The sequence below is a fragment of the Candidatus Pelagibacter sp. HIMB1636 genome, assembly GCF_052047675.1.
In the GTDB taxonomy this organism is placed as follows: domain Bacteria; phylum Pseudomonadota; class Alphaproteobacteria; order Pelagibacterales; family Pelagibacteraceae; genus Pelagibacter.
In genome coordinates, this window is record NZ_JBNAJP010000001.1 from 1,320,444 (window position 1) to 1,376,904 (window position 56,461).

A 56,461-nucleotide genomic window follows, 5' to 3' on the forward strand; every position below is an offset into this window, starting at 1 on the left:
GATTATGAGCTGACATATCAATGATTTGAATATATTAAATATGTTAAATCTCATCAAATTTCAGTATATTTTAAAACGTTTTTTTCGACAAAAACTTTTATTTATCAACTATAATTAGTAAAAAATGATATAGTTAATTTTTCCAAAAATTAAAAAAATGACTAGTAAAAATACATATCAAGCAGATTCTATTAAAGTTTTAAAAGGTCTTGAAGCAGTTAGAAAAAGACCAGGAATGTACATAGGAGATACCGATGATGGCACTGGCTTACATCACATGGTTTATGAGGTGGTAGACAACTCAATTGATGAGGCATTAGCAGGCTATTGTAAAAATATAAACGTGAGGATTAATTCAGATGGAACTATTACAGTAAGTGATGATGGAAGAGGTATTCCTGTTGATATGCATAAAGGAGAGAAAAAATCTGCGGCCGAGGTAATTATGACTCAACTTCATGCAGGTGGTAAGTTTGATCATGATTCATATAAAGTTTCAGGTGGATTACATGGAGTTGGTGTTTCAGTTGTTAATGCATTGTCAGAAAAACTAGAATTAGAAATAAATAGAGATGGGAAAAAACATTTTATAGAATTTAAGAATGGTGAAGCAAAATCTCCCCTTAAAGTTGTTGGAAAATCTAAAAGCACAGGAACTCAAATAACATTCTTACCTTCAAAAGATATTTTCTCATCAATTAAATTTAGTGCAAATATTTTAATTAAAAGGATGAGAGAGTTAGCGTTCTTAAATAAAGGTATAAAAATAATTTTTATTGACGCTAGTCAAAAAAAAGAAAAGACATCTGAATTTAAATTTGATGGTGGTGTTTTAGAGTTTGTAGAGTTTTTAGATGAGAAAAGAGAAAAACTGCAAAATAAAAATGGTAATGATTTATTTCGAAAACCAATTTATATTGAAGGCAAAAAGAATAATATTGAAATAGAGTGTTCATTAAAATGGAATGCTGGTTATGCGGAAGACATATTTCCATACACAAATAATATTTATCAAAAAGATGGTGGAACACATTTATTAGGTTTTAGAAGCGCTCTCACAAGAGTCGTAAATAAATATGCAAATGAAAATAATTTATTAAAAAAAAATAAATTAGCTATTTCAGGAGATGACATTAAAGAAGGCTTAACGTGTGTGCTTTCAACTAAAATCCCTGATCCTAAGTTTTCTTCACAAACGAAAGATAAGCTAGTTTCATCCGAGGTAAGAATGATTGTTGAAACTTTGGTAAATGAAAAATTATCAATTTGGTTCGATCAAAATCCATCTATTGCCAAAATAGTTTTGGCTAAAGTAATTCAAGCAGCTATGGCTAGAGATGTTGCAAGAAAAGCTAGAGAAAATGTAAGAAGAAAAGGAGCCCTTGAATTAAGTGGATTACCAGGAAAATTAGCTGATTGTCAGATAGGAAAACAAGAGGGTACGGAATTGTTTATAGTTGAGGGAGACTCAGCTGGTGGTTCCGCTAAACAAGGAAGAAATAGAGCAAATCAAGCGGTTTTGCCTCTAAGAGGTAAAATTTTAAATACTTATGTTGAGGACATAAATTTAAAAAAAAATGGTAATGGCAATGGTAACGGTTCAGATCAAAGAACAAAAGCTCTTGCAAAAATGATATCTTCAAATGAGATAGTAACATTAATTAATGCACTCGGACTTGATCCTAAATCTCAGGAAATAGATTTAAAAGATCTAAGATATGGTAAAATAATTATAATGACTGATGCTGATGTTGATGGCTCTCACATAAGAGCATTGTTGTTAACTTTTTTTAATAACAAACCATTTAATAAATTAATTGAAAATGGTCATGTTTATCTAGCTCAACCACCATTGTTTAAAATTAATAAAGGTTCAAAAGGGATTTATATTAAAGATGAAAAAGAATTAGAGGACTATATCGTAAATAATAACAAGGAATTAAAGAAATTGAAAAGAGGATCGAAAGATTATTTAAATGCCTTAGATATAGAAAAATCAAAAATGAATATACAAAGGTTCAAAGGTCTTGGTGAAATGAATCCAGAAGAGTTGTGGAATACAACTTTAGACCCTGAAACTAGAAATTTGCTTCAAGTGCAGTACTCTAAAGATCTTAAAAAAGATCAAAGTCTTATCCATACACTAATGGGAAGTGATGTTGCATTAAGAAAAGATTTCATAGTCTCAAATGCTATTAATGTAAAAAATCTTGATATTTAAAAATGAAGTTTTTTGAAACTTCAAAACACCATTCATTCAAAAAATCTACTTATATTGCCTTAAGATGGATCGGAATAATAGGACAGTTAATTGCAGTTAATTTTGTATACTTTGTATTAGATTTTAAATTTGATTTTGTAACTTCTAATCTAGTGATATTTGTTGGCATCATAAGTAATTTTTACTTAATTTTTATTTATAAAAAAACTCAATTATCAGACAGATCAGCTTTCATTTTTTTAGTTATTGACATTTTACAATTAGCTATTTTGCTCTACTTGTCAGGTGGAATTCTTAATCCATTTGTTATTTTTATAATTATACCAAGTGTATTTTCATCATCTAATTTAAGTTTTAGAACAAATACTTTACTTGTGTTATTATCTGCTTTTTCAATTATATTTTTAACTTTTTTTTCATCAGAATTACCTTCTCCACTTGGTGATCATTTTCATGTAAGTCCTTATTATTATTACTCTATCCCAATCGCTTTGATTATTGCTCTTGTTTTTTTTAATTATTTTGCAATGACATTTGGAACTCAGTCTAGGTTAAGAAAAGAAGCTCTTACGAAAATGGAAGAAGTAATGGCCAAAGAGCATGAACTATTGTCCTTGGGTGGTCAAGCAGCAGCAGCTGCTCATTCATTAGGAACACCGCTTTCAACCATAAAAATAATTACTCAAGAATTACTAAAACAATTTGAAGGCAATAAAGACGTAGAAAAAGATATTAATTTATTATCTAGTCAAGTTGAAAGATGTAATGAAATACTAAAAAAATTAACTTTAAATCCAGACGAAGAGGATGAGTTTATTGATGTAGATATTACAATTAGAGATTACCTAAATGAAATTTTAAATTCATTTAAAGAGATAAGTACAAAGAAGTTCATTTTTAATTTTGACCAAGACTCTAATTCGAAAAAAATAGTTAAATCTATAGAAATTGTTTATGGACTAAGAAATTTTATAGGTAATGCTAATAAATTTTCTGATGAAAATATTTTCATAAACTTAAAGAGTGATAGTGAAATCACCGAAATCAGTATTGAGGATGATGGTCCAGGTTATCCAAAAGATATTTTATCAAAAATAGGAGAGCCATATTTAAAATCAAATAATCCTCAAGATAAATCAAAAACAGGTCTTGGTTTAGGTTTGTTTATAGGAAAAACACTGTTAGAAAAAAATTTTGCTAATGTGATTTGTAGAAATTCTAAAACAAGATCTGGTGCAGAAGTAATAATTAAATGGAGAAATAAAGATTTATTTAATATTTAATGAAATTTTTTCTTTGTTTCGAACAAAGAGCTAAGTTGAGATATCATTACATCTCCTAACTCATTTACATCAGTAATTTTTATAGCTCTGTCGTAATATCTCGAAACATCATGTCCAATACCAATCGCTAAAATTTCAATATCTGATTTATTCTCAATAAATTTGACCATCTTCTTTAAATGTTTTTCTAAAAAATCACCTGAATTTACTGAAAGTGTTGAGTCATCAACTGGAGCTCCATCAGAAATTACCATTAAAATTTTTCTTTCTTCTTTTCTTTTTTTAATACGGTTGTATGCCCAAGATATAGCCTCTCCATCAATATTTTCTTTTAGCAAACCCTCTTTTAACATCAGGCCTAAATTATTTTTTGCCTGTCTCCAATGTGTATCCGCACCTTTATAAATTATATGTCTTAGATCGTTAAGTCTTCCAGGCGTTTTTGGTTTTGAATTTTTAGTCCAAAATTCTCTACTCTGTCCGCCTTTCCAGTTTTTTGTGGTAAATCCCAAAATCTCTACTTTGACCGAACATCTTTCGAGTGTTCTTGACAGTATGTCCGCACAAATAGCAGCAATCGTTATTGGTCTTCCTCTCATAGAACCAGAATTATCAATTAGCAAAGTTACAACTGTATCTTTAAAATCTAGATCCTTTTCTTTTTTAAATGACAAAGAATTATATGGATCCATTATTATTCTTGGTAACTTTGAACTATCTAGCAAGCCTTCTTCTAAATCAAATTCCCAAGCTCTATTTTGCTTTGCTAATAATTGTCTTTGAAGTTTATTGGCTAACTTAGTAATTACATCTTGGAAACCAATTAACTGTTGATCTAGATTTTTTCTAAGTTTAGTAGCTTCATCTGCATTTTCTAGATTTTCAGCTTTAACAACTTCGTCGTATTGAGTGGTAAATATTTTGTAATCAAGATTTACATTATCAATTTTTTTTTGGATTACCTGCTCAGAATTTTGTTCATCAGACTCAACATCAGACAACTGTTCATCTAAATTAAACTCGTCTATACTGTAATCAGCATCAACAGATGCCTCTGTTTGCTGTTCATCATTTTCATCTTTGCTATCTTCATTATCTTTATTTTGGTCATTATTTGAGGGATTGTCTTGACCTTGGTCTTGATTTTCTTCCTCTTCTTGATCTTCCTCATCACTTTGAAAAATATCCATTTCTTCTAGTATTTTGGAAAATTTAGAACTGTACGTATTTTGATTCTCTAAATTATTTAATAAAAACTCTTTATGTTTCTTAATTGATTGTTCAAAATCTTTTTCCCAGAAATTAAGCATTCTAGATGTTAAAGGATTTAGCTCTATATTATGAAAATTTTTAAGCATATATAGCTCAAATGCTTCAGCAACAGGAACGTCTTCTTTTGTTTTAAGCTGATCTTTTCTTTTACGATTAATTATTTGTGAATAGTTTTCAGAAAAATTTTTTTGAATTCCTTTCAACATTTTGCCTCCTAGGGCTTCATATCTAATCTTTTCAGCTATATTATATAAAGATCTAGAGGAAGTATTTGAAGGCAAATTTTTTCTGTAAATTTTTTCATTAGAAAACCTTTTTTTAAGTGCTGTAGAGTCTGTTTCAGCCCTTAATTTTATAAAATCACTTGGACTAGTTAGATCATTTATTTCAAAATACGAAATATCTTTCGTCTTTTTATCCTGAGAAGATTTATTGTTTATATCAGTATCGTCTGCGATAACTTTTGCTGTTGAAGATAAAGCAATTCTAAATTTTTCTTTTAAATTTGTTTCTTTATTGCTCATTTAAATTTGAATATTGATCAAGGACTCAGGCAATTCTTCACCAAAACATCTTTGATAATATTCCGCGATTGTATTTTTCTCAATATCATCGCACTTATTTAAAAAGGTTACTCTAAATGCATATCCGGTATCCTTAAAAATTTCAGAATTTTCAGCCCAATGAAGAACTGTTCTTGGGCTCATTACAGTAGATATATCTCCAGCAATAAAACCTTTTCTAGTTAAGGATGCTACTTTAATCATATTAGCAACTTTTTCTTTTCCCTTAGCATTATTTAAATTTTTATTCTTTGATAAAACTATATCCATTTCTCTATCTAGGCTTAGATAGTTTAATGTTGTTACAATATTCCATCTATCCATTTGCCCTTGGTTAATCTGCTGTGTTCCGTGATAAAGTCCAGTAGTATCACCAAGCCCAACTGTATTAGATGTAGCAAATAACCTGAAATACTTATTTTGACTAATTACTTTGTTTTTATCTAGTAGCGTGAAATTTCCTTCAGCCTCCAACACTCTTTGAATAACGAACATAACATCAGGTCTTCCAGCGTCATACTCATCAAATACTAAAGCAACTGGATTTTGAATTGACCATGGCAGGATACCCTCATTAAACTGTGTCACTTGTTTTCCATCTTTAAGAACAATTGCATCCTTACCTATTAAATCTATTCGACTAACATGACTGTCTAAATTTACTCGAATACACGGCCAGTTTAGTCTTGCAGCTATTTGCTCTATGTGTGTTGATTTTCCAGTACCATGATATCCTTGTACCAATACTCTTTTATTAAACGCAAATCCGGAAATGATTGCAAGAGTAGTATCTCTATCAAATTTATAGTTTTTATCTATTTCAGGCACATATTCATTTTTTTTTGAAAATGCATCTACTTCCATTTCGGAATCTATTCCAAAAGATTGTTTTAAAGAAACTTTTATGTCAGGTTGGATGTTAAGATTTGGAGTCAATTTTTTCCCTATAAGTGTTTTTTAGCTGCGTGTAAGCTAAAGTTATCAGTTTTAATTTTTCCTCGTATTTTTTATTTCCGGCATTCATATCAGGGTGAAATTTTTTAACAAGCACTTTGAATTTTTCTTGTATTTTTTGCCACTTTAAACCTACAGATATTCCCAATATTCCAAATGCTTTAATATCTTTATGATCAAATTTAAATTGACGCATATGATTATAATCTCCATTGAATTTATCTTTATCAAATTCATCTTTTAATGTTGTGTTCCATAGGACCTTAAAAAAATTATCTGAAGAACTAAAATTTTGAGTGGGTTTGTGCCAAGTCATATCTGATTTTAAAAAATTGATTACTTGATTATCACTCATTCCAGAAAAATAATTCCAGTTTTTGTTAAATTCTTTAACATGTTCCAGACAAAGCATTCTATATTTCCTACTATTATCCTTCTCAATTGGTGCTCTGTATTCACCAATTTCATTACAATTATTCCAGTCACAAATATTTTTCATGATATAATAATTACTATATGGATATAAATGAATTAATTGCAATTATAAAAAAAAAATTATCAGATCAAATAAATATTCAAAGTATAAATATAGAAGATAAATCTTTTCTTCACAAAAATCACAAAGGTAATCAAGAAGGTAAATATCATTTAAAGTTAAATATAGTTTCTGATGAGTTAAAAAGTATGAACAGAATTGAAAGTAATAAAAAAATTTATAAAGTATTAGATAAAGAATTGAAAGAAACTATTCACTCAATTCAAATTCAATTATCTTAAGTAATCATTAAAAAATTTTTTCAATCTTTCTTTTGGATATTCAATATTAATTTGCGGAGACCCAATTTTTTTTAAAAGTACCAAATTAATCTTTTGGGATTTATTTTTTTTATCCTTTGTCATGAAAAATAATATTTTATTTATATCTTTTTTTGTAAAAAATTTATTAACTGATATTGCTAGATTTAAATTATTGATATGATTTAATATTAGGTTGTAATCACTTTTTTTAAGCATTTTTAAATTTAAACTAAAACTTAATGCTGTCTTTATACCTAAGATTACTGCTTCACCGTGATTTAATTTCTTATTGTAATTTAAGCTTGCTTCATAAGCATGGCCAAATGTATGTCCAAAATTTAAAACTTTTCTTAAATTTTTTTCTTTCTCGTCTTTTTCAACCACATTTTTTTTAATTTTACAGCTTTCATAAATTGCTTTTTCAATAAATGGAGAACTCAGTTTAGTAATTTTATTCATATTCTTATTTAAAAATTTAAAGAAATTTTTATCTCTTATCAGAGAATGTTTTAAAATTTCACCATATCCACAAACAATCTCTCTTTTTGGCAACGATTTAAGAAAATCAACATCTGATATAACTAGGTTCGGTTGATAAAAACTACCAATTAGGTTTTTTCCATAATGTGAATTTATGCCAGTTTTACCACCAATTGAAGAGTCAACTTGGGATAAAAGCGTTGTTGGTATGTTTATAAATTTCATACCTCTTTTAAAAATACTAGATGCAAAACCACTTACATCACCTGTAATGCCCCCACCTATTGATATTATACAGTCATCTCTAGAAAAGTTTTTATTTAATAAAATTTCTAAGATCTTATTAATAATATTAAAGTTTTTATTGGCCTCGCTAGCATTAAAAAAACATATATGTATTTTCTTTTTTTTTAATGAATTTTTTATTTTAGTGATAAATTTTTTTGGTACATTTTTATCAACTACAAGAAGACATTGATTGAATGTTAAGGAATTATTCTTAATTATTTTTGATAGGTTGGTAATTAAATTTGATCCAATTATTATTGGATATTTTTGAGTTTTTGTTTCAATTTTTAATTTAATTGGTTTCATAAATTTCTTTAATTTTGCTTACTATTTCATTTTTTGTAAGATTATCACATTTGATTTCATATAAGGCTTTAGAATAAATGTTAGTTCGTTTTTTAATTAAATCAATTAAATCATTATCTGTAGCATTAATTGTTAAAGGTCTTTTTTTGCTATTTTTAATTCTTTCAACTAAAATTTTTTCATTCCAATTTAACCAAAATGAATAATGATTTTTTAAAACTTCATTTCTAATATTTTTATTTGCAAAAGCACCTCCCCCAAGAGAGACAACTGTAGAACTAAGTTTTAACTTTTTAAGTGTAGTTTTTTCCTCAATTTTTCTAAAATATTCTTCTCCTTTTGTCTCGAATATTTTTCGAATTGTTGTATTTAAATTTTTCTCTATTTCTTTATCTACATCTACAAAATTTAATTTAAATTTTTTTGCTACTAAAGAACCTATAGAACTCTTACCAGATCCCATCATACCTAGAAAAACTAGATTTTTTTTTGATTTCATAAGTTTAAATATTGAAAAAACACAAATATGTCTTAATTTGAAATTAACTAAAGTTATATGCAATTCAACAAAAATACAAGTTCAGGTAAAAAAAGTATAATCGGACTAGTTGTTAAATCTATTTTTGGACTAGTAATTGTTCTTGGCGTTGTTTTAATTCTCAATTCAATTGATTTTCCTGCCCCTAAAAAGGAAATTGAAAAAATTATTCCTAATGAAAATTTTAAAATTGTTAAATAAAAAATTCTTTTTTATTTTTTTAAGCTATCTAATTATTTTAAATCCTATTCACGCAGAAGATAATCCAATTGATATATGGAATCTTGAAAAAAAAGAAAATGAAACTGTTGAGGAAGCAGTTATTACCGAAGGTGAAAATAATAATGATCAAATAAGTGTTTTTGATATGCAGTCAGATAAAAATACTGGCTCGATAGAATTAGATGAAAATTTAATATCAAAAGAAGTCAAAATAGTAGGATTATACGATCCCGCAGAACACGGTTTGACTATTGATATGTGGACGAATTCTGATGGTCAAAAGTTAAAAAATTTATTTAACAGTTTAGAGAAAATTAATCTTTCTAATGATGCATTAGAAATTATGGAAGTCTCATTACTAACTAACGCTCATTATCCTAATCAAAATATTACTGAAAATGAATTTTTAAAATTCAAATCTGATTGGTTAATTAAAAATTCTAATTTAGAACTCATTGAAGAATTTTTGGTTAATAATCAAATTGTAAATTCTCATCCCAAACTAACCAGACATTTATTAGATAACTATTTATCAGATAAAAATATAAAGAAGACCTGTGAATTTTTTACAAAAATTAAAGAACCAGTTGAAGATGAATATTTATCTAAATTAAATTTATATTGTTTAGTTAATTATGGAAAAAACGAAGAAGCCCAATTAATTCTAGATCTTAAAAAAGAGTTAGGTTTTCAAGATGAATATTTTGAAAATAAAATGAATTACCTGTTTGGTTATATTGAAGAAGCATCCAAAGAAGTCTCTGAAAGTTCAGTATTTGAGTTTCATTTAGCTCATAGAACAAATCCAGAATTTTCATTTGAACCCAATGAAAATACGCCTCAATTAATTTGGAAATATCTATCAAATTCAAATTTACTACCAGATCTAAGTAATGTTGACATAAATGATCAAGATAAAATCTTAATTATTGAGAAAGCTGCAAATTACAAAATTTTCTCAGAAAAAGACTTATTTGAATATTATAAAAAATTTCAATTTAATATTGATCAATTGTTAAGTGCAACCGATACTTACAAGTTGCTGTCTCCGTTAGAAGCAAGAGCATTAATTTATCAAAGAGCACTTTTAACGAGTGAACCAGAATTGAAATTGAAATTTTTACAGTTGTTGAAGCAGCTATTTGAGGACAACAAAATTGGTTTAGCTTTTGATAAAGAGCTGAATAACTTTTTGAATGAAATTGAAGTTGATAATGTTCCTTCAGATTATTTAAGTTTTTACAACAACTATTCAAAAAATCAGAATTCAGAGTTCAAAAAAATTCAATACAATAATAATATTTTACATCAATCTAAGTGGGTAAATTATTTTAGAGGAGATTATTCAAAATCTGAAATACAAGAAGATTTAAAAAAATTTCTTGATAGAATAATTTTTAGTAATGAAACTTTGTCCACCAAAGATATAATTTTTATAGAAAGTCTGAAATCAGACGGAGTTGAAATACCAAGCGAGTATGACAGTTTGTTTTCACAAAAGCCTTATGAGCTAGATGAAAGTTTAGTGGACTTGATAGAGGCAAATGAAGTTGGAACAGTTTTATTGTCTTTAATTGAGATAATAGGTAATGACAAAATAGAAAATATTGATGAAAAAAGACTTTATTTTATTTCGAACACCCTAAATCAAATAAATGCTGATTTAATAAGAAATAAGCTATTGCTAAAAGTTCTTCCTTTAAAAGTATAAAAATTATAATAACATACAAATTTTATGGCGATAAGAACGATTATTACAGAACCAAACAAATTACTTCGACAAGTATCAAAACCTGTAGAAGCCGTTGGAAGCGAAGAGCAAAAATTAATGAATGATATGCTCGATACAATGTATGATGCTAATGGTATTGGTCTTGCAGCAATTCAGATTGGTATACCAAAAAGAATTATAGTGATGGATATAAGCAAGGATGAAAACAAAAAAGAGCCCAGATACTTTGTAAATCCTGTAATAAAAAATAAAGATCCGCTTAAGGCAACTTATGAAGAAGGATGTTTATCTGTACCAAATCAATTTGCTGAAATAGATCGACCGAGTAAATGCGAGGTAGAATATTTGGATTACAATGGAAAGAAACAAATACTAAAGGCAGATGGATTGCTTGCAACATGCATACAGCATGAAATGGATCACTTGGAAGGTATATTGTTTATCGACTATCTTTCAAAACTAAAAAAATCAATGATCATAAAGAAACTTTCAAAATTAAAATCAAATACTGCTGAAGTTTAAAAATGTCAAAAAAGTTAGTTTTTATGGGTACGCCCATGTTCGCTGTACCAATTTTAAAATCTCTATATCAAAATGGATATAATATTTCTTGTGTGTATACACAGCCACCTCAAAAATCAAAAAGAGGACAAAAAATTAATAAGTCTCCAATACAAGGTATTTCTGAAACTTTAAATTTAGAATATAGAACGCCACCAGTTTTAAATAATGAAGAGGAGTATAATTTTTTAAACTCTTTAGATGCTGACTTAGCAATAGTTGTTGCTTATGGACAAATTATTCCTAAAAAATTTCTAAGTTTAACTAAAATAGGTTTCATAAATATACATGCATCATTACTGCCTAAATGGAGAGGTGCCGCACCAATTCAAAGATCAATTATGAATTTAGATCAAGAAACTGGAATAAGTATAATGAGGATTGCTGAAAAATTAGATACAGGACCAGTTTGTAATAATTATAAAATTCAACTTAATGAAAATTTGAATGCGTTAGAAATTAGCGAAAAGCTTTCTAACTTAGCAGCAGAAAAAATTTTAGATAACGTAGATGATATTTTAGATGGTAAAGCAAATTTTATTGAACAAGATCATTCGAATGCAACCTATGCATCTAAAATTCAAAAAACCGAAGGTCAAATTAATTGGGATGAAAATGCTGAAAAAATTATTGGTAAGATAAACGGTTTATATCCATCACCAGGAGCATTTTTTATGTTTAATGGAGAAAGATATAAAATCTTAAAAGCTCAAATTGGAAGAGCTCAAGGAAATCCAGGGTTAGTATTGAGCGATAATCTTGAAATTGCTTGTGGTAATAATCAATCGATAATTATTAGGGAAATTCAGAGGCAAGGGAAAAGATCTCAAAATATTGGTGAATTTATTCAAGGTTCACAGATAAAAAAAGGTTCAAATATATAAATGTTTAGATATCAGCTTTTGATAGAATATTTAGGCACAAATTACAAAGGTTGGCAAATTCAAAAAAAAAATAAAACCATTCAAGGAATACTTCAAGACAAAATTAGAAAGTTATTAAAAGAAAATATTACTATAGTTGGATCGGGTAGGACAGATGCTGGTGTTCATGCTATCGAGCAGTCAGCACATTTTGATTTAAAAAATAAATTATTGAACTTAGATAAATTTATTAACTCAATTAATCACTTTTTAAAAAATGAAAATATTACAATTCTTAAAATAAGAAAAAGAACTAGTAACTTTCATTCAAGATTTTCTGCAAAAAAGAGAGTTTATAAATATTTCATTTTAAATAGAACAAGTTCACCTGTGATTGAAAAAGATCAAGTTTGGCATGTAAGAAAAAAATTAGATTTAGATTTGATGAAATTAGGGGCAAAAAAATTAGTTGGTACTAAAGATTTCTCAACATTTAGGGCTTCAAGTTGCAACGCTAAGAGTCCAATTAGAACGATGGATTTTGTAAAATTAAAATCTTTAAATGATAAAATAGAAATTCAGTTTAAATCTCAATCTTTTCTTCAACAGCAAGTACGATCTATGGTTGGTTGTTTAAAATATTTAGGTGAAAAGAAATGGGATTTAAAAAAATTTGACAAAGCTCTAAAGTCTAAAAAAAGGTCACTGTGTGCTCCTCCAGCACCACCTACAGGATTGTTTTTATCTAGAGTTTTTTATTAGATTTTTTTTATTACTCATGGCAAATTTTTTATTTATTCGCCATCTAGACTCTGCTCTTACAATGTACCCACAACAATTTTTTGACTTACACTTACATGGAAATTGTTTGTAATTTTCATCATAACCAAAACCATAATCACAGGTAAATTCTTCACCTTTTTTGATATCTTTAATAGCTTTAACCCAAATTTTTAAACCTTTACCATCATAATCACAATTATTGTCACAAGAATGATTAATTAATCCTGCAGTATTCCATGGAAAATCTCCATCAAGGTCATATCTTTTGTTGATAGTAAATAAATAGATTGGTTTACTATTGTCATATTTATCAGACTCTTCAGTTTGTTTTTTTGTAATTAGTTTACCAACGTAATCGATTATCTTTGTACCCTCTTTGATATCTTTAGTAGCATAAAGTCCTCTACCTTTTTTATCGATATCAGATTTTTTAATTTTATATAATTTCATTGAGTTTTATTTAGTTTTTTATTGGGAATTATCAATTAAATTCTATTAAAGCATCAACATGTCTTTGAGTACTATCTTGTAGTGCTTTTAAGTCATATCCACCTTCTAGTATAGATACTACATTACCTCTACAAAATGATTTTGAAATTTCTAAAGTTCTTTGTGTAATTGTATAATAATCTTCAGCATTAAGTTTTAATTGTGCTAAAGGATCATCAATATGTGCATCAAAACCTGCAGAAAACAATAGAAATTCTGGTTTAAATTCTTTTAATTTTTTTAATACCAGTTCATATGCATTTAAATATTCTCTAGCACTTGTTCCAGCTTCAAGTGGAATATTTAAAATATTATTAAATTTTCCAATCTCTTTTTCTGAACCTGAACCTGGATAATATGGAAATTGATGAGTGGAAATATATAAAACTTTTTCATTGTTGAAAAAAATATCTTGTGTCCCATTTCCATGATGGACATCAAAATCAATTATAGCTATTTTTTTATAACCATATTTTTCAATTAAATAATTAGCTCCAACTGCAACATTGTTGTAAATACAAAAGCCCATTGCTTTCTCTTTTTCTGCGTGATGACCTGGTGGTCTTACTGCGCAAAAAGCATTTTTAAATTCTTTTTCCTCCACACCATCAATCGCTGTTATAATTGATCCAACAGCGTCCATTGTTGCTTCTTTGCTACCAGGCGAGACAACTGTATCTCCATCTAAAAAATTAAATCCATTTTGAGGGTATGATCGATCGACATGATCAATATATTCAGAAGAATGAGTTTTTATTAATATTGATTTTTCAAATTTTGAAGGCTTTTTCCATATTAAATTTTTGTTATCTAATTTTTTAAAGTTATCAATAACAGCTGTAACCCTGTCTATTTTTTCAGGATGTCCATCTCCTGTATTATGATTTTTGTATGTATCAGAAGTAATTAAAGCTGTTTTCACTTAAAATAATTCTTTAAAATATTTGAATAAATTAAAGTTAATTTTTTTAAATCACCTAAAGAAACTGCCTCATCTACTTTATGCATTGTTTTTCCAACCAAACCAAATTCTAAACAGGGAGCAATTTTTCTAATAAATCTTGCATCAGATGTGCCTCCTGTTGTTGAGAGTTCAGGCTTAATTTTAGTAATCTTTTTAATTATATCTTGTATCATATATGTAGTTTGATTTGGTTTAGTTAAAAAAGCTTCACCAGATACACTATATTCAATTTTGTAATTTGACTTATTTTTATTACAAATTTTCTTCAATATTTTATTTATTTTTGTTTTAATTGAATTCGATGAATGTTTGTTATTAAACCTAATGTTAAAAGTTGCATTAGCTAAACCTGGAATTACGTTATCAGCAGTATTATCAATATTTATTTTTGTAACTTCTAGGTTTGTTGGCTGAAAATCTTTTGTTCCTTTATCAAATTTAATTTCCTTCAATTCTTTCAATATTTGAACAAGAGTAGTTGATGGATTGTTAGCTCTATGAGGATAAGCAACATGACCCTGAATACCTATAATTGAAAGTCTGCCGGTCATACTTCCCCTTCGACCAATTTTAATCATTTCTCCCAATTTATTTGGATTAGTTGGTTCTCCAACTAAACAAAAATTAATTTTCTCTTTTCTTTTTTTTAAGTATTCAACAACTTTTTTTGTACCGTTAATAGCAATTCCTTCTTCATCACCTGTAATTAGTAAGCTTATAGATCCATCAAATTTTTTATTATTTTTAACAAAAATACTGACAGCAGAAACAAAGGCTGCAATAGAGCTTTTCATATCATTTGCTCCTCTTCCAATTAAATGTCCTTTTTTAATTGAGGGTCTAAAAGGATTTACTGTCCAATCTTTTAAGTTTCCAGCAGGTACAACATCTAAGTGACCAGCGTAGCAAAAATTTGGACCTTTGGTTCCAAGTCTTGCATAAAGATTTTTTACTGGTTTAGTGTTTTTTTCTTGAAACTCTAATATTTTAGTTTTGAAACCAAGTTTTCTTAATTTTTTTTCTAAGAATTTCATTACCCCAGCATCTATTGGTGTTATAGACGGGTAACGAATTAGCTCTTTGGCTAATTGTAATTCATTAATGGTTTGCATTTTAATCTCTTAAAAGATCGTTTACTGATGTTTTAGATCTTGTTTTTTCATCAACTTGTTTGATGATTACTGCACAATATAACGAGGGTGCGGCAGGATTATTTTTGTCTGGTAATGATCCAGGGACAACAACTGAGTAAGGAGGTATTTTACCGTGAGTTACTTCACCAGTTTTTCTATTAACGATTTTAGTTGATTGGCCAATATACATACCCATACTTAATACTGAACCTTCACCAACTATTACCCCTTCCACAACTTCTGACATAGCACCTACAAAAACATTATCTTCAATAATAGTCGGAAGCGCTTGTGCTGGTTCTAAAACTCCACCAATACCAGTTCCTGCTGAAATATGACAATTTTTTCCAATCTGACAGCAACTACCTGCACGACTAAATGTATCCATCATTGTTCCTTCATCTATGTAAGCACCAATATTTACATAACTTGGCATTAGAACAACGTTTTTAGCAACATATGATCCTCTTCTCATTGCAGTATTTGGTACCATTCTAAAACCTGCTTTTTCAAAATCAGCGTTTGACCATCCGGCTGTTTTTCCTTTTAACAAATGAGCTTTATCTCTCCAAGCTGAGTAGGGACCATCTAAAGTTTCCATTCCATGAATTCTAAAACTTAGCATAATTGCTTTTTTTAGGTGTTGATGAGTTACCCATTCACCATCAATTTTTTCAGCAACTCTAGATTTACCACTATCTAGATCTTCTATTACTTGATTAATAGTATCTTTTAATTTTTGATCTGAATTTTGATTAACTTGATCTTTGTTTTCCCAAGCTTCATTTATAATGTTTTCTATACTCATAGTTTTATTGGTTTTTTAATAACCTTATTTCTTTTAAAAATAAAGTAAGATTTTCAATTTTATAATCAATATATTCTTTATTAGATTCTTTTTTGCCCCATTCCTCATCATTAATTAACCAAGCAGTAATTGTTCCTCGCTCTTTACCTATCGATAAGTTTTTTGCTATATCTTCAATATACAAAGTTTCTTTTGGATCAATTTTGAATTTTTCTACCATTAAATCGAAAGCTTTAGCTTCTGGTTTTGGGTGATATTCTGCATCTACGATATCAAATATGCCTTCAAATTGGTCGTCAATTCCTAGGGTTGTAGTGATGTGCTTTACATGGTTGTAACTACCATTAGTGAAGACAAATTTTCTTAAATTTATATTCTCTAACTCATATCTTAGTGCTGTATCTTTTTCTAAAAAAGATAAATCAATATCATGAACAAAATCTAAAAATTCTTTAGGATCAATTTCATGATGTATCATTAGACCATTTAAGCTTGTGTTATATTTGTGAAAGTAATTTGTCTGAAGTTCTTTGGCTTTTTTTAAATCTACATTAAGTTTACTTGAGATATATTCTGTCATTTTTCGGCTTACTTGACCAAATACTGCCTCTAGGTCGCTATAAAGAACACCATCACAATCAAATAAAATATTTTTAATATGGCTTAAATTTTTCATTGTCTAATTAAAGTTCCAGATCCCCCATCTGATAAAAGTTCAAATAGAACAGAATGATTTTTTCTTCCGTCTATTATAACAACTCCTTTTACTCCGTTACTAGCAACATCTAAGCAATTATTTATTTTTGGAATCATGCCACCAGTAATTGTTTCATTATCTATTAAGTCTTTTATAGATTCTGAATTAATTTCTGGAATTAGATTTTTATTGTTATCTAAAACGCCTTCCACGTCACTTAATATAATTAACCTTCTAGCATTAATTTTTTTAGCAATATAGCCAGCTGCAGTATCTGCATTGACGTTATAAGTTTGATCATTTTTATCTAAACCCAAGGGTGCAATAATAGGCACTTTTTTATCTGCTATAATTTTATCTATTATTGATTGATCTACATTTATAGGAGAGCCCACGAAACCAAGCTCTTCATTTTCTTGGATAACTGTTAAAATATTATTTTCCTTGGAATTAATAGTCTGACTTTCGCAATTTTGTTTATTTAGAGCATTGATAATTTCTTTATTAAAATCAATTAATACTTCTTCTACAACTTTAATAGTTTCTTTATCAGTTACCCTCAATCCTTTTATAAATTTACTTTCTAAACCTATCTCATTAAGTTTATTGCTTATCCTTTTCCCGCCTCCATGAACAATAATAGGAGTGAAACCTAGTTTATTTAGAGTTGAAATATCCTGAATAAAAATATCAAAAAGATTTTGATCAATTAAAACACTACCACCACATTTAATAACAATATATTCATCGTTATATTTTTCTAAGTATTTTTTAACTTCTTCAGTTGATGGACCATCTAGTGGTAGAATTGTTTTTAATTCTTCTTCTTTAATATCCAACATTAAGTTGTTGTTTTAACAGTGGTTCTTTTCATTATAAAAACTTGTTGTGCCATGGTTAAAATATTATTTACTGTCCAATATATTACCAACCCTGCTGGGAAAGGTGCTAAAATTATTGTTAGAAATAATGGAAAGAACATAAATATTTTTGCTTGCATCGGATCTGTTGGTGCAGGGTTTAATTTTTGTTGAACCCACATAGAAACACCCATTGCAACAGGCCATGCTCCAATGACTAAAAATGATGGCACATCATAAGGCAATAATCCAAATAGATTAAACAAAGAGGTAGGGTCTCTTTCAGATAAATCTTGTATCCAGCCATAAAAAGGCATTTGTCTCATTTCAATTGTTACAAATAAAACTTTATATAAAGCAAAGAAAACTGGAATTTGCACAAGTATTGGCAAACAACCAGACATTGGGTTTACTTTTTCTTTTTTATATAGAGCCATCATCGCTTGTTGCAATTTCATTTTATCGTCTTTGTGTAGCTCTTTCAGTCTTGCCATTTCAGGCTGTAAGGCTTTCATTTTTGCCATGCTTCTGAACGAAAAGTTTGCAAGTGGGAAAAATGCTAATCTTATACAAATAGTAATTGCTATGATAGCTAAGCCGTAATTCCCAAGTAATTTAAAGAAATAATCTATTCCAAAAAATAATGGTTTAGTAATAAAGTATAAAAATCCCCAATCAATTGTTAAGTCAAATTTATCAATGTTTAAAGATTCAGCATATCCATCAATTACATCAACTCTTTTTGCAGCAACAATGATTTGTAAGGTTTCTTCAATCAATGAATTTTCATTAAGCTCTAATGGCTCTGTTGATACAAAATTTGCTCTGAACTTATCTTTATAATCAAATGTTGTTTTAAATTCTTTTTCTCTAGGTGGAATTAGTGAAGTTACCCAGTATTTATCTCCAATCCCTAACCATCCTTTTTGTGCTGTTCTTGAAAATTTTTTCTCTTGTATATCATCGTAATCTTCCTCAATAAGTTCATCATCAAGTGTTGCCACTAATCCTTCATGAAGGATATAAAAGTTAGATATATCAGGCATTTCATTTCTAATGATTTGCCCATAAGTATAAAAATCATATTTTTTATCTGTAGGATTAATTACACTTTGTTTAATTGAAAATAAATATTTGTCATCTAAGGCGATCTCTTTCTCAAATGTTATACCTTGATCATTTGTCCAAGATATTTTTATAGGCGATTGATCTGTTAACTTATTATTTCCTGAAACTTTCCAAATAGAATTTGAATTCGGAATTTCAACATTTTTATCAGATGTAATAAAACCACTTTCAATTAAATAACCATCTTTTGAATTTCTTGGTGAAAGTAGTGTAACTTTTTCTTGAGAGTCTAGACTGACATTATATTGCTTAAAAGTTAGATCATCAATAACACCACCTTTAAGTGAAATAGAACCAACAATACTCTCATTTTCAAAATTAATTCTTTCACTTTGATTTAAAGCTTCTTCTCTAGAAATTTCAGCAACATTTTCTTTTTGATCTAGTGAAGGTGTATCGCTGTTTTGTTCAACTTTATTTCCTTCAGCCATATTTTCTTTAGTAATTGGTGGAGGAGCAAAAAATAGTGAATACAAAACTATAACTGCTGCTGATAATGAAATTGCTGCTACTATATTTTTAGTATCCATATTATTTTAATTTTGTGTTTTTTTTAACAGGATCAAAACCTTCACCACCACCTAAAAATTTGATTGGGTGACAAGATAAGATTCTTTTAATACTTAAAAATGATCCTTTTAACAGACCAAATTCTTTAAGCGCATCAATACTGTATCCTGAGCAAGTAGGTAAATATCTACAAGAATGTCCAAATAAAGGGCTAATCAAATATTTATAACCTTTGATAATTTTAATTAATATATTTGTAAAAATATTCATTATTTTATTTTTTCAAAATCCTGAAATAGAGTTTCTTTTATTAATTTGTATTCATTATTTAGCATAGATGACTTAGCGATAACAAGGAATGAATAGTTAAAATTTATTGATATTTTTTTAACTGCCTCGTTTAAAATATTCCTTAATCTTCTTTTAATCTTATTTCTCTTAACTGCATTCCCTAATTTCTTTTTTGTTACAAAACTAATATTGAGTTTATTATTATTTTTATTCATTAATTTACCAAAGAAAATAGTTACATACTTATTCGAGAACTTTTTTTGTTTAAGTAAATTTTTAAATTCTTCGTTTTTTGAAAGAGCAACAATTTTGCTTTTCATTAATTTACACTGATACAGTTAAAGATTTTCTTCCTCTGGCTCTTCTTCTAGCTAAAAGTTTCTTTCCACCTTTAGTCTTCATTTTTGATCTAAAGCCGTGTTTTCGTGCTCTTTTTTTATTTGAAGGTTGGTATGTTCTTTTCATAAATAAATTGATTAAATTTTATAAATTTTGCCCCTTTATATTAGCAATAATAAAAATAGCAAATAGAAGATTTAGGAATAAAATAACAATATTCATGGAAAAAACAAAAAAAATTAAACTATTTATAGGTTTATCTTACTTATTAATTGTTAGTTTATTTTTATATTTTTTCTTTTCAAAATTCAGTCTTCAAGAGATTACATCTTATGATTTTTTGAGAAATAACAGATCATATTTAATTGAGTTGAAGAATTCTAATTTATTTTTAGTTTCAATTTCTTTCTTGTTTCTAACAATGCTTTGGGTATTTCCTTTTCTAGGCTTTGGATCTCCTGTAGCTTTAATGGGCGGCTTTATCTTTGGCAAATGGATTGGAACACTAGTTGTGGTAACTGGTTTAAGTGTAGGTGCAACTTTTTTATACATATTTGGAAATTATTTTTTAAGAGATTTAATTAGAGAAAAATTTCTTAATAAATTTCAAAATCTTGAAATTAAATTTAAAAAATCTGAATTTTTTTATTTACTCGTTTACAGATTTATCGGAGGAGTTCCTTGGCAAATAAGTTGTCTATTGCCAACATTATTTAATGTAAGAGTAAAAAATTTTCTATTTGCAACTTTTTTAGGAATAATACCTCAGATTTTTTTGGCAGTTTCAATTGGAAGTGGGATTGAAAAAGTAATCGACCAAAATTCAGAAGTTCCAGGAATAATGGATATTATCTTTTCCCCAGATATTTATGTTCCTCTTTTAGCGTTTTTTGTACTAATTATGTTTTCAATTATTTTTAGAAAAAAATTTTACAGAAATTAATGGTGCTCCCACCCTGTACTGACCAGGGAACTAGTCATTACCAATGACTTGTTATGCCATTTAACTACAGGAGCTAAAATACATTTAGTAATTTATTGATAATAAAGCATTTTTTTCAAATTATTGCCTTAATTTTTTGATTATAATGATCTATATCTACTAAAAAAAATGTTATGGGAATTCACTACGATTATAAATCTACAAAAGGTAACAAGCTTATGGAGAAGCAAGCTAAAAGAGAAAGAAAGCTTGCAGAAAAAAAAGCTAAACGTTTAGCTAAAGAAGGTCCAAAAAAAGAAGAACCCACATCAAAACCATTAGATCCTAATAAACCAATATCATTAGATTTTTTGACTAATCCCAACAAAGAATGAGTCCAAAAGATAAAAATGAGCGTTTGAGCTTAGCTTTAAGAAAAAATTTAAAAAAAAGAAAACTATTTCAAAAAAAAAATAAAAAAAAATCTAAGTAATGTCTATTCAGCCTGACTCGTGGATTAAGAAGATGTGCAAAGAGCACAATATGATCGAACCATTTTTAGATCATCAAGTTGCGGAGGGAAAAATATCATATGGATTAAGTAGTATGGGTTATGATGTTAGAATCTCTGATGAATATAGAATATTCACTAATGTAAATAATTCCTTAGTCGATCCAAAAAATTTTTCAGATGACAATTTTATTGAGAAAAAGGGACCACATTGCATTATTCCTCCAAACTCATTTGTTTTGGCTAAAACAGTAGAATATTTCAGAATTCCAAAGGATGTACTTTGTATATGTGTTGGTAAAAGTACTTATGCAAGAACAGGTATAATTTGTAACGTAACTCCTATTGAAAACGAATTTGAAGGAAATATAGTTATAGAGTTAAGTAACACTACACCTAATCCAGCAAAAATTTATTCTAATGAAGGTATAGCCCAATTTTTATTTTTTAAATCAGAAACTCAACCAGAGACAACTTATAAATCTAAGAACGGTAAATATCAGGGACAAACTACAATTCAGGTTGCTAAAATTAAAAAGTAAGTTATGGACAAATTTCTGATTGATGGTCCTAGCAAAATCAAGGGTAAAGTTTCAATATCAGGTTCTAAAAATGCTTCACTGCCAATATTAGCAGCAACATTACTTTTCGATTTACCAGTAACTCTTCATAACCTTCCAAGAGTAAAAGATATTAGTACTATGCTTAATTTACTTAAATCTCTTGGATCAAAAATTGAACTCTCTAAAGATAAAAAAACTGCAAAAATTTCAAACAATAAAAATATGAAAACTTTTGCTAGTTATTCATTAGTTAAAACAATGAGAGGTTCAATTTTAGTATTAGGACCATTAGTTGCAAAATATCATAAGTCAAAAACATCACTACCCGGTGGTTGCTTAATTGGTGCAAGACCAGTTAATTATCATTTGTCAGCTTTAGAAAAACTTGGGATGAATTATGAAATTAAGGATGGTTACATATTAGCAAAATCTTTTGGCAAACTTAAAGGAGGGTTAATTAGATTTCCAAAAATTACTGTTGGTGCAACTGAAAATTCTATAATTGCTGCATGCTTGGCAAAAGGAAAAACAGTATTAAGAAATTGCGCTGTTGAGCCAGAAATAAAAGACCTTACTAATTTTCTTAATTCAGCTGGTGCAAAAATTAATTGGAAAGGGAGAACTTGTACTATTAACGGAGTAAGTTATTTAAATTCAACAAATTATTCAGTGATGGCTGATAGAATTGAAGCTGGTACTTTTTGCGTAGCAGCAACTTTAGCTAAAGGAACTTTAGAAATTAATAATTTAGATCCAAAAATAATAAACACAGAACTTAATTTATTAAAAAAAACAGGAGCCAAAATAAAAGTGAGCAAAAATAAAATTCATATTAATGGACCAGAAAAAATTAAGTCTATTAAAAATATCAAAACAAAAGAGTTTCCTGGAATTCCAACAGATCTACAGGCACAATTAATGGTCTTAATGTGTAAAGCAAAAGGAAAAAGCTCAATCACAGAGAATATTTTCGAAAACAGATTTATGCATGTTGCCGAATTACAGAGATTAGGTGCAAATATTACGACTAAAAATAATAAAGCTTATATTGAGGGTAATACGAAATTTATTGGTGCAGAAGTTATGTCTAGTGATCTAAGAGCATCAGTGGCACTTGTCTTAGCAGCTTCTGTTGCACAAGGGAAATCTGTAATTAACAGGATTTATCATTTAGATCGTGGTTATGAAAAAATTGAAAATAAATTAAAAAATATTGGTGTTAAAATAAAAAGATTAAAAAGATGAACAAATATTTAGCCAAAATTATTGCTACAGACAAAGAGGGATTGCAAATGATTTCAGCTTGTAGCTCAGGAGCTAAAGTAAAAGTTTCAGACATTAAGTATCTAGAATCTAATAAAGTATTTTTATTATCAATTGAACGTATTAAAGTAGAAAATGAAAATGAGGACAAAAAAGTCAATAGTATCTGCAGATTTGATTTTGTTGATAAGGTAAAGTCAAAAAATATTGATCAATCAAATCAAGAATTGGTTTTAGAATTAGTAGGAATAGATTATTTGAAAAATAACGATGTTTATGAAATAAATCTCTTCTTTAGTAATAATGCTCATATCGCTTTGACCGCCGAAACGATTGAAGCAATATTAGAGGATCAAAGCGAAATAAATTAGAGATGAAGGTTTTAGATAGCAGTAAGAAAAATTTTGGTAAATTATTAGATAATTTGTTATTGCAAAGAAAGAGAAAAGTTCAATCAAGCTCTGTTTCAGTCACTAACATTATTAAAGATGTTAAAAAAAATGGTGATAAAGCTTTATTAAAATATGAGAAAAAATTTAATAAAAATTCAGTAATCAAGCCCAGCTCAAATCAAATTCAAAAATCAATTAAATCATTAAATTCTATTGTAAAACAATCTATCGATACTGCTTACAACAGGATTTATAAATTTCATTCATTACAAAAGTTTAAAAATATTTCTTACACTGATAAATTTAAAAATAAACTTGATTATAAATATTTACCTTTAGAGTCGGTTGCAATTTATGTACCTGGTTCAACTGCATCCTATCCATCTAGTGTATTGATGAATGCAATTCCAGCTATTGTTGCTGGTGTAAAAAGAATAGTTATGATTAACCCAGGCTATAAAGGAAAACAAAATCCCGCAGTATTATATGCTGCCAAAAAATGTAAAATTAAGGAAATTTATTCAATTGGTGGACCATCTGCTATTGCTGCAGTTTCTTATGGAACAAAAAAAATTAAAAAGGTTAATAAAATTGTAGGGCCTGGAAATGCTTACGTTGCAGCTGCAAAAAAAGAAGTTTTTGGAGATGTTGGAATTGAGGGCATGACTGCTGGTCCTTCTGAAGTTACAATAGTTTGTGACAAGCATTCTAATCCAGAATGGGTTGCAAGTGATTTAATAGGACAAGCAGAACATGATGATCTTGCACAGTGCATATTAATTTCAAAAGATAAAAACTTATTAAATAAAGTTAAAAATGAAATAATTAAACAATTAAAAGAAATTCCAAGAGAGTCTATTGCAAAGAGAAGTTTGCAAAATAATGGAATTTTAATGCATGTAAATTCAGATAAAAAAATCATCGATATTGTTAACAAAATAGCTCCAGAGCATTTAGAGTTAAATGTTAAAAATTATAAATCTATTGTTTCAAAAATAAAAAATTCAGGATCAATTTGTTTAGGAAAATATGCTGTTATGGCTATGACGGATTATAATGTAGGTTCAAACCATGTTTTACCAACTAACGGATCAGCAAAATATTCAAGTGGTATAAGTGTAAACGAATTCTACAAAAGAATTTCATACATAAACCTATCAAAAAAGGGTATTGAAAGTCTTGGACCATCAGTTATAACACTTGCAAATTATGAAGGCTTGGTTGGGCATGCTCAATCAGTATTAAAAAGAATAAGGAGAAAATAAATTTGTCAAAACAAGACTTACTTGAATTCAAGGGGACTGTGATAGACCTACTCCCGAATGCAATGTTTAGAGTTAAGCTAGAGAATGGTCATACGGTTACAGCTCACACAGCAGGTAAGTTAAGAAAAAACAGAATTAGAGTTCTTCAAGGTGACAATGTAACTGTGGAGATGACACCTTACGATCTTACTAAAGGAAGAATTATCTTTAGAGGATAAATAAGGCTGAGTAGCTCAGGAGTAGAGCAGAGCCCTGAAAAGGCTTGTGTCGGAGGTGCGAATCCTTCCTCAGCCACCACCACAAAGTTTGATCTTGAAATACCTGTAAAAGAAATTAACTTAATTAATATAATAAATAACAAAAGGACGAAGAAATAAGATGAGTACACTACAAGGTAAAATAAAATGGTATAATGGTAAAAAGGGATATGGCTTTATAGAGAGAGACGACAAAGAGAAAGATGCCTTTGTACATGCTTCAGCTGTAAAAGCTGCTGGAATGAGATTTCTTAATGAAGGTGATAAACTTGAATTCACATTAGAAGACGGTCCTAAAGGTCCTTCTGCAGTAAATTTAAAAAAAATAGACTAATTTTCGTAAAATTTCTAAAGGACGTTATTTCTACATTTAGTAGATTAACGTCCTTTTTTTATTAAAGCCTTGAATATTAATAATTTTTGTCTAAAACGCTGATCATGAATATAAATATTACATACAGAATTACTTATAGAAGTACTCACAGAAACTGTTTCCATAGCCATTAGGCTATTTATTTATATTATAATTTTCATTCCACATAAAATAAGATAATAACTAAAGGATAAGCTTTGGTGGTGAAATAGTATCACGTCGGTTTGTGGATCCGAAGTCGTAGGAGCGTAACCTACCCAAAGTACCACTAAAATGGAAAAAGATAAAAAACTCAATCCTTCCTTACCGTCTGGATTTGAAGATCGTTGGAATAAAAAGTTAGTTCTAAAAAAACAACTTTTAAAAGTGATTGAAAAAAATTTTTTAAAATTTGGAGCTGAACCATTAGAGACACCTTCTTTTGAGATCAGCGAAAATATTGGTTCGTTTTTAGCTGAGGACGAGGATAACCCTATGTCTGACGTATTCTCATTCAAAGATGGTGATAAAAATATTACACTTAGATATGATCTATCTAGTCCATTAGCTAGATTTGTTGCTCAAAATAACCAAGAGCTTCCATCAATTTACAAAAGATATGCAATTCAGAATGTTTTTAGAAATGAAAAAGCAGGAAATGGAAGATACAGAGAGTTTATGCAAGCTGATTTTGATATTGTTGGAAATGTTAATTCAGCTCAAGCTAATGCAGAACTTTGCAATTTAATCTCGAGTACACTCTTAGATTGTGGTTTGAATAAAGATCAATTTACGATCAATATTAGTAATAGAAAAATTGTACAAGGTTTAATTTATGATTTAAAAATATCTGAAGATAAGCAATTAAAAGTAATTAGAGCTATTGATAAATTAGATAAACCTGGATTTGGTTTAAAAGGTGTCGAAGATCTTCTTAAAAAAGAAAGAAAAGATGCAAGCGGCGCAGTTACAAAAGGCGCTGATCTAACAGATGAACAAGCATCGCAAATATTAAATTTTTTAAAAATAAAAGACTTAAAACAATTAAAAGAAAATTTAAAAAATCCATTATCTCAAGAAGGAATTAAAGAGTTAGAGGACGTTTTTGAAATTTTAGGATTTGGTTCTAATTTAGAACAAGTGCAAACCAATTTTACTATTGTTAGAGGTCTAGCTTATTATTCTGATTTTATTGTTGAAACTAACTTAAATTTTAAAGTTACAAATAATAAAGGAAAAGAAGTTGATATTGGCAGTATTTGTTCAGGAGGTTCTTATGCTAAACTTATCTCAAGATTTAAAGGGGTAGATATTCCAGGTACAGGGATTAGTTTTGGTGTGGATAGATTGTTATTTGCACTTTTACAATTGGATCAGATTAAGGTTGATGATCAAAAGCCTGTTTTAGTCTGTGTGATGGATGAAAAATATTTAAAAAATTATTATGAAATTGTAGATCAATTAAGAGAAAATAAAATTAATGCAGAAATATTTTTAGATACAAAGAAAAATTTAGGTAAGCAATTAACCTTAGCAAATAAGCGTGAATTAAAGGTAGCTGTTATATGTGGTGATAATGAATTTAATGAAGGTACAGTAACGATAAAAAATCTTAAAGGTATTAAGGGTGAAAATAATAAAACATTTCCTAAATCAAATTTAATAGATGAAATCAAAAAACTTATCTGAAAACATTCTTAGATCAGTAAAATCTAAGGGCTACAAATATATAGATTTACCCTCAGTTATTGAGGCTAATCATATCGTTCAAAGGTCAGGTGAAAACTTCAGAAAATTTATTTTTTCATTTACAGATCAAAATGGAAGCGAGCTATGTCTTAGACCAGATTTAACAATTGCATCCTGCTTAAGATATTTAGAAAATAATTTAAAAGGAAAAGAAAAAATTTTTTATAGTGGTCAAGCTTATAGAAAATCTGAAAATAAAAGTGACTCTATTATTCGAGATCAAATTGGATTTGAAATTTTAGGTTCTAAAGATGAAAAAAATGATGATAAAGAAATTATCAATACCTCATTAAAATCTCTTCAAAATATTAAATATTCTTCAGGTAAATTAACAATAGGAAATGTTGAGATATTTAATTTATTAATTTCAAAACTAGATATCCCGAAAAGATGGAAGTTAAGATTATCAAGACATTTTTGGAGAGAAGATTACTTTAATGATCTTTTAAAAAGATTGGAAACAAACTCTGATGTAGATCCAACTATCGTTGAAATAGATAAAAAGCGTTATTTAAAAATGCTGAAAGAAGATTTATCAAATGTAATAGCAGGAAGAACCATTAACGAGATATTAAATAGGTTTGATAACAAAATTAAAGACCCAAGAAGAGCTAGTAAAGGCAAAGGTGTTTCAAAAATTATTAAAGACTTTTTAAAAATCAAATGCCCAATCAATGAGGCTGCATTTGAGTTAAACAAATTTTTTAAAATAAATAGAATTAATTTAGTGGTTGATCAAAGATATTTTCCTGTCACTAAAAATAAAGTTTCAAAACTAAATGTAGTATTTTCAACTTCTTTTGGAAGACAATTGGAGTATTACACAGGGATAGTTTTTAAAATTGATGTTAAATCAAAAAATAAATTAAAAAATATTATTAATGGTGGTCGTTATGATCGATTAATTTCCGATCTTGGGTCAAAAAAACAAATACCAGCAGTTGGGGCTGCATTAAATTTAAATTATTAATGAAGAAAAATATTTTAAATATTGGAATTCCTAGCAAAGGCAGACTCAGAAAGGATATTTTAAACATATTTAAAAAAAATAAATTAAATTTAATTTCAGAAAGAGGAGAAAGAGATTTATTAGGCTCAATTAAACAAAAGAAGAATGTTAAAATTTTATATCTTCATGCAAGAGAAATTATAGAGAGACTTGGAGATGGTTCTTTAGATCTAGGATTTTCCGGATTTGATTTGTTGAAAGAGAGTGAAATAAATGTTCAAAAGAGAATTAATGTTATTAAAAAATATGATTTTGGGAAGGCCACGTTAGTAGTTGCAATTCCAGATCCTTGGATTGATGTTCAAACTATTGCTGATTTAGAGGAAATAGCATTTGAGTTTAGAGATAAGAAAAAGAAAAGATTAAGAGTTGCAACCAAATATCCAAATTTAACAAGAGAATTTTTATTTTCTAAAGGGGTAACTCAATTTAAATTAGTAGATAGTTTAGGTGCTACAGAGGCATATCCTTTTACTGGTTCATCAGAAATAATTACTGACATCACTTCAACAGGAGAAACTTTAAAAGCTAATAATTTAAGAGTTTTAAAAGATGGTGAGATATTAAATTCAGAGGCTTGTATGATGATATCTAAATCATCGTCTAAAAATAAATTTCTTCAAAGTTTAATTAGATTACTTTCTAAGAATTAAATCTTTCCAATAAATAAGAATAATTTTAATAATATCTAGGTTTCGAAGGATTGCATAAACACCCACTAGTATTCCTAAACCAATAATAATTTTAAGCATTAATAATAATTCCATTACGTATTTTATATATGATATAAAGTGATTCATGGAAGCTATATTTTTAGTTATTTTAATTCTGCTGCTTGGAGTAGTTTCAGCAATTCTTTACTTAAATTTAAGATCTAAACCTGAAGATCAAAAGGAAAATAAAGAAGCTGAAGAAATAGCTAATTTAAAATCCGAAATCTCAAGTTTAAAGGATACCTTAAATACAACAATCAATAGCTCACTTGGAGCAATGTCTACTTCATTTAACAATCTGTCTACCGGAGTAACAAAAGATATGACAGAAGCTTTAACTAAAGTAGATGAAAAAGTTGGAAATTTTAATCAGCAAGTTCAATTATTAAACCAAAGCCAAGAAGGAATAACAAAAATTTTGGCTGGAGTTAAAAAATATGGAACTCTTGCTGAGTTTAGTTTGGATGCACTGATTAAAGATTTACTACCAGCTTCTCAATTCATGACAAATGTCAAAATGAAAGAAAATACAAGTGAGAATGTAGAATTTGCAATTAAGCTACAAGGTGATGTTTTAGTTCCAGTTGATAGTCATTTTCCGGTGGAGAAATTTAAAGCAATTACCGATGGTCATGATGCAGAAGATAAAAGGTTAGTTGCCGATGCTAGAGCAAAATTAGCTACTGCATTTAAAGCAAAAGCCAAAAGTGTAAATGAAAAATATATTGTACCACCAAAAACTACTGACTTTGCAATTGTGTATGCTCCTACAGAAAGTTTATACAAAGAGTTAACTGAATACCAAGACCCAAGTACAAAAGAATTATTAACTCAAGAATTAATGAAAAAATATAAAGTTGTAATTTGTGGCCCTAATACTTTGTCAGCATATTTGCAATCTTTACACATGGGATTTCAATCCTTGAAAGTTCAAAAGGGCGCAACTGAAATTTACAATCATTTAAAAACAATAAGTACAAGATTTTCAAAACACTTTGACAACATAGTAGTTCTTAGAAAAAAATTAGAAGATGCTATGGGTGTGGTAGATAAATTTGGAACAGATGCAAGATCAATAAATAGAACTTTGGAAAGTATAAAAGATCCAGAACAGGTAGAGAAAGCTGTACAAACAGACAACGTTGAAAAATTTGTTGATAAACAAAGACAAATTAAAAATTAATTTCTTTTTTTTGATAATACCATTTATAAGAAATCTCATGCAATGGAATCGTAAATATGATTATCCAAAATCTTCAAGGGCAACAGTTGATGGTATTAGAAGATACCTTTTGGGAGAAGAAAAATTACCAAGTGTTACCTCAATTTTAGATGTTACTAAATCTGATGAAGATAAAGCAGCATTAGCAAATTGGAGGGAGAGAACTGGATATAAAGAAGCCGAAGCTATCACGAAAGCTGCAAGTAGCAGAGGGTCACAGATGCATAATTACTTAGAATCTTATTTGCTTGGGAGAGAAAATTTAAGTTTTTTTGATGATAATGAACAATATAAATTGATGGCAAAAGAAATTATAGATCATGGTTTAAAAAATAGATTAGAAGAAATATGGGGTGTTGAGTGTACACTGTACTATCCAGATAAGTATGCTGGCACTGCGGACTGTGTTGGAGTTTATGAAGGAAGAGAAACAATTATAGATTTTAAACAAAGCAATAAACCAAAGAAAGCTGAGTATATCGATTCATGGTTATTACAAACCAGCGCATATTCTTTAGCTCATAATGTTGTGTATAACTCCAATATCACTTCTTGTGTTATTTTGGTCTGCACTGTAGATAAATTATTTCAAGAATTTAAAATTCAAGGACATGATTTAGTCATCTATCAAAATTTGTTTTTAGGAAGATTAAAAAAATTTCATGAACTATCTAATTTAACTTAAAATATATAAGAAAATATGGACAAATTTGTAATCTACGACACTGAAACAACTAATAGCACTATTTGGGGATCAATTATTGAGGTTGGAGCAGTTGTTGTTGATAAAAATTTAAATGAAATTGGTAAGTTAAATATCAGAGGCAGAATGCCAGAAGGAGAAGTACCAAGCGCTAAAGCTCTATTGGTAAACTCAACAAGTATAGATTTACTTACCAAAGGAAACTATTCTCATTATGAATTCTTAGGAGCAGTTGAAAACTTCTTCTCAAAAGCTGCACCAGCATTGTTTATGGGATGGAGTAACTTAAATTTTGATAGACGTATGTTTCATTTTAATTTTTTTAAAGGTAACAGATATCCTTATATTACTCATTCGTCTCCAAATAAAGAACATGACGGTCTTCATGTTGCAAGAGCTGCGCAAACAATTAATTCTGAAACTTTAAAAACAGAACTAACAGATGCTGGAAATGAAAGTCTTGCTCTTGAAGGTTTAGCAAGACAACAAGGATTTGATACTTCCCAACAACATACTGCGTATCACGATGCATTTACTAGTTTGAAAATTTTAAGAATTATAAAAGAAAAGCATAATGATAATTGGGAAAAATTTTTAACCACTTCCACAAAGAGTAGTGTGGAATCTATTTTAAAAGGAGAGGGTATTTATTCAATTTTTGAAAATGTTAAAGGAAGAAATATGATGTATTTGGTATCAACATTACATCCAGAGCATTGTTTTCATCCATCTTATGCATCCTGGGGATATCTTTGGGACTTAAGAAGAGATCCAGAACCTTTTTTAAACATGTCTGTTAATGAGCTTAAAGCTAGTCTTAAAAAAATAAGTCCTAAAGCTTTAAGAGTTATTAAAACAAATAAAGCGCCTGTTGTATTAGATAAAAAATTTGCTTTAAAAGAAAAAGTCTATGTAGATCTAGATTTAGAAACAATTCAAAAAAGAGCCAAATTAGTTAGATCTAGCGAAAACCTATGCAAGAATATTCAAATCATTAATAGGGAAGCTGCAGAAGAAAAGGCTCAAACACAAAATCAAGAAGATTTACTTCCCGAGGAAACATTGTATGAGAAATTTGTTCCAAACAAAGATACGGCTTTATTTAAAACATGGCATAGCTCGTCATGGGAAGAAAAATTAAGATTACTAGATAAATTTCAAGATAAGAGATGTGCATGGTTTGGACAAAAAATTATTTACCAAGAAGCACCTCACGTATTACCACCTGATTTGTATAAAAATATTAAAAGTGAGATAGCTAGAAGAATTTTAAGTAAAAATAGAGAAAAGTGGCAAACTATAGCAATGGCTTACACTGAAATAGACACCTTGAGAGACCAAGCATCTAATAGAGATGATGAAGAAGAACTAAAAAAATTGGATGAAATAAATGAATTTATTATGTCCATTGAAAAAAAATATGAAATTGCATAGTTGACTTTAAAACTTTAATTTATAGAAAGGATTTATGCTTATAGATTTTAAAGATGAAGATTTTGATAGTAAAATCAAAAATGAAGATGTTTCAGTAATCCAGTTTTCAGCTGCTTGGTGCGGACCTTGCAAAGCTTTAAAACCAGTGATGGATAAATTAGCTGATGAATACAAAGGTAAAGCTGGTTTTTATTATGCTGATGTAGAAGATGGTGGAATAAACACTGGAAGTGCTGCCGGCATAAGAGGCGTACCAACTGTTATTATTTACAAAAAAGGTGTTGAAGTAGATAGAAAGGTTGGTGGGGTACCTGAAAGTCACATGAAAGAATTTTTAGAAAAAAATATCTAATTCAAATTAAGTATTTCTCCAGCTAGATAAAGAGAACCTGTAATTAAGATTATATCGTTTTTCTTGACCGAAATAGACTTGATTGCATCAAATATATCTTCTTTGTACTGAACATTTTTGAATGAATTTAGTTTGTTTTTTAAGTCTTTTCCGCCAATTGAATTAGGTTGGTTTGGAATATCAATAGTGGTCAAGGTTGAGATATTTTTAAAATAACTAATATACTCATTATGATCCTTGTTGGACATCATACCTAAGATTATGTGTTTATTACAATCTAAAGTTTGGAGGTATTCATTTACTACTCTAGCTCCATCAGGGTTATGATCCCCAGAAACTAATAATGTATTATTTTTTACAAGTTCTTTTAGTTTTCCAGATTTAATTTCCTGTAATCTTGCAAGATTATTAATATTTTGAATACCACTTTCTATTTCATTGCTTTGAATTCCAAGATTTAAAGTTCTTATAGTTGCAATAGCAGTCGATATATTTTCTAGTTGAAACTGACCAAGAACATTCGGTAGAGGAAGTTTCAAACCTCCTAATTTATCCTCATAGTAAAAAAAACCATTCTCTTGAATTGAATAACTATAGTCTTCATTAAAAAATAACTTATTTGAAGAGTTATGTTTAATAGTTTTTTTAATACATTCCATTGTCTCTTTTTTATTTTGCTTTGCGACAACAATATTTGTATTAAGTAAGGCCGATGTTTTTTCAAAAACAATTTGCTCAATTGTTTGATTTTCTTTTGGAAGCCAGTCGAGATGGTCTTTACTTATAGATGTTACTATACTTGCAAGATTACTCTTTAAAATATTGGTAGCATCAAAACGATGGAATAAACCACTTTCTATTAAGTTGATATTGTTAGGATATTGGGCAGCTTTATAAAAAAAACAAGCTGATAACATTTCAAAAACAGTTACTGGTTCGTTATTATTAACTTTTTCGACCTCTTCTAATAAATCAGCTAATTCCTCGTCGTTTAATTCCTGATTATTAAATACAAATCTTTCATTAATTTTTTGTATATGTGGGCTCGTATATACATTACATTTTAAATTCTTCTCCTTAAGAATCGCATAAATAGCCTGGATGGTAGAGTTCTTTCCATTAGTTCCTACAACTGATATGGCCTTAATTTTATCTTGAGGGTTTCCTAATTTCTTACAAAGATTTTGAATTCTATCGAGTGAGAGATCGATTTCTTTAGGATGCAACTTTTGAAAATTGCTGAGTATCTTCTGAAGTTTCATTTTGTTCAGAACTTATAGCAGAATTTTGTTTTAACAATATTGATAATAAAGTTCCTATTTTAGATGCTAGATCTCTTCTCTCTACTATTAAATCAACAAACCCAGTTTTTTCAACGTACTCACTTTTTTGAAAACCTTCCGGCAATTCTTCTTTTACTGTTCCTTGAATAACTCTTGCACCTGCAAATGCAATTAATGCACCAGGTTCAGCAATATGAATATCTCCTAACATTGCATATGAGGCAGTTATTCCTCCTGCAGTTGGATCTGTAATACAAACTAGATAGGGCAAACCATTTTTCTTTAATTCATTAATTGCAAGCGTTGTTCTTGTCATTTGAGATAATGAAATTAAACTTTCCATCATTCTCATTCCTCCACCAGCGCTTATACATATAAATGGTGTTTGATTTTCTATTGCATGTTGAATTCCATATAAAAATGCTTCACCCTCTGCAGCAGCCATTGAAGCTCCTAAAAAGTCAAAATCAGATGCAACAGCTGTTATTTTAATATTATTGATTGTCCCAGATGCAACCATCATTCCACAATCTAATCCAGTTTTCTTACGAGCACTTTTTAATCTATCTTTGTATGATTTAGAGTCTGACCAATTTAAAGGATCATCTTTTGGAATTGGTGTTTTAAAAACTTCATAGTTGTTTTTTCCAAACAAAATATCAAATCTTTGTTTTGGTTTAATTCTATGATGTTTATTACAATCTGGACATACCCAAAGGTTTGCTTCCAAATCTTTCTTTAGAATTGGTCCACGACAACAACTTGTCCATTCACTTTTTGCAATATCTTCTTTAGTAGCTCGTTCACGTATAGCAGTTTTTATCTTTTCACCTGCTTTAATAATTTTGGTTATCCAGTTCATTGAATTTTATTTCTTAATCTTCTAACTATATTAGTAACATTTGTGACAGTATTTTGTCTTCTTTCAATTGATTTAGATATTTCCTTACATATCGCACTACCAACTACTAGACCATCAGCTTTTTTAAGAGATTTAATCGTCTTTTCTGTAATACCAAAGCCAATCACCACATTTTTTGATTTATTTTGATTTTTAATTTTATTGTATCTTTCCAAGATTTTCTTTGGGGAAACTTTTAGTTTACCCCCTGTAGTTGACAACATGCTAATATAGTAAACCATATCATGCGATTCCTTTATTATTTTTTTTAATCTCATTTGAGAAGTAGTAGGTGATACCAGTTGTATAAAATTCACTCCATTCTTTTTACATCTTGATGCAAAACTTTTGTTTTCAGGATAAGGCAAATCTACAACAATTATTCCATCTACATTTGATTTTTTACATTTATCCAAAAATTTATTTTCATTGTATTGAAATATCATATTGTAATAACCCATTAGTATAATTGGAGTATTTTTTTTTGATTTTTTAAAATTTTTTACAATTGAAAATACATCGTTAATTTTTATACCATTTTTAATTGCTCTATAGGCACTAGTCTGGATTTGACCTCCATCAGCTATGGGAGTGTTGTGAGGAAAACCCAATTCACAAATATCAGCATAGTTTGAAATAGACTTAAGAATTTCTAAAGATTTTTTTTTAGTATTATCACCTGCAACTGTATAGGTCAGTAAGGCAGGTCTATTTTCTTTTTTTGCATTTAAAAAAGTTTTATTAAGTAAAGAGCTCATTAATGTTTTCCCAATCTTTCTCTTAAAATATCTCTATCTTTTTTTGCATCACCACAAGAGTTAACAATTATAATTGTATCTTTGCTTAATTTTGGAGCAATTTTTATTGCCTCAGCAAAAGCATGACTTGGTTCTAAACTTGGATTAAGTTTTTCAAATTTAGTTACCATTACATGTGCATTAAGTGCATCCTCGTCCGTTGCATAAGTATATCTTGCTCTTTTAGTATCTTTTAAAAAGCAATGAATAGGACTAACACCAGGATAATCTAAACCAGCACTTATAGATTCTGTATCATTAATTTGTCCTTCATTATTTTGGCAAACATAAGAAGCTGCTCCATGCAAAATACCAACTTTTGCATTTCTACTTAGTGGTGCTGCATGAAGTTTAGATTTTTTAGAACCTCCAGCTTCTACACCAATTAATTCTATTTGTTTTTTATCAAAATCAATAAACTCACTCCAAAATCCATATGCAGAACTACCACCTCCAACACAATTAATTAACTTAATTTTATTTGGAATTTTTTTAAATTCTTTTTTAAGCTGTGTTCTTAATTCTCTAGAAATTTGTGCAGTTGACCAGCCACATATTTTTACAAAGATATTCGGTCCAACTGTACTACCAACGCACATGTGTGTATTATCACAATTAGATACCCAATATCGCATACATTCACTCACTGCATCAACTAAAGTCTGACTTCCAGAATAAACGGGTACTATTTCCGCACCGTTTTTTTTCATAGCGTCACAATTTGGTTTTTGTCTTTTAATGTCTTTAGCACCCATAAAAATTTTACATTTAAGTCCAAATTTTTTAGCTGCCATACTTAACATTTTTCCTGCATATCCAGCACCAGTATCGCCAACGATATATTTTTTACCCATGGCTTTACAAATTAGCGCATGAACAGTGGCATTATAAATTTTATGCGCCCCTCCATTTGCTTCAGAAACTACTTTTGCCCATATTTGAGCTCCACCTAAATGATTGGACAAATTTTCTAATTTCACAAAAGAGGTTGGAGATCCAATATAATTTTTAAAATAATAATCTCTTTTTTTTAAAAAGGCTTTATTATTTCTAAGTTTCTTAAATTCTTTTGTTAAATCCTCTACTGGTTTTTTTAAAGTTTCAGGTATAAAGCTACCTCCAAATTTTCCTCCCCAAAAACCTTGTTGATCGTGTTGATCAATTAATGGAACACCTTTTTTAAGCTTCATTTTTAATTTCATTAACTTTATTTAAAAAAAATTCTATTTTCGATAGGTCTTTTAATCCAGATGTTTCTACACCACCAGATAAATCTATAAAATTTGCCAAATTTTTGAAATTTTTAAGCTCTTCATTGTATTGAATATTTCCAGCAATCATTAATTCCTTGTTTAATTTGATATTTTTAATCAAGTCATGATCAAAAGACCGACTTTTCTCGTAACCCTTACTATCAAATAAATAAATATCAGTATCATCAGAATATAATTTATAATTACTCAAATCAGACTTTGATTTTATTGTGAAAGCTGTAATAATTTTCTTTTGATATTTTTCTTTTATCTCTTTTATTTCCTCCGGTGTACAATCATATATTTGATAGTAATCAAAAGGTAAGTTTTTAATTTTCTCTAAAATATTTATATTTGGTTTTACCAGAACAGCAACATAGTAACTTTGTTTTGGATTATTGGTTAAAAGTTTTTTTAAATTTTCATATTCAACATATCTAGAACTTTTTGGATAGTTACAAATAAATCCTATAAATGTTGGTGGATGAGGATGATTAATTAAAAAATTTAAAGTATCAGGATCAGAAATCCCACAAATTTTGCAACCCTTAATCATCAGTATAAATGATTAATTAATTTTTTAATATTATGCTTAATATTACCTTTTGTAAGAGATCTTCCAATTACCACTCCCGAAACTTTATTTTTGAAAGCATCTTTTGGTGTCATTACTCTAGCCTGATCATTTGTACTGTCACCTGGCAATCTTATACCAGGTGTTATGACTAATAAATTTTTGTATTTTTTTTTAATCATTTTTGCTTCTTTTGCAGAACAAACTATCCCATCACATCCTGATTTTTTAATAATACTAGCTTGCTTTAAAACTAGTTGGTCAACTGTTTTAGTGTAACCAATTTCTTTTAACGATTTATTGTTAAGACTAGTCAACACAGTAACTCCGAGTACTTTTAAATTTTTATTAATTTGTTTAGTTTTCTCTTTGATAGCTTTAAGCATATTAAGTCCACCATTTGCATGCACAGTAATGTATTTACATTTTTTTAAATCTTTTAAACTATCAACTGCAGAAAGAGCTGTTTGTGGAATATCATTTATTTTTAAATCCAACCAAAAATCTGATTTGTATTTTTCTAAAAATTTTCTTCCATTTTTTGAGTAAAAAAACTGTAATCCAAATTTTGGAATAATTTTTAACTTTTTTGTATTAATATTTTTAAGAATTTTCTTTATTTGATCTAAATTTGAAGTATCACATGCAACGAATATAATTTTATTCTTCATTATTGATCTTTTTAAACATTTCCTTGCTCATTTTCCATGATATTACCTTCTTTTTAGGAACTGCAACTTTTTCGCCATTTTTTGGATTTCTTCTGATCGAGGCTTTTTGAGTTTTGACTCTAAATGTTCCAAAATTTCTTAATTCAACTCCGTCTCCTCTACGAAGAGCTCTTTTTATCTCATTTAAAATTATATCAGTGAATTTTTCTAAATCTTTTTTTAAGAAATTTGGGTAGTTATAAGAGAGTTGTTTTAAAAGCTTTGATTTTACAATAGCCAATTTATAACTTCTTCAATTATTCTTTCTCTTCTTCTTTTTTCTTTAAATCTTCAGATAATGATGAAAAAGGCAGATTTTTACCAGAACCCTCAGATCCATATTTTTCTAGAGCTTCTTTTTTCTCAATTTCTTCAAGCAATTTAATACTTAAAGTTACTTTTCTCTTATTTATATCTAAATCTGCTATTGCACAGTCTAATTTTTCACCACCTGTCCATCTACTTGGTCTAGCATCGGCAGCATTAATTGCTATCGCAGATTTTTTAATTTGGAAATCCATTTCACAACCTTCTGGTCTTACTATAAGTCCTTTGTTATCGGTCGAAACAACTTTTACGGTTATAGTTTGATTTTTTGACTTATCTTTGAACCAGTCAAATGGATCTGTTTGAGTTTGTCTTAAACCTACTCTAATTTTTTGTTCAGAGGATTTGATTTCTAATACCTTAACCTTAAGCCTATCACCTTTTTTATATTTAGAGAGTTCCTCTTCTCCATTATTTAAATACGTTAAATCATTACAATGCAAGAAAGCATCAATATCTAAATCTTCAATTTTAACAAATAAAGAATATTCATTTTTGTTTACAACTTCACCTTCAACAATAGTATCTACTGGATATTTTTTCTCAAATGTTTCAAAAGGATTATCTTGAGTTAATCTATGTGATATTGCAACACGTCTTTTGTCTTTGTCAATCTCAGTAATTACACAATCTATTTCATCACCAACTTTGAACATTTTTTTTGCTGAAATATTTTTTTTAGTCCAACTTAGTTCGCTTGAATGAAGCAAGGTTGTTAAACCTGGTTCTAGCTCACAAAAAGCTCCAAAGTCCATTAATTTTACTACTTTCACTTTGTAGATTTTATTCAATTCGTAATTTTCAATATGCTCAAAAGGATCTGGAGATAATTGTTTTACTGAACATCCAACTTGTAATTTTTCTTTATCAACACTAATAACTTTTAGGTCATGTTTTTCACCTATATTAAATACTTCATCCGGATGATTTACTCTTGAATAGGAAATTTCTTGTAAATGAACCAATACATCTAATTCACCATTGACATTGAAGAAGCAACCAAATGAACTGTATCCTTTTACTTCAGCACCTTTTATAATTTCACCAACTTTGTATTTTTCAACTATTTTTGCTTTATCTTCTTTTTTAAAAGATGAAATTATTTCTCTTCTAGATACGCAGGCATTTCCTCTAACTTTGTCTAGTTTGATAAGCGCAAATTTTTGTGGCTCATTCATTAAATGACTAATGTCTTTTAAAGGTTTATCACTTATCTGTGAACCAGGTAAAAACATAAGTGAGCCAGTATCAATATGTTCGACTATGCATCCACCTTTGCACTTAGATGTAATTTTACCCATGATGGGTTCATTTTTTTCATATGCTTCTACTAGTTTTTCCCAACCTTTAATTTTTTGAGCTTTACTTGCAGAAACTAAAACTTCACCATTTTTATCTTCAATTTTTTCAAGTAAAACTGGAATAGTTTCACCAACTTTGATTTTCTCTGAAAGACCCATGCTCTTTAATTCGTTAATATCAAGAACTGGTTCTGATTTTAAACCTTCAACAAATAAAAATACAAATTTTTCAGTAATTTTATTAATTTTACCATTAATTATTTTACCTTCTTCAATTTGAACTTTTGAAAGCTGACTACTTAGTAATTTTTCGAATTCTTGAGATGCTGGATTAGATAAATCTTTATAAATTTCCATTAATTATTAATTTTCCTGTCTATTATTTTTTTTATTTTTAAAAAACATGCCCTTTTATTAAGGTTTGTCGTATTAATCAATAGTGAATCTTTTGTTTTCTTTAATGGAGATATTTTTCTATTTAAATCACTTTTATCGCGATTTTTAATGCTTTTTAAGACTTCTTCATAAGTTGTTATTTTTTTTAGTCCTTTTAATTCTTTATATCTTCTTAATGCTCTAGTTTTTACATTTGCAGTAATATAGAATTTAAAGTCAGCATCAGGAACAATATTATATGTAATATCTCTACCATCTAAACAAGAACCTTTGTATTTTTTTGGCGGGTTGTAAGCAAAATTAATTTGAAATGAGTGCACCATATTCCTAATAGATTTAATTTTAGAAATTACAGAGGCCTCAGTTCCTACCTTATCGGATAATAAATTTTTATCTGAAAGATCTTTTATTTTTAATGAGTTAATTTTTGATTTTATAAATTTATTATTAAATTTTCTTGGGAATTTAATTTTTAAATAAGCAATAAATCTATAAATTTTTCCAGTATCAAGGTAAAAAAGATTATAATGATCTGATATAGCTTTTGCTAAAGTTCCTGCACCTGCTGCTGCTGGAGAGTCAATTGCAATTTTTAAAATATTTTTTCTTTTAATCATTTTTTTAAATCTTCAATTATTTTTAAAAAATTTGGAAATGATGTATTTATTGAATCTTTGTCATGAATAATCCACTTCCCACCAAAACTGTAAGCTGCAATTAAACTTGTCATAAAAACTCTATGATCTTTTAAATAATTTTTAATAATAATTTTTTTATTTAAATATAAATTTAGCTTAGGATTTCCATAAATTTTAATAGAGTCATTTGTTGCAATCGTTTTTATTCCTAAATTTGATAAAATCTTTTCAGCCCACTTTAGTCTAGGACTCTCCTTTTGATTTAGTTCACCTAAATTTTTAAAATAAGAAATACCTTTAGCCTTAGCAGCAACTAAAAAAATAACCAAAAATTCATCAATTGCTCCACTATTTAATTTTGGTGGACATTTAATAGCTTTTAAATTTATTGCACTTACTATTTTAATATCAGCTTTTTTTTCACCTTTATAAGTCCTCTTATTTTTAAAAGTTATCTTCACTCCCATTTTTTTTAAAATTGTTATAATACCAATTCTAGATGGATTTATATTTACGTTTTTAATTGTTAATTCTGAATTATTAGATAGTGCTGTCAGAACAATAAAGAATGCACTTGAGCTTATATCTGATGGAATCTCATAGTTTAAAGTATTAATTTTTTTTACTTTTTTAATTTTGATTTCATCAAAATTTTTTCTACTTTTGATAGTTATTGGTAATTTCAAATGCTTACATAATAGCTCTGTATGATTTCTTGATTTTTTTGCTATAATTTTAGTTGTGCCATCAGTTCTCATTGCAGCAAAAATAATTGAACTTTTGCACTGAGCCGAACCTTTATTTTCATTATATGTAATTGGTTTCAGCTTAGATGATCCATAAATTTTTAGCGGTAAAAAATTACCTTTTCTTAATTTAAATTTTGCTCCAAATTTACTTAATGGATCTGATATTCTTTTAAAGTCTCTTTTTGATAAACTTCTATCTCCTATTAATTTTATAGGTTTTGAAGAATTTACTAATAAGCCGAGAATAAGTCTTCCCAAGGTACCAGAATTTTGAGCGTTTATTGTAAGATTTCTTTTATATTTATATCCGTTAATTCCTTGTCCAAAAATATAACATACATTTTTTTTAATTGTTGTTTTGATACCTAGTTTTTTTATTGTTTCTAATGCAGCTAGAACATCTTCAGACATTAAAAGATTTTTTGCTTTTGATTTCCCTTTAGCTAATGATGCAAAAAGAACCCATCTAATACTTAAGCTTTTATCGCCTGGTACCTTTATAATTTTTTTAAAACTCTTGATTTTGTTATTTATTTTAACGATGTTTGACATTTAAACTTAGTTGAACTTAAAGTTATCACCGAAATATGCATTTTTTGCATTTATATTTTTTACCAAATTAGAAGGAGTGTCTTGGGCTACAATCTTACCATTACTTAAAATCATAGCAATATCAACACAAGCAAGAAGATCTCTTGCTTGATGATCACATATACATATTGTAATTTTATTTTCGTATTGTAGATTTACTATTATTTCTTGAAGCATTTTTATTGTTAAAACATCTAGTGCAGCAAAGCATTCATCTAATAAAAGAACCTTTGGTTCACTCAAAAGTGATAGAGCAATTACCAATTTTTTTTTTTGTCCCCCTGATAAAAATTTAGCTTTGATATCTTTTAAATTATCAAGTTCAAATTTTGTGACAAGATAATCAATTCGTTCTGATCTATAATTTTTATTTTCAATTACAATTTCACTTATTGCTTTTAAGTTATCATATAGAGTTAAATCATTAAAATATCCCCCATATTGTGGCACATAACCAACTTTAAATTTTTTTGTTCTCAAATAGACTGGGTAGTAACTCACATCATTCTTACTTATAATAATTTTTCCTCTATCTGGATTTACAAGACCTGTTATTAAATTAAAAATTGTTGACTTACCTACACCATTAGGTCCAAGCATCCCAAAGATCTGCCCTTCATTTATATTAAAACTTAAGTTATCTAATATTAATCTATTTCCATAAGAAAAAGAAATGTCTTTAAATTCAATTATTGAATTTATATTTTTGAAAGATTTTATTCTGAATTTTTTTATTATTGCCATTTAATCTTTACTTTTAATATTTACCTTCTTGTCTTCTTCATGCATAAATATTTTAGTATTTTTAGTTTTAATATCTAACTCTATCACATCAGCATTTAAAACATTTTCTTCATTTGTAAAAGTAATATTTTTTGAAATAATCATAACATTATTTTGTAAAGAAAAATCTAAGTAATCTCCAGTAATTTTATTTTTAAGATAATTAATTTTTACATTTTTAGAAAAAATTGTATCAAAATTTTCTGAGTTATATTTTCCAAAGTCAGAGTTTATTGTAACTTCTTCTGAGTTTGTAAGTTTTATTAGAGCACTTACTTTAGTCAAAAATAAAATGTTAGGATTTGCAACATCTATTTCACCCATTGAAGCAAAAATGCTATATTCATTTCCATCATTATCTTTTGATTTATATTCAATATCTTCAATAATGTTTGAATTATAGGTAATTTCCTCTTCTGCTGTTTCAGTAACATTTTTGTTTTTTTGAATTTTATTTTTTGAATAAATAAAAAATATTATTAAAAATATTATAAATAATGCAAATATAACTTTTACATTTTTATTAAGGTGCATCTATAAGATATTTGATTGAAGAATTGTGTGAACGTGAACAACACCTACAGTACTATCTTTTTTTTGTCTGTTACTTACCAGCAAAGAAGTTATTTTTTTATTATTCATTATAGATAGTGCTTTTGCTGCTAACTCATTCTTATCAATTGTAACGGGTTCTCTTGTCATTATATCTTTTGCTTTAAGAGAATGTAAATTTGAATTTTTTTGATTAACTCTCCTTACTTGACCATCTGTAATAATTCCAATAGTTTTTTTTTTATTATTTCTCACAATAAGAATTCCTAATTTTTTATTACTTAGTACATTAAGTGCGTCCTTCATTTTTAAATTTTCATTTACAAAGGGCAGTTGATCTCCTTTTAACATTATATCCTCAACTGTTCTCAATTGTGCTCCCAAGCTTCCAGCTGGATGAAGTTTTTTAAAATCCATCTTTCCAAATTTTTTATATTTCATTGCTGCTATAGCGAGTGCATCACCCAAAGCTAATTGTGATGTTGTGCTTGCAGTTGGCACTATTCCTTCAGCTTCATTTACTACAGGCATTAGTAGTTTTATATCTGAAGCTTTATATAGGGTAGACTCTTTTTTTGAGACTATACCGATTAATATAATTTTATTTCTTTTTGCATATTTAATTATACTTTTAAGCTCGGCTGTTTCACCTGAATTACTTATCAGGATCAAAACATCTTTTTTTGATATCATTCCAAGGTCACCATGAGATGCTTCGCTTGCCAAAATGCTAAAGGAGGGTGTTCCAACAGAAGCAAGTGTAGCAGAAATTTTAGATGCTATAAGACCACTCTTGCCAACACCACACAGAATAACTTTTGAATTACAATTAGCAATTTTTATAACAGCCTCATCAAAAGAATTATTTATTTTTTTTTTAAGATTTTGAAGAGCTCTAATCTCAAGGTCTATTACATTTTTCGCTAGTTGAACAAACTTTTTTTTCATTAATGTGACCAGATATCATCCTTAAACGATGCTAAATCAAGTTCAACTCGTGTCTTTAAAAACTTTAAACTATCTTCATAAAGCTTTATTCTATTTTCTCTTTCCAATATTTTTTTCAGTTCATCATGTATTCGATGTAGGTATATTACATCGTTTGCGCAATATTTAAGTTGAGCTTGTGTTAATTCACCTCCAAAATCTGAAGTTTGAAATTGTTTACTAATATCTATATTTATAAATTCTTTAATTAAAGTTTTTAAAGAATGATTATCAGAGTAAGATCTTGCAAGTTTTGAAGCAATTTTTGTATCTAAAATATTATTAGTTTCTGTTTTTAAGTAAAATTTAATATGAGCCATATCTGCCCGTCCATAATGAAATATTTTTGTTATATTTTGATTGTTCAATAGTTTTATTAAATTAGGTGCTTGATAATTTGCTCTATCAAATTGTACTATATGAGCATCTGAGTTACCTGAAGATACTTGTATTAAGCACAATGGATCGCGTCTGACATTTAGACCCATAAACTCACCATCCACAGCAATTATATTGCCTAAGTTTAAATCATCTGGTAGATCATTTTTGTGAAGTTGAATATTATTACTCATTTTTAAACATATATATATGAAAGCAAAAAATTGTCTAATTTTTGGTGGAAGTGGTCAAATTGGTCGAAATTTAATCAGGAAGCTTACTAAGAATAATTACCAGGTAACTGTTGTAACAAGAAACATTCATCAAAAAAGTTACATTATTAAAACCCAAGCAAATGCAGGTTATATAGATGTTGTTGAGTCAAATATTTTTGAAGAACAAAAACTTAGAAAGCTTTTTGAAAAAGCAGACTTATGTATAAATTTAATTGGTATTCTGTTTGAGTCAAAGAAAGGAAATACATTTAAAAATATTCACACTATCTTTCCTTCTTTGTTGTCTAAACTTTCAAAAGAATACAAACTTAAACATTTTATTCATCTATCAGCACTTGGAATAAACGAGGCCACTGACTCTGATTACGCTAAAAGTAAATTGGATGGAGAGGAAAGAATTCTAAAAAATTTTCCCATGGCCACAATTATAAGACCTTCTATTGTTTATTCAGTAGATGATAATTTTACAACAAATTTTATGACTCTGTTAAATAGATTACCAATATTTCCGCTGTATTATGAAGGTAAAACAAAGTTTGCACCAATTCATTGCTCTGACCTGACAGATGTTATTTTTAATGTTATTTCTAATAATGTAAATTCCAAAATAATTGAATGTGTTGGTCCGGAAATAATATCATTTAAAGAAATAATAGAAAAATTATTAAATTTAATTGGAAAGAAAAGATTGTTAATACCGATGCCTTTACCTGTAGCACAAATGTCAGCGAGATTTTTTGAAATAATGCCAAAACCACTTTTGACTAGAGATCAATTAAAACTTTTAAAATATGATAATATTTTATCTGGAAAATATAAATCAAATTCAGATATAGGTATACCAAGTTTGAGATACTTTGATGAAGAGGTTAAAAAATATTGCTATATGTGGAGAGAAGGTGGTCAATTTTCCACAGAAAAATATAATTCAGATAATATAGATATTAAAACGAGTTAAGATTTTAAGCAGATTGAATTTTCTTTTCAATAAATTCTGGAACTTCCTCTTTTTCTGTAACTTCTTCTTTTTTACCTTTTGGCTGATATGCATAAAGTAAATGAAGTTTACAATAAGAAAAATCTTTTAAAGAAGATCTACCACAAAAATAAAATTCTTTTTCATCTGGGTGACCTATTGGCCACTTACACGAATTCTCATCTAGCTCTTCTAATTGTTTAGGATTTTCTGGTTCAAAATCTTTTTCAATAATTAATGACTTAAATTTACTCTTACGGCCTCTTTTTGATTGAACGTTATTCTGCTCAATTGAATTTTCGAAATTTTTATTTGAAGTAGCAGTTCTAGTTTTGATTTTTGCTGAAAGATTTAATCTATGAGCTTTACCAATCACAGCGTTACGACTTATACCTCCAATAATTTCAGCTATTTGGCTAGCAGTATTACCTTTGCCCCATAATTCTTTTAACTTTGAAACCTTTTCTTCTGTCCAGCTCATATCTATATGTTGTGTTAATTAATTTTAAAATGACAATATACTGTTATTAATTTAATTTAAACAATGAAAAAATTAGAGTTATCAACAATAAAAGCTTAGCTCAAATAAAATTAGTTTTTCAATCATAACTTGTATCTATGAAATAAAATTTATAAAAACAAATTTAATTTATGAGCAATTTAGCAAAAAATTATAACAGAAAAAAAATTTCATTTAAGTATGGTAAGGGAAGTTATCTTTACTCCACTGATGGAAAAAAATATCTTGATTTTGTTATGGGTATTGCCGTTAATTCTTTAGGTCATGCTCATCCAAGTTTAATCAAAACTATAAACAACCAATCAAAAAAGCTTTGGCATGTATCAAATGCTTTTCAAATTCCTGAAGGAGAAAATCTAGCAAAAAAACTATGTAAAAAAACATTCGCTGATTATGTGATGTTTCAAAATAGTGGAGCAGAAGCTACTGAGGCAGCCATTAAAGTTGCTAGAAGATATTTTTTTTCAATAGGTAAACCAAATAAAAATAGAATTCTTTGCATTAAAAATTCATTTCATGGAAGAACATTAGCTGCAATTTATGCAAGTGGTTCTAAAAAAATGACAGAAGGATTTGGCCCTAAAGTAAAAGGATTTGATCACTTTATTTTTGGAGACCACAAAGCATTAGAAAAGAAAATCACAAAAGATACTGCAGCTATAATGGTTGAAACGATAATGGGAGAGGGAGGAATTAAAGTTATTCCAGATTTCTGTTTAAAAGAGCTTAGAAAATTGTGTGATAAGAAAAAAATTCTTCTAATTCTGGATGAAGTTCAATGTGGAATAGGCAGAGCAGGAGATTTCTTTGCATTTGAAAAATCTAAAGTAAAACCAGATATAGTTCCAATAGCCAAAGGAATTGGAGGTGGGTTTCCAATAGGAGCTGTTCTTATGAATAAAAAAGTAGCCGTAGGGATGACTCCCGGCACCCATGGCTCAACATTTGGAGGCAATCCACTTGCTATGTCTGTTGGAAATAAAGTAATGGATATAGTTTCAAATAAAAAGTTTTTAAATAATGTAAAAAAATTATCTAAATATTTTTTATTAAACCTTAATAAAATTAAAGAAAAATATCCTAGTATTATTAAACAAATAAGAGGAAGAGGTTTTCTAATTGGTATACAGTTACATCAAGATCAGACAAATTTTATTAAAAAATTAATGGAAAATAAATTATTAACTATTCGTGCTGCAGAAAATGTTGTCAGAATTTTACCACCTCTTAATGTTAAAAAAAGTGAGATTGATGAAGCTTTAAAAATTATAAATAAAGTTTGTAGTCAATTTAAATTATAATGAAACATTTTATAAACTTAAAAGATATTCCCAGTAAAGATTTAAGAAAAATAATTACTGATGCAAAAAAAAGAAAAAGCTCTCGAAAAAAACTTAATACATTAGAGACGGACAAAGATGCTCCATTAAAAGGTAAAATTTTGATCCAAATGTTTGAAAAACCAAGCCTGAGAACAAGAATGAGCTTTTATTTAGCAATAAAACAGCTTGGAGGAGGCACTGTAACACTTAGATCTAATGAACTTCATTTAGGACAAGGTGGTGAAAGTATATCAGATACAGCGAAGGTTCTATCAACTTATGGTGATGGATTTATGTTGAGAACAGATAGTGATAAAAAAATTGAGGATTTTAAAAAATATTTATCTATTCCGGTCATTAATGGTTTGAGCCCGTCCTCTCATCCAACTCAAGTACTTTCAGATGTTTTTACAGTTGAAGAGATTACAAAAAAACCTATTTCTAAATTAAATATTTGCTGGATTGGAGATTCAAATAATGTGCTTGATAGTTTAATCGCTGCCTCAGTTAAATTTTCTTTTAAATTAAGTATTGGTTGTCCAAAAAAGTTTGAACCAGGAAAAGAAGTGAGAAATTGGGTTAAAAAAAATAAGAGAAAAATTTATATTTATAATGATACAAAAAAAGCTGCTAGTGGAGCTGATGTAATTTTTTCTGATAAAGTTATTTCGTTAAATGACAAAGTAAACAAAAAGAAAAAAATTCAAGCATTTAAAAAATTTAAAATTGATAAAAAATTAATGAGTTTTGCAAATAAAAAATGTATTTTTTTACATTGTCTGCCTAGAGGGAATGAAGTTTCTGAAGATATTTTCTTAGGAAAAAAATCTCATGTATGGGTACAAGCTCTTAATAGAGTTCACGTTCAAAAAAGTATTTTGTTGTATTGTTTTGGAAAATTAAGGTAGTGGAACTGGGCTATCTGAATTTTCATTTAGATACTTGATTACCGAAGCTCTATCTGCTTCTTTTCTTAAGCCTGCATAAGCCATTTTTGTACCTTTAATATATTTTGCAGGTTTTTTTAGAAATCCATTTAGCTCTTCAAATGTCCATTCTTTTTCATAAGCAGCTAATGCTTTTGAATATTTATAATCTTCAACTGCTCCAGCTTTTCTTCCAACGACATTATATAAAGCTGGACCTATAGCATTTTTCCCACCCTTAATTATTGAATGACAGGCTGCACACTTTTTAAATATTTTTTCTCCACTTGCTATATCTCCCATAGCCATTAATGCTGCGATGTCGACTTTTTCTTCTGCAGTAGTTTTTGTAGAAGATGATGCAGTAGATACTTGTTCAACTTCCACCGTGTAACCTGGAGTTTCTGGTTTTTCTACATGAAAAATTACATCAGATAATTTTCCTATACCAATAACAAGAAGTGCTACCATTAGAACTGCAGCTACAATTTTGTTAATTTCAAAAGAATCCATTTTTATAAATTTAATTTTGAACGTATAACATGATAAATTAAAATTTGACTAAAATTTAATGTACAAATTTGCCTCTATTTTAATTAGTGATTAATGAAAACTCTTATAATTATACCCTCTAGATTATCCGCAACTAGGTTTCCAGGAAAACCATTATTAAAAATCAATGATATTTCAATTATTTCACATGTATTTAATAAGGCAAAAGAAGCAAATATTGGAGAGGTAATTGTTGCTGCAGAGGATCAAGAGATTGTCAATGATGTTAAAAATAATGGAGGAAATGCTATTTTAACAAGTGATCAACATAAAACTGGTACAGACCGAATATATGAAGCTTATCAAAAACTCAACTTAGATAATATTGATTTTATAATGAACCTACAGGGTGACGAGCCAGCAATAAATATAGAGGATATCGTAAACCTAAACCAAATGATGATAGATCACAAAGCAAAAATAGGAACCCTTGCTGCAAAAATTGAGAATAAATCAGATTTAGCAAATGAGAATATAGTTAAAGTTATTACTGAAAATAATTTAGAAGATGACCCGTTTTCTAAAGCAAAAATATTTTTAAGGAAATCTGAAGATGCCTCAAATACTTATCACCATATTGGAATTTACTGTTATTCATCTGAAATTCTTAAAAACTTTGTTGAATTACCACAATCAAAAAATGAAATTGAAAATAAATTAGAACAACTTCGAGCTCTAGACAATAATATCAAAATAAATGTTGCTCTAGCAAGCAAAGCCCCTATAGGAGTTGATACAGAGGAAGATTATCTGGCCTTAAAAAAAATAATGGAATATAAGTCCTGATGGGTAAAATATATTTTCAAGGAACATTTGGAGCTTATTCTCATTTAGCAGCATTATCAATCGACCCTGATGCTGAAATTTTACCTTGTAAAACTTTTGATGATTGTTTTAATAAAGCTTCAGAAGAACCTGATTGTAGAATAATAATTCCAGAGTCTAATAGAATTACAGGAAATATAGGAATTGAATATTTAATCTTTAAGCATAGGTTGAATATTTACCGAGAGCACTTTCAAAAAATCGAACATAATTTATTAGGTCAACAGGGAGCTAAACTGTCTGATATAAAAGAAGTTTATTCTCATGCACAGGGTTTGTCCCAATGTTCAAATTTCATAAAAGAAAATAATATTGCTGAACATATAAGAGCAGATACAGCTGGATCAGCCGAAATGATTTCTAAAACAAAAGACAAAAAACAGGCAGCAATAGCATCATCTCTAAGTGCTGAAATTTATAATCTTGATGTAATTAAAAAAAATATAGAAAACGAGAGTGGAAATTTAACACGCTTTCTTGTTATGGGAAAAAATATATCTCAACCTGAGTTTGGAAATAAAAAATATATAACTTCATTTTTATTTAAACTTAAAAGTAAACCTGCAGCTCTTTATCAATCGCTTGGAGGATTTGCTATCAATGGAGTAAATCTAACTAAGCTTCAAAGTTACCCTGAAAAAAATTCTTTCGACTCTTATTTTTTCTTATGTGATTTAGATGGACATATTGAAGATTCAAAAGTTCAAAAATCACTTGAAGAGCTAGGCTTACATTGTGAGGATTTTCACGTCCTAGGTGTTTTTGAAGCCGATAGTTTGAGACAAAAAAAACAATAATCTTTTCTTGTAGATTAGAAATTTTAACTGCTATAATAGAATTGGAGGCTAGAGGTGGATGCTGCTTGAACCCGACCAGATCTTAACGGAAGCAGTCGTAGAGACAGTTATTCAGGTTCTAGTCTCCTTAAAAAATTTATGAATAACAATTCAAAAGTATTGGCTCTTAAATATAGACCTCAAATATTTGATGATCTTATTGGTCAAGAAGTTGTTGCAGAAACAATTATAAACTCAATAAAAGCTGACAAAGTACCTAATGCATATTTATTTACTGGAATTAGAGGGATTGGAAAAACTACAACTGCAAGAATTGTAGCAAAAGCCTTGAATTGCTCAAATAGTATTGAAAAAATGTGCATTGATAATTTGTGTGAAAATTGTCAGTCGATTGCAAACTCAAGTCACATTGATGTACTTGAAATGGATGCGGCCAGCAAGACAGGAATTGATGATGTTAGAGATCTAATTGAGTTTTCCAGATACGGACCTACTTCAGCAAAGTACAAAATTTTTATAATCGATGAAGTTCATATGTTAAGTAAACAAGCTTTTAATGCTTTACTAAAAACATTGGAAGAACCACCTTCATATTTAAAATTTATATTTGCCACAACAGAAATAAAAAAGATTCCTATAACAGTCGTTTCAAGGTGTCAGCGTTTTGATCTTTCAAGAATTAAATCTTCTGAATTGTTAGATTTTATTAAAAAAATTAAAGATAAAGAAAATGGAAAAGTTACTGATGACGCTCTAAAATTAATTGTAAAAATATCTGAAGGCTCAGTAAGAGATGCATTATCTCTATTAGATAGAGCGTTATTGAGTTTAGATAATGATAAAGAACTAGATTTAAATTCTGCTCAGAAGATTTTCGGTTATTTTGATAAATCACAATTAATTGATTTATTTGAATTAATATTGAGAGGAGAAGAAGAAAAGGTAATAAAAATTTACAGAAAAATATATGATCAAGGAGTTGAACCAAAAATATTTTTAAATGATTTTTTAGAGCTGTTATACTACTTTAAAAATATAAATTCTCTAACTTTAGAAAGCACAAATTTTTCTCTTAATGATGAAGAATTTAATAAAATAAAAAACATTTCTAATCAAATCCAACCAGATGTATTAATTTTATTTTGGCAATTTTCTATCAAGTCATTAGAGGAATTAGATATTGTATCAAATCAACATCTATCAATTGAGATGTTTTTAATTAGATTAATGCACTTATGTTCTGTAAAACAAATTAAACAAATAGATACAAAACCTAAAGAAGAAAATTCAACAAGCAAAATTGAAATAAAAACAGAGACTAAAATTATTGATCAAATAAAAAATATCTCTCAAGAAGAAAAAAAGAATCCTGAAATACAAACTGAAGTTAAAGCAGAAGTCAAAACTCAAATTAATTCTTTTGACGAATTAATTGCTATTTGCACAAGTAAAAGAGAATTAAAACTTAAATTTGAATTAGAGAAAAATATAAATTTGGTTAAATTTGAAAAAAATAGGATTGAAATTTCATTTAATGACAGCCTTGATAAAGATTTTGTAAAAGATCTTTCCACAAAGCTTTTTGAATGGACAAAAGAAAGATGGATTATCACACTTAGTAAATCAAAAGGAGATCTCTCAATTAGAGAAAAGAAACAAAATGAAAAAAAAATATTAATTGAAAAAGCTAAACAAACTGAAATTTATAAAAACTTTATGGAAAATTTTCCTGATGCAGAACTGGTAGATGTTAAATCGATAATTAAGGAGGATAAAAATAATGACTGATTTTAATAAAATATTAGACAAAGCAAAAGAACTTGAAGCAAAAATGAAAGAGAGTCAGCAAAAAATTAAGGAGATTAGAGTAGAGGGTGTTTCTGGCTCAAATTCAGCAAAAATCGTCTTGGATGGAGAAGGTGAAATGCAATCAATTAAACTATCAGATGAAATAATGAAAGAAGACAAATCAATAATAGAAGATTTAATTGTAGCTGCGCATAATAATGCCAAATCACAATTAAAGTCGAAAACATCAGAAGAGATATCAAAAGCTACAGGTGGATTTGGAATACCTGGTTTTAAGTGGCCACTATAGTAGATGCAAAATATTAACGAGATTGAGGAATTAATTAAATTAATTTCAAAGCTTCCAGGTTTAGGACCAAAATCTGCTAAAAGGATTGTTTTAAAACTAATTAATAACCGCGATGAATTAGTAAAACCAATGGCAAATACTTTGGCTCAAGTTTATAAAAATGTAACTAGATGTAATTCTTGTGGTTCACTTAAATCAATTTCAACTGGATGTATAAATTGTGAAAATACAAAAAATAAATATTCTAAAATTTGTGTTGTAGAAGACATTGCTGATCAATGGTCGATTGAAAATTCAAATATTTATCAAGGGTATTTTCATATTCTGGGAGGCACCATTTCATCAGTAGGTCAAAGAAAAGAAGATTTACTTGTAAATTCCCTGGTTGAGAGAGTTAATCGAGATAAAATTGAAGAAGTTATATTAGCCACAAGTGCAACTGTTGAAGGTCAAACTACTGCTTACTACATTCAAGATAGCCTAAAGAATTCTAATGTAAAAATTACTAAACTTGCACAAGGGTTACCTGTAGGTGGTGAAATTGAAAGTTTAGATGATGGGACTTTATTTTCTGCTTTTAAAAATCGGTCTAATTTAGTTTCTAATTCAGATTAGACTTTTTAGTAAGTCTATTTAAATGCAGTAAAGGTTCAGTATAACCAGATGGTTGTTCTTTTCCTTTAAACACCAAATCACAAGCAGTTTGAAATGCAATTGAATTTTCAAAGTTATTACTCATTCTTACATAATTAGAGTCATTTTTATTTTGATCATCTACAATTTTAGCCATGTCTTTAAGAATTTCTACAACTTGAATTTTTGTTGTAATTCCATGATGTATCCAATTTGCAATATGTTGAGATGAAATTCTAAGTGTGGCTCTATCTTCCATCAAACCTACGTTATTTATATCTGGTACTTTGGAGCATCCAACTCCTTGATCAATCCATCTCACAACATAACCTAATAGAGTTTGAGCTGAGTTAGAAATTTCTTTATTAATTTCATCTACAGACCAATTTGGTCTATCAGCAGTAGGTATTGTTAAAAGATCATCAAGCTTTGCCTGTTCTCTATTTTTTATTTTTTGTTGTTCATCAAAAATATTTATTTCGTGATAATGTAGCGCATGCAAAGCTGCAGCAGTTGGAGATGGAACCCATGCACAATTTGCACCTGCTTTTAAATGTCCAGTTTTTTGCTCCATCATATCTTTCATTTTATCTGGCATTGCCCACATACCTTTTCCAATTTGAGCTTTTCCAGAAAATCCACACTTTAAACCAATATCAACATTATTGTTTTCATAGGCTGTAATCCATTTTGAAGTTTTCATGTCACCTTTTTTAATCATCGGACCAGCTTCCATAGAGGTGTGCATTTCATCACCAGTTCTGTCTAGAAAACCTGTGTTTATAAAGAAAACTCTATTTTTTAATGATCTAATGCACTCTTTTAAATTAGCTGAAGTTCTTCTTTCTTCATCCATTATTCCAATCTTGCAGGTGTATTTTGGCAAACCTAAAACTTCCTCAACTTTTGAGAAAAGCAAATCAGTAAATGCAGTTTCATCTGGTCCATGCATTTTTGGTTTCACAATATAAATAGAACCAGTTCTTGAATTGGTTTTTTTTTTAATATCATGAAGGGCAGCAGCTGTAGTAATGAATGCATCCATTATTCCTTCTGGAACTTCACTACCATCTTTTAAAATTATTGATGGATTAGTCATTAAGTGACCAACATTTCTAACTAGCAGTAAACTTCTTCCATGAAGCTTTAAACCTTTTCCATCTTTTGAAATATAGCTTCTATTAGGATTAAGTTTTCTTTCAAATAATTTTCCTTCTTTTTCAAATTTTGATTTTAGATCACCTTTCATTAGACCTAGCCAATTTCTGTAACAAACAATTTTATCTTCTGCATCTACAGCAGCTACACTATCTTCGTTATCGCATATAGTTGACACCGCAGATTCTAAAATTATGTCACTAATACCAGCATGATCTTGTTGAGCCGCAAAAGCTCTTGAATCTTTTAAAATTTCTATATGTAAATTGTTATTTTTTAAAATTATAGCAGACGGGTTGTCAGCTTCACCCCTATGACCAATAAACTTATTCTCATCTACCAAATCATATATATCAGCACCTTTTAAAGCTTTAAATTTTCCATACTTAACGGCAAAACTTGTAATTTTTTGCCAACTCAATCCTGCTAATGGAAAATATTTATCTAAAAAATCTCTTCCATATTTTATTACCATCTCACCTCTTAACGGATCATATCTTTCAGATACGCTATCTTCTGATTGTTCAATTACATCTGTTCCATACAGACTATCGTATAAGCTCATCCATCTAGCATTAGCTGCATTTAATGCGTATCTCGCATTCATGACTGGTACAACAAGTTGAGGCCCAGCAATACTTGTTATTTCCTCATCAACATTTTGAGTTGATATTTCAAAATCATCACCTTCTTCTCTCAAATAACCAATTTCTGTTAAAAATTTTTTATATTCTGACAAATTAAATTCATTTCCCTTATTTTTTATGTGCCAATTGTCTATCTGTTTCTGTAAGTCTTCTCTAAATTTAATTAATTCTTTATTTTTAGGTGCTAATTCATTGACTGTTTTCTCGAACCCTGACCAAAAATTATCAACAGATAGATTTGTTTCTTTTAATAGCTCGTCGCTAATAAATTGAGAAAGTTTTTCAGATACTTTTAAAGTTTTAATATTTATATATTTTTCTTGCATATCACCTAAATTACCCCATCTGTATTTTTGCCTGAGAGTTTTGCTCCTTCGGCGGAATTAATTCTCTTTCCAGAGTGTTATGCAACTATCGGTCCTTTTTACCTGAGAGTTTCCGGGGTGGTTGCTCCTTCGGTGCTAAATATAATAGTCTCTCCCGACAATAAAATATGTATCCTCTTCTAGAAAAGAGTCAATTAATAACAATTACACTTTAAATTAAATATCATTTTATTGCCTTTTTTATGAATTAACCATCCGCTATAACCTTATTATGAAAAATTATCTTAATTTTGAAACTGAGATTAAAGATTTAGAGACAGAATTGGAAAAATTAAAAGATCCATACAATCAAGAGGGATTATCAGAAGTGGATACCCAAAAAATTTCAAAAACACAAGTTGAGTTAGATCAAAAATTAAATGATATATATTCAAA

General features: G+C 28.5%; 66 protein-coding genes, 1 tRNA gene and 1 riboswitch (2 of these 68 only partly in view). Of the genes, 33 read left to right on the forward strand and 34 right to left on the reverse strand.

Features of this window, described 5'->3' with window-relative positions; genetic code table 11:
* Positions 1–16, reverse strand: the 5' end (the start) of a protein-coding gene (locus tag ACTTA6_RS06905) for an FkbM family methyltransferase (RefSeq protein ID WP_440613507.1). The gene continues 794 nt to the left of window position 1, outside the view; only the first 16 of its 810 coding nucleotides appear in the window; the start codon lies at positions 14–16; its stop codon lies beyond the left edge, outside the window.
* Positions 17–157: 141 nt separating this feature from the next.
* Between ACTTA6_RS06905 and ACTTA6_RS06910 the strand changes: the two genes are divergently transcribed.
* Positions 158–2,221, forward strand: a complete 2,064-nt coding sequence (locus ACTTA6_RS06910) for a DNA gyrase subunit B (protein ID WP_440613506.1) — start codon at positions 158–160, stop codon at positions 2,219–2,221.
* A gap of 2 nt (positions 2,222–2,223) precedes the next feature.
* Positions 2,224–3,504: an ActS/PrrB/RegB family redox-sensitive histidine kinase gene (locus ACTTA6_RS06915; protein WP_440613505.1), complete on the forward strand. Its 1,281-nt coding sequence runs from the start codon at positions 2,224–2,226 to the stop codon at positions 3,502–3,504.
* Here the strand turns inward: ACTTA6_RS06915 and ACTTA6_RS06920 are convergent.
* From ACTTA6_RS06920 to ACTTA6_RS06930, 3 genes are read right to left on the reverse strand one after another with little or no spacing between them, the layout of a single operon-like run.
* Positions 3,501–5,300, reverse strand: coding sequence for a cobaltochelatase CobT-related protein (locus ACTTA6_RS06920; protein ID WP_440613504.1), 1,800 nt, complete (start codon positions 5,298–5,300; stop codon positions 3,501–3,503). The genes ACTTA6_RS06915 and ACTTA6_RS06920 overlap by 4 nt on opposite strands.
* Positions 5,301–6,275 carry a cobaltochelatase subunit CobS gene (cobS, locus tag ACTTA6_RS06925; protein WP_440613503.1) on the reverse strand — a complete coding sequence of 325 codons (975 nt, stop codon included), beginning with the start codon at positions 6,273–6,275 and terminating at the stop codon, positions 5,301–5,303.
* Positions 6,259–6,792: a J domain-containing protein gene (locus ACTTA6_RS06930; RefSeq protein WP_428079254.1), complete on the reverse strand. Its 534-nt coding sequence runs from the start codon at positions 6,790–6,792 to the stop codon at positions 6,259–6,261. The genes cobS and ACTTA6_RS06930 overlap by 17 nt, the downstream gene beginning before the upstream one ends.
* A 17-nt stretch (positions 6,793–6,809) precedes the next feature.
* Between ACTTA6_RS06930 and ACTTA6_RS06935 the strand changes: the two genes are divergently transcribed.
* Positions 6,810–7,070, forward strand: a complete 261-nt coding sequence (locus ACTTA6_RS06935) for a BolA family protein (protein ID WP_440613502.1) — start codon at positions 6,810–6,812, stop codon at positions 7,068–7,070.
* Here the strand turns inward: ACTTA6_RS06935 and aroB are convergent.
* On the reverse strand, positions 7,062–8,165 hold the full coding sequence (gene aroB, locus ACTTA6_RS06940; protein WP_440613501.1) for a 3-dehydroquinate synthase: 1,104 nt from the start codon (positions 8,163–8,165) through the stop codon (positions 7,062–7,064). The genes ACTTA6_RS06935 and aroB overlap by 9 nt on opposite strands.
* Entirely contained in the window at positions 8,152–8,664 is a 513-nt protein-coding gene (locus ACTTA6_RS06945; protein WP_440613500.1) for a shikimate kinase, read from the reverse strand. Before ACTTA6_RS06945 ends, aroB begins: the two co-directional genes overlap by 14 nt.
* Before the next feature lie 57 nt (positions 8,665–8,721).
* On the opposite strand from ACTTA6_RS06945, the gene ACTTA6_RS06950 reads away from it, so the two are divergent.
* Genes ACTTA6_RS06950 through truA form a run of 5 tightly spaced genes read left to right on the forward strand, consistent with a single transcriptional unit; the run spans position 8,722 to position 12,843 of the window.
* Positions 8,722–8,904 carry a hypothetical protein gene (locus tag ACTTA6_RS06950; RefSeq protein ID WP_075505937.1) on the forward strand — a complete coding sequence of 61 codons (183 nt, stop codon included), beginning with the start codon at positions 8,722–8,724 and terminating at the stop codon, positions 8,902–8,904.
* Positions 8,879–10,636 (forward strand): hypothetical protein, encoded by a 1,758-nt coding sequence (locus tag ACTTA6_RS06955; protein WP_440613499.1) that lies wholly within the window; start codon positions 8,879–8,881, stop codon positions 10,634–10,636. The genes ACTTA6_RS06950 and ACTTA6_RS06955 overlap by 26 nt, the downstream gene beginning before the upstream one ends.
* Positions 10,637–10,660: 24 nt before the next feature.
* Positions 10,661–11,179, forward strand: a complete 519-nt coding sequence (def, locus tag ACTTA6_RS06960) for a peptide deformylase (RefSeq protein WP_262590130.1) — start codon at positions 10,661–10,663, stop codon at positions 11,177–11,179.
* Between the two features lie 2 nt (positions 11,180–11,181).
* Positions 11,182–12,102, forward strand: a complete 921-nt coding sequence (fmt, locus tag ACTTA6_RS06965) for a methionyl-tRNA formyltransferase (RefSeq protein WP_440613498.1) — start codon at positions 11,182–11,184, stop codon at positions 12,100–12,102.
* A complete protein-coding gene (gene truA / locus ACTTA6_RS06970; protein ID WP_440613497.1) occupies positions 12,103–12,843 on the forward strand; it encodes a tRNA pseudouridine(38-40) synthase TruA in 741 nt (246 codons plus the stop codon).
* On the opposite strand, the gene ACTTA6_RS06975 is transcribed toward truA, so the two are convergent.
* The 10 genes from ACTTA6_RS06975 to rpmH are packed head-to-tail and all read right to left on the reverse strand — an operon-like array spanning position 12,823 to position 20,209.
* On the reverse strand, positions 12,823–13,314 hold the full coding sequence (locus ACTTA6_RS06975; protein WP_262590133.1) for an SET domain-containing protein: 492 nt from the start codon (positions 13,312–13,314) through the stop codon (positions 12,823–12,825). The genes truA and ACTTA6_RS06975 overlap by 21 nt on opposite strands.
* A gap of 31 nt (positions 13,315–13,345) precedes the next feature.
* Positions 13,346–14,275: a histone deacetylase family protein gene (locus ACTTA6_RS06980; RefSeq protein ID WP_440613496.1), complete on the reverse strand. Its 930-nt coding sequence runs from the start codon at positions 14,273–14,275 to the stop codon at positions 13,346–13,348.
* Positions 14,272–15,429, reverse strand: a complete 1,158-nt coding sequence (dapE, locus tag ACTTA6_RS06985) for a succinyl-diaminopimelate desuccinylase (protein ID WP_440613495.1) — start codon at positions 15,427–15,429, stop codon at positions 14,272–14,274. Before dapE ends, ACTTA6_RS06980 begins: the two co-directional genes overlap by 4 nt.
* Position 15,430: 1 nt before the next feature.
* Positions 15,431–16,258, reverse strand: a complete 828-nt coding sequence (gene dapD, locus ACTTA6_RS06990) for a 2,3,4,5-tetrahydropyridine-2,6-dicarboxylate N-succinyltransferase (protein WP_440613494.1) — start codon at positions 16,256–16,258, stop codon at positions 15,431–15,433.
* Positions 16,259–16,262: 4 nt separating this feature from the next.
* Positions 16,263–16,934: a pyrimidine 5'-nucleotidase gene (locus tag ACTTA6_RS06995; RefSeq protein ID WP_075505946.1), complete on the reverse strand. Its 672-nt coding sequence runs from the start codon at positions 16,932–16,934 to the stop codon at positions 16,263–16,265.
* Complete coding sequence (gene argB, locus ACTTA6_RS07000) at positions 16,931–17,797, reverse strand: acetylglutamate kinase (protein WP_440613493.1); 867 nt, start codon at positions 17,795–17,797, stop codon at positions 16,931–16,933. Before argB ends, ACTTA6_RS06995 begins: the two co-directional genes overlap by 4 nt.
* Entirely contained in the window at positions 17,797–19,473 is a 1,677-nt protein-coding gene (gene yidC, locus ACTTA6_RS07005; protein WP_075505948.1) for a membrane protein insertase YidC, read from the reverse strand. The genes argB and yidC overlap by 1 nt, the downstream gene beginning before the upstream one ends.
* Position 19,474: 1 nt before the next feature.
* Entirely contained in the window at positions 19,475–19,723 is a 249-nt protein-coding gene (gene yidD, locus ACTTA6_RS07010) for a membrane protein insertion efficiency factor YidD (protein ID WP_440613492.1), read from the reverse strand.
* Positions 19,723–20,064, reverse strand: coding sequence for a ribonuclease P protein component (gene rnpA, locus ACTTA6_RS07015; protein WP_075505950.1), 342 nt, complete (start codon positions 20,062–20,064; stop codon positions 19,723–19,725). Before rnpA ends, yidD begins: the two co-directional genes overlap by 1 nt.
* Positions 20,065–20,068: 4 nt before the next feature.
* Positions 20,069–20,209, reverse strand: a complete 141-nt coding sequence (gene rpmH / locus ACTTA6_RS07020; RefSeq protein ID WP_023854404.1) for a 50S ribosomal protein L34 — start codon at positions 20,207–20,209, stop codon at positions 20,069–20,071.
* Between the two features lie 94 nt (positions 20,210–20,303).
* Between rpmH and ACTTA6_RS07025 the strand changes: the two genes are divergently transcribed.
* From ACTTA6_RS07025 to hisG, 12 genes are all read left to right on the forward strand, one after another.
* On the forward strand, positions 20,304–21,026 hold the full coding sequence (locus tag ACTTA6_RS07025) for a TVP38/TMEM64 family protein (RefSeq protein WP_440613491.1): 723 nt from the start codon (positions 20,304–20,306) through the stop codon (positions 21,024–21,026).
* A gap of 173 nt (positions 21,027–21,199) precedes the next feature.
* Positions 21,200–21,400 carry a hypothetical protein gene (locus tag ACTTA6_RS07030; RefSeq protein ID WP_075505952.1) on the forward strand — a complete coding sequence of 67 codons (201 nt, stop codon included), beginning with the start codon at positions 21,200–21,202 and terminating at the stop codon, positions 21,398–21,400.
* 97 nt (positions 21,401–21,497) lie between these two features.
* Positions 21,498–22,058 (forward strand): dCTP deaminase, encoded by a 561-nt coding sequence (dcd, locus tag ACTTA6_RS07035; RefSeq protein ID WP_075505953.1) that lies wholly within the window; start codon positions 21,498–21,500, stop codon positions 22,056–22,058.
* Positions 22,059–22,061: 3 nt separating this feature from the next.
* The gene (gene murA, locus ACTTA6_RS07040) at positions 22,062–23,324 is read left to right on the forward strand and encodes a UDP-N-acetylglucosamine 1-carboxyvinyltransferase (RefSeq protein ID WP_440613490.1); all 1,263 of its coding nucleotides are present in this window, start codon (positions 22,062–22,064) and stop codon (positions 23,322–23,324) included.
* Positions 23,321–23,713: a DUF2948 family protein gene (locus ACTTA6_RS07045; RefSeq protein ID WP_440613489.1), complete on the forward strand. Its 393-nt coding sequence runs from the start codon at positions 23,321–23,323 to the stop codon at positions 23,711–23,713. The genes murA and ACTTA6_RS07045 overlap by 4 nt, the downstream gene beginning before the upstream one ends.
* A 2-nt stretch (positions 23,714–23,715) precedes the next feature.
* On the forward strand, positions 23,716–24,999 hold the full coding sequence (gene hisD / locus ACTTA6_RS07050; RefSeq protein WP_440613488.1) for a histidinol dehydrogenase: 1,284 nt from the start codon (positions 23,716–23,718) through the stop codon (positions 24,997–24,999).
* A 2-nt stretch (positions 25,000–25,001) separates the two neighbouring features.
* The gene (gene infA, locus ACTTA6_RS07055) at positions 25,002–25,217 is read left to right on the forward strand and encodes a translation initiation factor IF-1 (RefSeq protein WP_023854397.1); all 216 of its coding nucleotides are present in this window, start codon (positions 25,002–25,004) and stop codon (positions 25,215–25,217) included.
* Between the two features lie 4 nt (positions 25,218–25,221).
* A tRNA-Phe gene (locus tag ACTTA6_RS07060) sits at positions 25,222–25,296 on the forward strand.
* 81 nt (positions 25,297–25,377) lie between these two features.
* Positions 25,378–25,590: a cold-shock protein gene (locus ACTTA6_RS07065; RefSeq protein ID WP_075505957.1), complete on the forward strand. Its 213-nt coding sequence runs from the start codon at positions 25,378–25,380 to the stop codon at positions 25,588–25,590.
* 312 nt (positions 25,591–25,902) lie between these two features.
* Positions 25,903–27,297: a histidine--tRNA ligase gene (gene hisS, locus ACTTA6_RS07070; protein ID WP_440613487.1), complete on the forward strand. Its 1,395-nt coding sequence runs from the start codon at positions 25,903–25,905 to the stop codon at positions 27,295–27,297.
* Positions 27,275–28,327 (forward strand): ATP phosphoribosyltransferase regulatory subunit, encoded by a 1,053-nt coding sequence (locus ACTTA6_RS07075; RefSeq protein ID WP_440613486.1) that lies wholly within the window; start codon positions 27,275–27,277, stop codon positions 28,325–28,327. The genes hisS and ACTTA6_RS07075 overlap by 23 nt, the downstream gene beginning before the upstream one ends.
* The gene (gene hisG, locus ACTTA6_RS07080; RefSeq protein WP_440613485.1) at positions 28,327–29,019 is read left to right on the forward strand and encodes an ATP phosphoribosyltransferase; all 693 of its coding nucleotides are present in this window, start codon (positions 28,327–28,329) and stop codon (positions 29,017–29,019) included. Before ACTTA6_RS07075 ends, hisG begins: the two co-directional genes overlap by 1 nt.
* Here the strand turns inward: hisG and ACTTA6_RS07085 are convergent.
* Positions 29,002–29,133: a hypothetical protein gene (locus tag ACTTA6_RS07085; RefSeq protein ID WP_440613484.1), complete on the reverse strand. Its 132-nt coding sequence runs from the start codon at positions 29,131–29,133 to the stop codon at positions 29,002–29,004. The two genes, hisG and ACTTA6_RS07085, sit on opposite strands and share 18 nt — an antisense overlap.
* 31 nt (positions 29,134–29,164) lie before the next feature.
* Here ACTTA6_RS07085 and ACTTA6_RS07090 point away from each other — a divergent pair, with 31 nt between their 5' ends.
* From ACTTA6_RS07090 to ACTTA6_RS07105, 4 genes are read left to right on the forward strand one after another with little or no spacing between them, the layout of a single operon-like run.
* Positions 29,165–30,262, forward strand: coding sequence for a DNA recombination protein RmuC (locus ACTTA6_RS07090; RefSeq protein WP_440613483.1), 1,098 nt, complete (start codon positions 29,165–29,167; stop codon positions 30,260–30,262).
* 37 nt (positions 30,263–30,299) lie between these two features.
* Positions 30,300–30,986 carry a hypothetical protein gene (locus ACTTA6_RS07095; RefSeq protein ID WP_075506062.1) on the forward strand — a complete coding sequence of 229 codons (687 nt, stop codon included), beginning with the start codon at positions 30,300–30,302 and terminating at the stop codon, positions 30,984–30,986.
* A gap of 15 nt (positions 30,987–31,001) precedes the next feature.
* Positions 31,002–32,438 (forward strand): exonuclease domain-containing protein, encoded by a 1,437-nt coding sequence (locus ACTTA6_RS07100; protein ID WP_440613482.1) that lies wholly within the window; start codon positions 31,002–31,004, stop codon positions 32,436–32,438.
* 34 nt (positions 32,439–32,472) lie between these two features.
* The gene (locus ACTTA6_RS07105; protein ID WP_075505964.1) at positions 32,473–32,790 is read left to right on the forward strand and encodes a thioredoxin family protein; all 318 of its coding nucleotides are present in this window, start codon (positions 32,473–32,475) and stop codon (positions 32,788–32,790) included.
* On the opposite strand, the gene ACTTA6_RS07110 is transcribed toward ACTTA6_RS07105, so the two are convergent.
* Genes ACTTA6_RS07110 through ACTTA6_RS07175 form a run of 14 tightly spaced genes read right to left on the reverse strand, consistent with a single transcriptional unit; the run spans position 32,787 to position 45,204 of the window.
* Positions 32,787–34,052 (reverse strand): bifunctional folylpolyglutamate synthase/dihydrofolate synthase, encoded by a 1,266-nt coding sequence (locus tag ACTTA6_RS07110; protein ID WP_440613481.1) that lies wholly within the window; start codon positions 34,050–34,052, stop codon positions 32,787–32,789. The genes ACTTA6_RS07105 and ACTTA6_RS07110 overlap by 4 nt on opposite strands.
* Positions 34,006–34,935, reverse strand: coding sequence for an acetyl-CoA carboxylase carboxyltransferase subunit beta (locus ACTTA6_RS07115; protein ID WP_440613480.1), 930 nt, complete (start codon positions 34,933–34,935; stop codon positions 34,006–34,008). The genes ACTTA6_RS07110 and ACTTA6_RS07115 overlap by 47 nt, the downstream gene beginning before the upstream one ends.
* The gene (trpA, locus tag ACTTA6_RS07120; RefSeq protein WP_440613479.1) at positions 34,932–35,732 is read right to left on the reverse strand and encodes a tryptophan synthase subunit alpha; all 801 of its coding nucleotides are present in this window, start codon (positions 35,730–35,732) and stop codon (positions 34,932–34,934) included. The genes ACTTA6_RS07115 and trpA overlap by 4 nt, the downstream gene beginning before the upstream one ends.
* Complete coding sequence (gene trpB / locus ACTTA6_RS07125; RefSeq protein WP_440613912.1) at positions 35,732–36,961, reverse strand: tryptophan synthase subunit beta; 1,230 nt, start codon at positions 36,959–36,961, stop codon at positions 35,732–35,734. Before trpB ends, trpA begins: the two co-directional genes overlap by 1 nt.
* The gene (locus tag ACTTA6_RS07130; RefSeq protein ID WP_440613478.1) at positions 36,951–37,580 is read right to left on the reverse strand and encodes a phosphoribosylanthranilate isomerase; all 630 of its coding nucleotides are present in this window, start codon (positions 37,578–37,580) and stop codon (positions 36,951–36,953) included. The genes trpB and ACTTA6_RS07130 overlap by 11 nt, the downstream gene beginning before the upstream one ends.
* Positions 37,580–38,269: an orotidine-5'-phosphate decarboxylase gene (gene pyrF / locus ACTTA6_RS07135; protein WP_440613477.1), complete on the reverse strand. Its 690-nt coding sequence runs from the start codon at positions 38,267–38,269 to the stop codon at positions 37,580–37,582. The genes ACTTA6_RS07130 and pyrF overlap by 1 nt, the downstream gene beginning before the upstream one ends.
* The gene (locus ACTTA6_RS07140) at positions 38,259–38,549 is read right to left on the reverse strand and encodes an HU family DNA-binding protein (RefSeq protein WP_440613476.1); all 291 of its coding nucleotides are present in this window, start codon (positions 38,547–38,549) and stop codon (positions 38,259–38,261) included. The genes pyrF and ACTTA6_RS07140 overlap by 11 nt, the downstream gene beginning before the upstream one ends.
* A gap of 16 nt (positions 38,550–38,565) precedes the next feature.
* Entirely contained in the window at positions 38,566–40,293 is a 1,728-nt protein-coding gene (locus ACTTA6_RS07145; protein ID WP_440613475.1) for a S1 RNA-binding domain-containing protein, read from the reverse strand.
* Positions 40,293–40,949, reverse strand: a complete 657-nt coding sequence (cmk, locus tag ACTTA6_RS07150) for a (d)CMP kinase (protein WP_440613474.1) — start codon at positions 40,947–40,949, stop codon at positions 40,293–40,295. The genes ACTTA6_RS07145 and cmk overlap by 1 nt, the downstream gene beginning before the upstream one ends.
* Complete coding sequence (gene aroA / locus ACTTA6_RS07155) at positions 40,946–42,271, reverse strand: 3-phosphoshikimate 1-carboxyvinyltransferase (protein WP_440613473.1); 1,326 nt, start codon at positions 42,269–42,271, stop codon at positions 40,946–40,948. Before aroA ends, cmk begins: the two co-directional genes overlap by 4 nt.
* Before the next feature lie 6 nt (positions 42,272–42,277).
* Positions 42,278–43,054 (reverse strand): ATP-binding cassette domain-containing protein, encoded by a 777-nt coding sequence (locus ACTTA6_RS07160; protein ID WP_440613472.1) that lies wholly within the window; start codon positions 43,052–43,054, stop codon positions 42,278–42,280.
* Positions 43,055–43,627: an LPS export ABC transporter periplasmic protein LptC gene (gene lptC, locus ACTTA6_RS07165; RefSeq protein ID WP_440613471.1), complete on the reverse strand. Its 573-nt coding sequence runs from the start codon at positions 43,625–43,627 to the stop codon at positions 43,055–43,057.
* Positions 43,628–44,593: a KpsF/GutQ family sugar-phosphate isomerase gene (locus ACTTA6_RS07170; protein ID WP_440613470.1), complete on the reverse strand. Its 966-nt coding sequence runs from the start codon at positions 44,591–44,593 to the stop codon at positions 43,628–43,630.
* Positions 44,593–45,204 (reverse strand): ribonuclease D, encoded by a 612-nt coding sequence (locus tag ACTTA6_RS07175; RefSeq protein WP_440613469.1) that lies wholly within the window; start codon positions 45,202–45,204, stop codon positions 44,593–44,595. The genes ACTTA6_RS07170 and ACTTA6_RS07175 overlap by 1 nt, the downstream gene beginning before the upstream one ends.
* Positions 45,205–45,220: 16 nt before the next feature.
* On the opposite strand from ACTTA6_RS07175, the gene ACTTA6_RS07180 reads away from it, so the two are divergent.
* The gene (locus ACTTA6_RS07180) at positions 45,221–46,204 is read left to right on the forward strand and encodes a complex I NDUFA9 subunit family protein (RefSeq protein WP_440613468.1); all 984 of its coding nucleotides are present in this window, start codon (positions 45,221–45,223) and stop codon (positions 46,202–46,204) included.
* Positions 46,205–46,208: 4 nt separating this feature from the next.
* Here the strand turns inward: ACTTA6_RS07180 and ACTTA6_RS07185 are convergent, their stop codons facing one another.
* Positions 46,209–46,703, reverse strand: a complete 495-nt coding sequence (locus ACTTA6_RS07185; protein WP_440613467.1) for a GcrA family cell cycle regulator — start codon at positions 46,701–46,703, stop codon at positions 46,209–46,211.
* Positions 46,704–46,873: 170 nt separating this feature from the next.
* Here ACTTA6_RS07185 and ACTTA6_RS07190 point away from each other — a divergent pair, with 170 nt between their 5' ends.
* Positions 46,874–48,043: an aspartate aminotransferase family protein gene (locus ACTTA6_RS07190; RefSeq protein WP_440613466.1), complete on the forward strand. Its 1,170-nt coding sequence runs from the start codon at positions 46,874–46,876 to the stop codon at positions 48,041–48,043.
* Entirely contained in the window at positions 48,043–48,972 is a 930-nt protein-coding gene (gene argF, locus ACTTA6_RS07195; RefSeq protein WP_440613465.1) for an ornithine carbamoyltransferase, read from the forward strand. The genes ACTTA6_RS07190 and argF overlap by 1 nt, the downstream gene beginning before the upstream one ends.
* Here the strand turns inward: argF and ACTTA6_RS07200 are convergent.
* Positions 48,964–49,503, reverse strand: coding sequence for a c-type cytochrome (locus ACTTA6_RS07200; RefSeq protein WP_440613464.1), 540 nt, complete (start codon positions 49,501–49,503; stop codon positions 48,964–48,966). The genes argF and ACTTA6_RS07200 overlap by 9 nt on opposite strands.
* Positions 49,504–49,596: 93 nt before the next feature.
* Here ACTTA6_RS07200 and kdsB point away from each other — a divergent pair, with 93 nt between their 5' ends.
* From kdsB to recR, 5 genes are all read left to right on the forward strand, one after another.
* Positions 49,597–50,328 (forward strand): 3-deoxy-manno-octulosonate cytidylyltransferase, encoded by a 732-nt coding sequence (kdsB, locus tag ACTTA6_RS07205; protein ID WP_440613463.1) that lies wholly within the window; start codon positions 49,597–49,599, stop codon positions 50,326–50,328.
* The gene (locus ACTTA6_RS07210; protein WP_440613462.1) at positions 50,328–51,164 is read left to right on the forward strand and encodes a prephenate dehydratase domain-containing protein; all 837 of its coding nucleotides are present in this window, start codon (positions 50,328–50,330) and stop codon (positions 51,162–51,164) included. The genes kdsB and ACTTA6_RS07210 overlap by 1 nt, the downstream gene beginning before the upstream one ends.
* A gap of 138 nt (positions 51,165–51,302) precedes the next feature.
* Entirely contained in the window at positions 51,303–52,952 is a 1,650-nt protein-coding gene (dnaX, locus tag ACTTA6_RS07215; protein ID WP_440613461.1) for a DNA polymerase III subunit gamma/tau, read from the forward strand.
* Complete coding sequence (locus ACTTA6_RS07220) at positions 52,945–53,262, forward strand: YbaB/EbfC family nucleoid-associated protein (RefSeq protein WP_262590178.1); 318 nt, start codon at positions 52,945–52,947, stop codon at positions 53,260–53,262. The genes dnaX and ACTTA6_RS07220 overlap by 8 nt, the downstream gene beginning before the upstream one ends.
* Before the next feature lie 3 nt (positions 53,263–53,265).
* A complete protein-coding gene (gene recR, locus ACTTA6_RS07225) occupies positions 53,266–53,877 on the forward strand; it encodes a recombination mediator RecR (protein WP_075505986.1) in 612 nt (203 codons plus the stop codon).
* Here recR and ACTTA6_RS07230 read toward each other — a convergent pair.
* Positions 53,864–56,026 (reverse strand): malate synthase G, encoded by a 2,163-nt coding sequence (locus tag ACTTA6_RS07230; protein ID WP_440613460.1) that lies wholly within the window; start codon positions 56,024–56,026, stop codon positions 53,864–53,866. The two genes, recR and ACTTA6_RS07230, sit on opposite strands and share 14 nt — an antisense overlap.
* 79 nt (positions 56,027–56,105) lie before the next feature.
* Positions 56,106–56,193: riboswitch (glycine riboswitch) on the reverse strand.
* A gap of 104 nt (positions 56,194–56,297) precedes the next feature.
* On the opposite strand from ACTTA6_RS07230, the gene ACTTA6_RS07235 reads away from it, so the two are divergent.
* Positions 56,298–56,461 carry the 5' portion of an acetyl-CoA carboxylase carboxyltransferase subunit alpha gene (locus tag ACTTA6_RS07235; RefSeq protein WP_440613459.1) on the forward strand. It continues 931 nt past the right edge of the window, so 164 of the gene's 1,095 nt are visible here — the first part of the coding sequence; its start codon is at positions 56,298–56,300; its stop codon lies beyond the right edge, outside the window.

Bases quoted from the DNA above. Each gene is read 5' to 3' on its own strand.
- ACTTA6_RS06910 (WP_440613506.1), top strand. From the start codon at position 158: ATGACTAGTAAAAATACATATCAAGCAGATTCTATTAAAGTTTTAAAA.
- ACTTA6_RS06915 (WP_440613505.1), top strand. From the start codon at position 2,224: ATGAAGTTTTTTGAAACTTCAAAACACCATTCATTCAAAAAATCTACT.
- ACTTA6_RS06920 (WP_440613504.1), bottom strand. From the start codon at position 5,300: ATGAGCAATAAAGAAACAAATTTAAAAGAAAAATTTAGAATTGCTTTA.
- ACTTA6_RS06930 (WP_428079254.1), bottom strand. From the start codon at position 6,792: ATGAAAAATATTTGTGACTGGAATAATTGTAATGAAATTGGTGAATAC.
- ACTTA6_RS06935 (WP_440613502.1), top strand. From the start codon at position 6,810: ATGGATATAAATGAATTAATTGCAATTATAAAAAAAAAATTATCAGAT.
- aroB (WP_440613501.1), bottom strand. From the start codon at position 8,165: ATGAAACCAATTAAATTAAAAATTGAAACAAAAACTCAAAAATATCCA.
- ACTTA6_RS06945 (WP_440613500.1), bottom strand. From the start codon at position 8,664: ATGAAATCAAAAAAAAATCTAGTTTTTCTAGGTATGATGGGATCTGGT.
- ACTTA6_RS06950 (WP_075505937.1), top strand. From the start codon at position 8,722: ATGCAATTCAACAAAAATACAAGTTCAGGTAAAAAAAGTATAATCGGA.
- ACTTA6_RS06955 (WP_440613499.1), top strand. From the start codon at position 8,879: ATGAAAATTTTAAAATTGTTAAATAAAAAATTCTTTTTTATTTTTTTA.
- def (WP_262590130.1), top strand. From the start codon at position 10,661: ATGGCGATAAGAACGATTATTACAGAACCAAACAAATTACTTCGACAA.
- fmt (WP_440613498.1), top strand. From the start codon at position 11,182: ATGTCAAAAAAGTTAGTTTTTATGGGTACGCCCATGTTCGCTGTACCA.
- truA (WP_440613497.1), top strand. From the start codon at position 12,103: ATGTTTAGATATCAGCTTTTGATAGAATATTTAGGCACAAATTACAAA.
- ACTTA6_RS06975 (WP_262590133.1), bottom strand. From the start codon at position 13,314: ATGAAATTATATAAAATTAAAAAATCTGATATCGATAAAAAAGGTAGA.
- dapE (WP_440613495.1), bottom strand. From the start codon at position 15,429: ATGCAAACCATTAATGAATTACAATTAGCCAAAGAGCTAATTCGTTAC.
- dapD (WP_440613494.1), bottom strand. From the start codon at position 16,258: ATGAGTATAGAAAACATTATAAATGAAGCTTGGGAAAACAAAGATCAA.
- ACTTA6_RS06995 (WP_075505946.1), bottom strand. From the start codon at position 16,934: ATGAAAAATTTAAGCCATATTAAAAATATTTTATTTGATTGTGATGGT.
- argB (WP_440613493.1), bottom strand. From the start codon at position 17,797: ATGTTGGATATTAAAGAAGAAGAATTAAAAACAATTCTACCACTAGAT.
- yidC (WP_075505948.1), bottom strand. From the start codon at position 19,473: ATGGATACTAAAAATATAGTAGCAGCAATTTCATTATCAGCAGCAGTT.
- yidD (WP_440613492.1), bottom strand. From the start codon at position 19,723: ATGAATATTTTTACAAATATATTAATTAAAATTATCAAAGGTTATAAA.
- rnpA (WP_075505950.1), bottom strand. From the start codon at position 20,064: ATGAAAAGCAAAATTGTTGCTCTTTCAAAAAACGAAGAATTTAAAAAT.
- rpmH (WP_023854404.1), bottom strand. From the start codon at position 20,209: ATGAAAAGAACATACCAACCTTCAAATAAAAAAAGAGCACGAAAACAC.
- ACTTA6_RS07025 (WP_440613491.1), top strand. From the start codon at position 20,304: ATGGAAAAAACAAAAAAAATTAAACTATTTATAGGTTTATCTTACTTA.
- ACTTA6_RS07030 (WP_075505952.1), top strand. From the start codon at position 21,200: ATGGGAATTCACTACGATTATAAATCTACAAAAGGTAACAAGCTTATG.
- dcd (WP_075505953.1), top strand. From the start codon at position 21,498: ATGTCTATTCAGCCTGACTCGTGGATTAAGAAGATGTGCAAAGAGCAC.
- murA (WP_440613490.1), top strand. From the start codon at position 22,062: ATGGACAAATTTCTGATTGATGGTCCTAGCAAAATCAAGGGTAAAGTT.
- ACTTA6_RS07045 (WP_440613489.1), top strand. From the start codon at position 23,321: ATGAACAAATATTTAGCCAAAATTATTGCTACAGACAAAGAGGGATTG.
- hisD (WP_440613488.1), top strand. From the start codon at position 23,716: ATGAAGGTTTTAGATAGCAGTAAGAAAAATTTTGGTAAATTATTAGAT.
- ACTTA6_RS07065 (WP_075505957.1), top strand. From the start codon at position 25,378: ATGAGTACACTACAAGGTAAAATAAAATGGTATAATGGTAAAAAGGGA.
- hisS (WP_440613487.1), top strand. From the start codon at position 25,903: ATGGAAAAAGATAAAAAACTCAATCCTTCCTTACCGTCTGGATTTGAA.
- ACTTA6_RS07075 (WP_440613486.1), top strand. From the start codon at position 27,275: ATGAAATCAAAAAACTTATCTGAAAACATTCTTAGATCAGTAAAATCT.
- hisG (WP_440613485.1), top strand. From the start codon at position 28,327: ATGAAGAAAAATATTTTAAATATTGGAATTCCTAGCAAAGGCAGACTC.
- ACTTA6_RS07085 (WP_440613484.1), bottom strand. From the start codon at position 29,133: ATGGAATTATTATTAATGCTTAAAATTATTATTGGTTTAGGAATACTA.
- ACTTA6_RS07090 (WP_440613483.1), top strand. From the start codon at position 29,165: ATGGAAGCTATATTTTTAGTTATTTTAATTCTGCTGCTTGGAGTAGTT.
- ACTTA6_RS07095 (WP_075506062.1), top strand. From the start codon at position 30,300: ATGCAATGGAATCGTAAATATGATTATCCAAAATCTTCAAGGGCAACA.
- ACTTA6_RS07100 (WP_440613482.1), top strand. From the start codon at position 31,002: ATGGACAAATTTGTAATCTACGACACTGAAACAACTAATAGCACTATT.
- ACTTA6_RS07105 (WP_075505964.1), top strand. From the start codon at position 32,473: ATGCTTATAGATTTTAAAGATGAAGATTTTGATAGTAAAATCAAAAAT.
- ACTTA6_RS07110 (WP_440613481.1), bottom strand. From the start codon at position 34,052: ATGAAACTTCAGAAGATACTCAGCAATTTTCAAAAGTTGCATCCTAAA.
- ACTTA6_RS07115 (WP_440613480.1), bottom strand. From the start codon at position 34,935: ATGAACTGGATAACCAAAATTATTAAAGCAGGTGAAAAGATAAAAACT.
- trpA (WP_440613479.1), bottom strand. From the start codon at position 35,732: ATGAGCTCTTTACTTAATAAAACTTTTTTAAATGCAAAAAAAGAAAAT.
- trpB (WP_440613912.1), bottom strand. From the start codon at position 36,961: ATGAAGCTTAAAAAAGGTGTTCCATTAATTGATCAACACGATCAACAA.
- ACTTA6_RS07130 (WP_440613478.1), bottom strand. From the start codon at position 37,580: ATGATTAAGGGTTGCAAAATTTGTGGGATTTCTGATCCTGATACTTTA.
- pyrF (WP_440613477.1), bottom strand. From the start codon at position 38,269: ATGAAGAATAAAATTATATTCGTTGCATGTGATACTTCAAATTTAGAT.
- ACTTA6_RS07145 (WP_440613475.1), bottom strand. From the start codon at position 40,293: ATGGAAATTTATAAAGATTTATCTAATCCAGCATCTCAAGAATTCGAA.
- cmk (WP_440613474.1), bottom strand. From the start codon at position 40,949: ATGATTAAAAGAAAAAATATTTTAAAAATTGCAATTGACTCTCCAGCA.
- aroA (WP_440613473.1), bottom strand. From the start codon at position 42,271: ATGTCAAACATCGTTAAAATAAATAACAAAATCAAGAGTTTTAAAAAA.
- ACTTA6_RS07160 (WP_440613472.1), bottom strand. From the start codon at position 43,054: ATGGCAATAATAAAAAAATTCAGAATAAAATCTTTCAAAAATATAAAT.
- lptC (WP_440613471.1), bottom strand. From the start codon at position 43,627: ATGCACCTTAATAAAAATGTAAAAGTTATATTTGCATTATTTATAATA.
- ACTTA6_RS07170 (WP_440613470.1), bottom strand. From the start codon at position 44,593: ATGAAAAAAAAGTTTGTTCAACTAGCGAAAAATGTAATAGACCTTGAG.
- ACTTA6_RS07175 (WP_440613469.1), bottom strand. From the start codon at position 45,204: ATGAGTAATAATATTCAACTTCACAAAAATGATCTACCAGATGATTTA.
- ACTTA6_RS07180 (WP_440613468.1), top strand. From the start codon at position 45,221: ATGAAAGCAAAAAATTGTCTAATTTTTGGTGGAAGTGGTCAAATTGGT.
- ACTTA6_RS07185 (WP_440613467.1), bottom strand. From the start codon at position 46,703: ATGAGCTGGACAGAAGAAAAGGTTTCAAAGTTAAAAGAATTATGGGGC.
- ACTTA6_RS07190 (WP_440613466.1), top strand. From the start codon at position 46,874: ATGAGCAATTTAGCAAAAAATTATAACAGAAAAAAAATTTCATTTAAG.
- argF (WP_440613465.1), top strand. From the start codon at position 48,043: ATGAAACATTTTATAAACTTAAAAGATATTCCCAGTAAAGATTTAAGA.
- ACTTA6_RS07200 (WP_440613464.1), bottom strand. From the start codon at position 49,503: ATGGATTCTTTTGAAATTAACAAAATTGTAGCTGCAGTTCTAATGGTA.
- kdsB (WP_440613463.1), top strand. From the start codon at position 49,597: ATGAAAACTCTTATAATTATACCCTCTAGATTATCCGCAACTAGGTTT.
- ACTTA6_RS07210 (WP_440613462.1), top strand. From the start codon at position 50,328: ATGGGTAAAATATATTTTCAAGGAACATTTGGAGCTTATTCTCATTTA.
- dnaX (WP_440613461.1), top strand. From the start codon at position 51,303: ATGAATAACAATTCAAAAGTATTGGCTCTTAAATATAGACCTCAAATA.
- ACTTA6_RS07220 (WP_262590178.1), top strand. From the start codon at position 52,945: ATGACTGATTTTAATAAAATATTAGACAAAGCAAAAGAACTTGAAGCA.
- recR (WP_075505986.1), top strand. From the start codon at position 53,266: ATGCAAAATATTAACGAGATTGAGGAATTAATTAAATTAATTTCAAAG.
- ACTTA6_RS07230 (WP_440613460.1), bottom strand. From the start codon at position 56,026: ATGCAAGAAAAATATATAAATATTAAAACTTTAAAAGTATCTGAAAAA.